The organism is Clostridioides sp. GD02367 (assembly GCF_045900275.1).
GTDB classification, from domain to species: domain Bacteria; phylum Bacillota; class Clostridia; order Peptostreptococcales; family Peptostreptococcaceae; genus Clostridioides; species Clostridioides difficile_A.
Genome location: NZ_JBJODK010000004.1, coordinates 115,343 through 173,013, shown reverse-complemented (window position 1 = coordinate 173,013; position 57,671 = coordinate 115,343). Strand labels below are relative to the sequence as shown.

Below are 57,671 nucleotides of genomic sequence, written 5' to 3'. Positions count from 1 at the left end.
CCAGTTTTTTGCTCAAATTCTTTTATTATTTCTTTTGAAAATCCATGTTCAAATGTTTTAAAAGGTTTGTCAACTATTATGCCAGTCATTTCCCAATGACCAGTGGTAGTATCTTTTCCTTGAGACATTTCCTTGCATTTTCCAAAACAACCTATTGGCTCTTTTATACTTTCAAAAAAATCTACACCATCTATATTTCCTATGCCTAATTTTCTCATATTAGGAATTTGTATATCTGGATATTCTTTAAATATATTTCCAAGAGTACTTACATCCTTACTGTCTCCAAATTTTTCGGCATCAGGCAACGCTCCTATCCCAACACTGTCAATTACAATCCAAATCACTCTGCTCATATAAATACGCTCCTTTTAAATTATAAAATTTGCTATACAGTCTATTTAGCCTCTGCTTTTTGTAATTCTATATCAATATCATTTCTAGGATGTTTTTCCTTTATTTCTCTTCTCACGTTTTTATCTATATGATTTAAATATACTTGAAGGCTAGATAGATTAACGTTTCCTAAAATTTTACTTACAACAGCAATGTTAGCCCCTTCATTTAACAAATGAATTGCAAATGAATGTCTAAGCATTGTAGGATTTATATTTTTATCTATATTAGCTAAATTAGAATATTTCTTTATGACTTTCCAAAGACCTTGTCGTGTAAACCTTTGACCTAATGAACTTACAAATAATGAATTTTCACCTTCTACAGCCATTTTAGGTCTTGCTTCTTTTAAATACTTCTCCAAATAAAGTTTTGTGATATCACAAAGTGGTATCACTCTTTGACTTTTACAACATGAATTACAATATATATAGTCAATATCCAAATCAACATCTTCTATGTTCATATCTACTAATTCAGACACTTTTATACCAGTCCCATATAACACTTCAAAAATAGCCTTGTCCCTAACCAACTTAGGTGTTGTTAACTTTGGAAACTTCAATAATCTTTCAATTTCTTCTTCTGTAAGTATATTTATATTTTCTTTTTTTATTTTAGGTTTTTTTATGTCCTTTGCAGGATTATTTGTGCATACATGATTTAAAAATAAGTAATCGTGAAAAGATTTTATAGAGGATATCATCCTCGCTATTGTAGCTATTGACACATTATCTTTTTCCAACTTTATTAAATAACTTATAATATCATTTTCAACTATATCTACTAGTTTAATACTTTTTTGATTTATATATTCCATATATTTTTTTATATCCATAAAGTATGATGCCACTGTATTCTCTGATAATCTTTTTTTATCTTTTATGTAATCTATATATCCCTCTATAATATCCATTATAAACTCCTTTATTTAACTAGGAACTTAATAATACCAATACTTGCAGTATTTAATATTAATTGCAACCCCAATGATAGTGCTATTATAATTATAATATTTAGTATATACCTCTTAACTAAAAATTGCATATTTTTTCTGTTGTTCTTTTTAAATTCATAAACCATCTCTTTGAAATAGCTTATACTAATTAATGTTAATATGATTGCACATGGAATAATAATCAAATTTTTAAATAATATTATTAAAATCATTTTTACGCTTTTAAACTTTAATGCTAATATAAAACTATTTATTGTATATCCTATGGACATACCTTTTAATACAAAAACTACTATTACAGCTGGAATCGTTACTACAAATAGACTTAACAGAGCTATTGAGCCCATAAAAATTCCATCTGACTTCAAATTTTGTATAACTGTCTCTTTTATGTTTAGATTTAGATTATAATACTCTACAGCAGGATTTATATTGTTTAATATATTGTCACTAGAACCTGGCAAGATTTTATTTATGTAAGACCCAATAACAATAGACATCATAAACAATAATCCTATAATAATTATTTGTCTATTCAATTCTCTAAAATCATTTCTTCTATATGTTCTTCTCAATTTTATTCCCCCTTGTCCTTTATAAAATAATATGCTTTAGGACAAAGGGTTATTCATTTTTATAAATATTAATTTTTAAACATATCTTTTACTAATAATAATCCAATAGAAGTCTTTGCATCTTCAATCTCATTTTTTAATACCATATTATATGCCTCTTCAAGCTCAACTTCATATACATCTAAAAACTCATCTGCATCTAAATTATTCTCTCCTGGAGTAAGCCCTGTTGCTAAATATACAAACATTATCTCATTGGAAAAACCTGCTGAAGTGAAAAATTTATGTATTAATTTAATATTTTTTGCACTATACCCAGTTTCTTCTTTTAGTTCTCTCTCAGCACATTCTTTTGGACTTTCATTTTTTTCTAACTTACCAGCTGGAATTTCGAAAATTGGCTTTTCTATAGGCTTTCTAAATTGTTTAACTAGTACAATCTTGTTATCATCTGTAACTGCAACTATTCCTACTGCTCCACCAACTTCTACTAACTCCCTTTTTTGATATCCTTGCCCTGGAATTTCAACAGTATCGACCTTTAAAGTAATTACTTTACCTGTATAAACCCTATCACTACTAATAGTTTTTTCTTCTAATACCATCTTAAACCTCCATTAAGTAATATGCTGCTGTGCTTGCAGCTTTAAAAAATGCCTCATCTTGTTCGTAATTTCTTCCCATACTTTTTACTTTTAGATTAAAATATTCTAAGTCCTCTTTTGTTTTATTATTATCTATATAAATTATATTATGCTTTTTATCTAAACCATTTGAGCTTACTTGTTCTTTTATAAACTTTAATTTTTCATCATCATATATAGTTATTGGTATATCTATATTTACATTTACAATCTCTTTAAATACGGTCATACTATGATGTGAAATACCTTGATGTCTTTCTCTTTTATCCGCAAAACTAATTCTTGGAATTGCTATTGCTCTTCCACCAAGTTTTTTTACAGCATCGAGAATTGGACCTTGTTCAATTCCTGTAAATCCATATTTTGTTCCTGTTCCAGCAATTCCTGGTCCCATACTTACAAATACTGCATCTGCCTTTAATATTTCTTTAGCTGTAATTAGTGCAGTATATATATTTATACATTCATAATCTCCACCAAATGCATTACCTATCGTTATAGTATTGTCTATTAATTTTTTTTCTTTTAAAGTGTCCACGTTTTTACTTAAATATATTGGAAGAGATGCTCCATCAGTCATTATATATACTAATTTTTTATTGGGATTACTTCTTTTAAATGAAGCTGCAAATGGAGTCAACATACTGTGAAGAGTTCCTACTACAGCAGAAAGACCTTCTAATCCTTTAAACTTTCCAAATTCATCATGATAAATACTTTCTTGTTCTTCAATAGAATCAACTTTTATTTGGAGAGGTGTATATCTAAGTTTCATTATATGACCACCTTCAGTTAAAGTAGATTCTAAATTATTTAAATTAGTTATTACAAAATGGTATCCACCTGTACCTAAGCTCAGTTCTACTGCTGTTGTATTTAAAACTACTTCATCTCCTACATTTATAGTTCCAGATAGCTTTGGATAATTGTATGCCCTTTGCACTTCCCCATTTATATTCACTCTTATATCATCAAGCGTTTCAGTTTGGCTTACTATTGATTCAACAATCCCCACTCTTTTACTTATCATAATGTTACCTTCCTAATTTATCTATAAAATTTAATAATTTATTTTTTTCTATTATCTTAGTTAATGAGTATTTCTCAGTGAATATATGCATAATAACTACAAATATTAACCATCCCAATCTAACATTAAATGAATATCCAAAAGCAATCATAATTCCAATAGATATTCCAAGAACATTTGAACCAGTATCTCCCATCATTGCTCTTGCTTTTAAATCATAATTAAAATACGCAAGCACATTTGGCACTATAAGTAATGGAAGCACTTGAACAAAACCTGTTAATGTCAAAAATATAATCACCATTATAAATAAATATACTTTTATTGCTCTTCCTGGTCTTAAATCCAAGAGATTCATTAAGTTGGTTGATAAAGCTATTATCAGTGTGTTTATTATTATGTCAATTATATCTTTTGATATAGCAACAGAAACTATAAGTCCTACAAATCCGCCAAATAATGCTTTAAAACCTCCTGTTGTAAGACTTCCTTTAAATAAACTTTTAAAATGTCCTTTTAATCCACTTACATCCCTATTTCCAATAATATCATCTAATATCCCTGCAAAGAACATCGATATCATACCAAACATAAACATAAATATATATGTTAAATCCCTATATTCTGTAGTAAAGAAAGTAAGTATTATCCCATTAATTACAACCATAGGCAAAAAAACAATTCCCATACTTACTGGTATCATATCTTTTTTATAGTTTGGTCTAAGTATATTTCCATTTATTAATAGATTTTTAAATAGTGGTATTACAGCATAGGTTCCAAATAATCCTGTTAATAATAAAATGGTATAAAGTATATAATCTTCCACTAAGATATTACCTCCATTCTTTCTTTTTTTGTCCTAAAACCTTTTTTATATGATAATACTGTTTTCCTCTATGAATAAACCCTTTTAAATTTCTTCCTGTTTCATTATGAGTCATATTTACTAATACTTCTTTAATTTTAAATCCATACTTTAAGATATCAATAGTCATACCAACTTCTACTCCATATCCAAAAGGTATTTCATCAAACTTTTCTAAAACTTCTCTTTTAAATATTCTTTGACCTGATAAAGTCGCATCTAACTCAACACCTGTCATCTCAAACACAGAATTTTTAGCTAAACCTTTTACAAATCCCAGACCGCCTTTTTTCTTTGCAGGAGGAAACTTAGCTATAGTAACATCAGCATCACCATTTAATATAGGTACTATTAATTTTTCAACTTCTTTAGCAGAACTTCCTAAATCTCCATCTAGAAATCCTATAATATCTGCATTTTTCATTGCTAACTTAATGCCATAATTTAAAGCATATCCTTTGCCTCTATTTTTATCTAACTTAAAAAATTTAATCTTTTCATTCTCTAATTCAGATACAACTTTAGCAGTATTATCAATTGAACCATCATCAACAACTATTATCTCGTTTATTTGTTTAATATCCACTATACTATCTAATGTATATTTTATTCTACTTTCTTCGTTATAAGCTGGTATTATTATACTTATATAAGAATCCATTTTTTCTCTCCTTAAAATTATTTCTATTTAATAGATGGCAACAATGAAGTTGCAGTATCTAATCTACCAAAGTTACCAACTATGTTTCCTTGTTGTAAAAGAATAGCTAGAGATATACTTCCTATTCCTTCATCAATATTATCTACAGTTGCAACCTTGTTTTTAGAATATAGTTCTACATAAGAAGTTTTAACTCCTGTATTTTGAACTTCTACTAAATATTTATTTTCTGATTTAAGTTTTGAAACTACAAATTTTTCTATTTTTTCAAACTGTTTTGCACTATCTTTTGCATCATTTCCACCAGCTATTACAACAGAGTCATATTTTAGATATGTATTACCAAGAGAGTTAAACTTTATTACATCTAGTTCTTGAAGATATGTCAGAATATCACTTGCATCTTCTTTTTTAAGGGTATCCATTATATAATTGACAGCATCGCTTGCATTTTTTATATCTGCACCTAATTTAGTTGAGATTTCTTTTAACTTTTCTGGATTTGTTATATTTTCTTTTAATACTATATTGAAGGCAATATTTCCATTAGATTTATTTATTATGTCTTCTATATTTTTTGTATAATCATCATTTTCATTAGCTGATATTATTCCTATGCTTTTACCATTTAATGAACCAGCTAAAATCTTATCTACATTTTTATTTATAAAATTAACTGCTTCTTCATAATCCTTATTTACATTTGCTAAGTCACCATCAAGTTTATCATTTTTCTCTTTTAAAATATTAAACTTGTCATCTAAATCATTTATTATATTTGCTTGTTGTTCACTTAATTGTTGATTATTATTTAAATTAAATCCTACTAACATGCCTATACCCAAAGCTATAAATATAGCACCTATAGTGACTATATAATATTTCATATTAATATGCATATTTATCCTCCTAAAATTTACATCTGTAATAATACTCTAAATTTTAATTGCATTAGTTGTATAAATTGTTGAACACCTGGTGATAGTGATGCGACTACCAATACAGGGAACAAAGCTGTTGCTATTAATGCCCATATGTACTTTATTTTTAATTTACTTCTGTATAACAGATTGACACCTTTAGCGTCTATAAGTCTTGAACCTATTTTAAGCCTAACTAGAAAAGTACTTGCCATACCTTTTCTACCTTTTTCTAGGAAATCAATCATATTTGAATGTGTTCCAACTGCTACTATTAACTCAGCCTTATACTCATAAGCAATAAGCATAGCTATATCTTCACTAGTTCCTGGTGCAGGAAATACAATTGCATCTAGGCCTAATTCCTGAACCCTCTTAAGACCTGGAGCCCTTCCATCTGTATAAGCATGTACTACTATTTCGCTAGCCTTTTTTAAAGCTTCATCACTTACACTATCCATATCTCCTACAATTACATCTGGAGTATATCCAAACTCAATTAAAGCATCTGCTCCACCATCAACACCAACCAAGACTGGCTTTACCTCTTCTATATAAGAAAGCATTGTACTCAAATCTTCTTTATAGTCCTGACCTCTCACAACTATCAATACATGTTTATTAGCGTAATTAGTTTTCACTTTTGGAATTTCTACTTCTCCAAGTATAAATCCTTTTTCTTTTTTAGCATAATCTATAGTATTATCTATAAATCTATCCAATTCTACAGCTAAATTCTCATAAGCAGCCTTTATTTGGTGTGAAACTTCATACTTGTCTAAAACTTCGCCTGCACCTAAAAATTTTCCTTCTCTATATATCTTTCCATCTACAACTTCTATAGTTTCTCCTTCTTTTAATTCTTCAAATAATTCTTCTCCAATATTATCAATTATTAGTATATTATTTTCAGTTAATATCCCTGGACCTTTATTGGGATACCTACCACTTATAGAAGGAGCCGCATTTATGACAAGTTTTATTTTAGCTTCTACTAAAGAGTTTGCAGCAACTTCATCTATATCGATATGATTTATAACTGCTATTTCCCCACTTTCAACTCTTTTAGCAAGTTTTTTGGTTTTTCGATCTACTTTTATAGGGGCCTCGACTCTCATTTTTAAACCTCCACTATCATTATTAAAATCACATTATATTATAGCATTACTTAACAATAAAATAAATGTTTTAAGTTTGTTTTGCATCTTTGGCATTTATAATACTATATTCTATTATTTTTTTATTTAACACATTCAACAATATTCTTTAAAATATAAAGTTTATTATATTTTATTCAACATTCATTCTTAAAAAATAAACTCCTTCCATTTTGTAACTTATAAAGACATATACTATAAGTATAGTATAAATAAATTTATTATATTAATATATTGAACGAATAGTAAAGAAAAAATAAAGAAAAAATTTTATACTTATTAAAATAGCGAAACAGTATAACCCTACTGGTTATACCATTTCGCTACTTGTAATACATATTTATCGCCAATGCCTTAATTAAAAAGCCCTACTTTTTGTGTCTATTTATTTAACCATGCTATGCTCTAGTCTTAATTTATCAGCAATCATTGCTATAAATTCCGAGTTAGTTGGTTTTCCTTTAGTATTGTGTACTGTATATCCAAATAGTTGATTTATTGTGTCAACTTTTCCTCTACTCCACGCAACCTCTATCGCATGTCTTATCGCTCTCTCAACTCTACTTGGTGTTGTATTGAATTTTTTAGCTATACTTGGATATAACTCTTTTGTTACTGCACCTAAAAGCTCAACATTATCAATAACCATTTTTATTGCTTCTCTTAAATATAAATATCCTTTTATATGAGCTGGTACTCCTATTTCATGCATTATATTTGTGATTTCTGTTTCTATATTCCCTACATTCTTAACGAAATCACTTCTAGTCATTTGAGTTTCTTGAACTGGTCTAGGCTTTGGCTCAACTTGAGCAACTCTATTAGAAACCAATTCTCTAATTCTGTTTATAAACACAACAAAATCAAACGGCTTTACTATGTAGTAATCTGCTCCTAGATTTATTGCGCTTTGAGTTATCTTATCTTGACCTACTGCTGATAGTACTATTATTTTTGGCATTTTAGGTATATCCATTGTATTCAATTTTTCAATTACACCTAATCCATCTAGATGTGGCATTATTACGTCTAATATTAATAAGTCCGGTTGTGTCTTTTTTACTAAGTCTAATGCTTCAATTCCATCCTTAGCTATGCCTAATATATCGATATCATCCTCATTAGACAAATACTCTTTTAATACCTGACAAAAATCCTTATTGTCATCTGCTAAAACTATTTTGATTTTTTCCACTAAAAATCCCCCCATTAAAAAACATCTTCTTATTACAGAAAACTAAACTTTTTACACAATTGCTCTTAATTATCTACTCTAATGCATATTCGACACTTCAAAATTATATTCCTTCTAGATAATTGATAAAATAATAAAATTTTTTAATGCCTCACCTACAATTTTATCATTTCATCTATAAAAATACCATATCCTTTTTTCGGATTATCTCTAAAAACATGAGTTATTGCACCAATAATTTTATTATTTTGTATTATTGGAGCTCCACTCATCCCCTGCACAATACCTCCTGTGTATTCCAATAACTTATCATCTACTACTTTTATTACCATATCTCTATAATTTCCTTTATCATATACTATACTTTCTATTTTTATATCATAGCTTGTTATATTTTTATTTTTATCTTCAAAAAGAATGACTGCATCTCCTATTTTTACATCTTGTGGGCGGCCAACTTCTATCAATTGCATTTCTTTATTCGCTAAATTAAATTCTTTATTCTGTTTCTCTGTGATATTACCACTTATACCTAACTCTGAGTTATTCGAGAAATTACCCATTAAATTGCTATCATTAAAGTCGCCTTTTATTTTACCTATTTTTTCATTACTAGCCTTTACTATTTTTAGCTTTTCTGGCTTATATATATATCCTTGTTTTATTTTTAATAGTTCATTAGTATCCGAATCTTTTATGGCATGACCAATTGCTTTGAACTTTTCCATGCTAGGGTCATAAAAAGTCATAGTTCCAATTCCAGATATCTTATCTCTTACCCAAAGACCAAGCTTATATTTACCATTCTCTTTTTTAGTTTCTATTACTTCTGTCTTGTATTTATTTTTTCTCTCAAAAGTAACTTCAACTTTTCTTTTCTTAGCTTTATTTAGAATTTCTGATACATCTTGACCATTTTTTATCCTTTTATTATCTATTTTTACTATATTGTCGCCAATTTGTATGCCTCCAATATAATCTACATCTTCTTCCTCATATCCTAAGACCAATACACCATCTGTATTGGCTTTTACTCCAACTATGTTGCCAAGTGGATATACAAATTTTTTATCATGATTCTTAATTGTAAAAGCTTCTATTGGAGTCTCTTTATTTATATTACAATTCTTATTTTGAAAGATTATAACCATCATAAAAATCGATACAGCTCCTAATATTATCCAAATATTTTTTAAATTTTTATTTGATTTGTTCATATGTTCATCTACTCCTATGCTGTATTATTATGTATTTATAATTCCTTTTTCCAGAAAATTTATTCATTTAAAAACCTTATTAAACATCTTACTAAGTGATTTTTAATATATAATATGATAGTATTATATTGTAAGAAAAAGTTTGAAGGGCGGTAATATCTTGAAATTAAATGTAAGAATTGCAGACGTAAATAATTGGCGTGATTTAGTTGATTTGTCTGTAGATAAAAGTCAATTAGATTATATAGAAAGTAATGCACTTTCTATTGCTGAATCTAAATTTATAACAGCTTGGATACCTGTAGGAATATATGATGAAAATTCATTAATAGGATTCGCTATGTATGGTCGCTTAGAAGATGATAGAGTTTGGCTTGATAGATTTATGATTGATTCAAAATATCAAGGCAAAGGATATGGAAAAGCATCCTTAGATTTTCTTATAAACCTTCTTAAAAAAGAATATAATTGTGATGAATTGTATCTTAGTATATTTGATAACAACAAAACAGCTATCAAGCTTTATAAAGATTTTGGATTTGAGTTTAATGGAGAACTTGACTATGGCGGTGAAAAAGTAATGGTATTAAAATCTAATTGATATTAACAAAATATACATCTATCAAGGAGGTGAAATCATTATATAAACATATTTATATAATGATGGATAAAATGGCTCAAAATATAAGTTTAAAATTTGTTGAAGAAGAAGACTTAGAAAATCTTGAAAATGTAAAAATTTTATTTACTGAATATTCAAATTCTCTAGATATAGACTTATGTTTTCAAGACTTTAATAACGAATTAAAAACACTTCCAGGAAAATATATAAAACCTTCAGGTTCATTGATATTAGTATTTGTCGATGAAAATTTAGCAGGTTGTGTTGCTTTAAAAAAGCTTGAAGACAAAGTATGTGAATTAAAAAGATTATTTGTAAGAAATCAATTTAGAGGACTAAAGATAGGAAAAATACTATTAAAAGAAATTGTTAAAGAAGCTAAAGAAATTGGATATGCCTATATGAGATTAGACACTCTTCCAAGCATGAAAAGTGCTCAAGGACTATACGAAAAGCTTGGTTTCTATGATATAGAACCGTATACTTATAATCCAATTGAAGGCGCTAGATATATGGAATTAAAATTATAATTTTATTTAATAGAGTATAAATAAAACTACTGCAATTTTATTTATACTCTATTTTATTGACCAAATTTATTTGTATATGTATTTATTTTTCCAAATCTTGTAAACTCATAGTTATATCTTCAGTTATATCCTTTATGTACTCTACTCCATTATTGTATGTAAGTTTGGCTTTAATATAGACTATACTACCAATATCCCTTTTAGGGAAAGTTGCTTCATAATTTACTTGACTTTCATTTGGACTATTATCTTTATCAGCATCTGATATTTTAACAGATTTTGCTTTATACACAGTATCTTTTTTCCCTTCATTTACAATAATATCTACTTTCTTCAATTTGATACTATTATAGACTTTATTTTTTGACTTTTCACTTTCATGATTTAAGAGATTACTATTTTCTATTATTTCAATAAAATATTCTTTATTATCCCTTATTCCAGAATTAAATACAGGTTGTTCAGGCATATAATCAGATGTAGTTAGCTTTTGTACATCTGAGCTTTCAGATATGGTCCCATTTGTAACTACTTTATAGTCATATTCATTACCTGTCTTTATTTTCATCTCACAAGTATACGATAATTCTCCGTGTTTTGTCATTTCAATCTCATTCCATTTATCATTATCTTCTTTATACATAAAAAATACCTTGCCATTTTTACCCAACTTACTCAATTGAATATCTACCTCAATAGTACATTCTTCTTTTTCAAGCTTTTTAACTTTTAAATCAATACTTTTAGTTATATAGCTTTTTGACATTTCTTCATTTATCGTATTACTAATATCTGACTTGGTATTCATAATTTCTTGTGACAAATACTCTAATTTATTATTATAGTTTTCTATGTTTTTGTTAATTTCATTCATTGTCAATATCATATACCATAATAAAATAAAAATTACAATTGTAAAAATTAAGTGCATAGTATTTTTTTTATTCAATTTATGCCCCCCTCACTAATACCTTATACATAATATTATACTTAAGCATCTAAAAATTTCAAAGTTACAAATTGATATAACTTTTAAATTTTATATTTTTAATATACTCACTAAATAATTTAATCATAAAAAATAGATGTAAAGTATTCAGATAGAAAATTCTTTACACCTATTTAGAACAACCTTTCTTCACTAGCATTTTTTAGCCATTTCAATGATTTCACTTGCATGTTCGATAGTTTTCTCTGTTATATTATTACCTGCTATAAGCCTAGCAATTTCATTTTTTCTTTGAGATTGATTTAATTTACTAACATTAGTAAATGTCCTATTATTTGAAGTATCTTTCTCTATACAATAATGAGTGTCAGCATTTGCCGCAATTTGAGGTAAGTGTGTTATACATATTATTTGTTTTTTCTTTGCTATATCACTCAATTTCTCACCAACAATTTGTGCTGCTATACCACTTATACCTGTATCTATTTCATCAAACACTAATGTATCAATATCATCTATATCAGCCAAGATTGTCTTAAATGCCAACATAAACCTAGACATCTCACCACCTGATGCAACTTTATATATAGGTTTAATATCTTCTCCTAAGTTAAAAGATATCATAAATTCAATATCATCTATTCCATTTAAAGTAAATGGGCCTTCTTCAAAATTAACTTTGAACATTACATTTTTCATGTTTAAGCTTTTTAATTCATCAAGAAGTATTTTCTCTAAAGTAGTTGCTACTTCTGTTCTTGCTTTAGTCAATTTATTAGCTTTTATTTTTAAATCTTCTTCTATATTCATAAGTTGACTTTTTAACTGTTCAACTCTTTCATCTCTATTTAGTATCTCGTCTAATCTATCTTTTATCTTTTCATAATACTCAAATATATCGTCTATACTATCTCCATATTTTCTTCTTAAATTGTTAATCTCATCAATTCTAAGTTCAATCTGCTCTAATTCATAAGGCTCAAAGTCTATATTATCTTTGTAATTTCTTATATCACTAGATATATCTTGTAACTCATACATAATTCTTTCTACAGTATCACTATATTCACTCAAAACACTATCATATTTTGATATGTCATTAAGCTCTTTAGATGCAAGACCTATTAGGTCAATAACATTATACTCACCATTATGTAACTTGCTATAACTTAAATTCAAGTTATTATATATCTTTTCACTATTTCTATAAACTTCTCTTTGTTTTAATAAATCTTCATATTCATTCTTATTTAAATTTGCTACCTCAATTTCATTTATTTGAAATTTTAACAAATCTATTTCTCTTTGAATTTGCATCTCATCCTTATTTTCTGTTAAACAATTTAAAGCCTTTTTTACTTCACTATACTTGTTGTACACTTTTTTATAGGCAACTTTGAATTTTTCTAATTCATTCTCTCCAAAAAGGTCTAGAAATTTCAAATGAGTGTCTTTATTAAATAAAGCCTGATTTTGATGTTGACCATGTATATCTATAAGTGTTGATGCGATTTCTCTAAGAAGAGATACTTTAACAGTTCTTCCATTTATTCTAGCAGTGCTCTTTCCATCTGAATATATCAATCTAGTTATGACTAACAAATTATCATCTTCTATACTTATATCATTTTCGTCTAGTATTTTTTTTAGATATATATTATCTGATAAAAATACGGCTTCAACAAGTCCCTTGTCTGTTCCTTTTCTTAGAAAAGACCTATCATATTTATCACCTAGACAAAGTCCAAGCGCATCTATTATTATAGATTTTCCTGAACCAGTTTCACCTGTAAGTATATTTAAATTTTTATCAATACTCAACCTTAGCTCTTCAACTAAAGCACAATTTTTCATATATAATTCGAGGATCAAGTCTAAGCCCCCTTTTAGCCTATTTGTCTAAATTATGTGAAGCCTCAACGACTTCCACTATTTTATTATCGTATGTGTTACTATCAAACTCATAACCTTCATTTCCATTTCTCAGATGAATTAGATACTCTATATTTCCTTCTGGCCCTTTAATTGGAGAAAAGTCTAATCCTAAAATTTCAAATCCATTTCCAACAGAAAAGTCAGAAATCATTTTTATGACTTCTATATGTGTCGATTTTTCTCTAACTACACCTTTTTTACCTACTTTTTCTCTTCCTGCCTCAAATTGTGGTTTAATTAAAGCGACAATTTCTCCGTCATGACGTACTAACTCCTTAGCTTTTGGAAGTACTAGTTTTAATGATATAAAAGACACATCAATTGATGCGAAATCTGCAAACTGCTTTGTATTTTCTATTGTCACATTTCTTATATTTGTTCTCTCCATACACACAACTCTATCATCTTGTCTTAATTTCCAAGCAAGTTGCCCATAACCAACATCTATAGAAAATACTTTTATTGCTCCATTTTTTAACATACAATCTGTAAAACCACCTGTAGATGCACCTATATCCATACATACCTTTCCATCAATAGTTAAATCAAAGTTTTTCATAGCTTTTTCAAGCTTTAAACCACCTCTACTAACGTACGGTATTGGATTTCCTTTTACTTCTATATTACAGTCCTCTTTTACTTCTGTACCAGCCTTATCACATCTTTGATTATCAACAAAAACTAGACCAGCCATTATTGCTTTTTTAGCTCTTTCTCTACTTTCAAAATGACCTTGTTCTACTAACAATAAATCTATTCTCTTTTTCATAAAATTACCTTTCTGTTAAAAGCTACTTTAATAATAACTAAAGTAGCTTAAAGTAACACACCTGATATTTATTTAATTGATAAATTTTATATTTTATATCAGTCTTAATTTATAATATTTTCATTAATTTTTTATTTAATAACTAACTTTTTTATTTTATCAGCAATACCCTTTGGTGATAGTCCTACAAAATCATATAATTCATCTGCATTACCATGCTTTATAAATTCTTCTGGTATTGCTATATTAAGTATATTTACCTTATAATCATTATCTATAATAAACTTGTTTATTCTACTTCCAAACCCTCCAGTTACAATGTTATCTTCTATTGTAACTACATTTTTGTGATTCTTTAATAAAATATTCAACATATCTTCATCCATTGGCTTTAAGAATCTAGCATTAACTATTGTTGGATTTATTCCTTCCTTCAACAATAGTTCTTTAGCTCCTAAAGCATGTTTCACCATACTTCCAATAGAAAGTATAACTGTATCTTGTCCATCATCTAATACTTCATACTTTCCTAATACAAGTTCTTTATATTCTCCCTTGTCCAAGTAATAGCTATTTCCTCTTGGATATCTAATTGCTGATGGATAGTCTAGCTTTAATGATAAATCCATCATAAGTTCCATCTCTCTTATATCTTTTGGTGCCATTACTACAATATTTGGAATAGAATTCAAGTAACTTAAATCAAACATACCATGATGAGTTTCTCCATCATTTCCAACTAGTCCAGCTCTATCTATAAGAAAAGTAACTGGCTTTTTAGTTATACATACATCATGAATAATTTGGTCGTATGCTCTTTGCAAAAACGATGAATATACAGCAAAGTAAGGTTTCATCCCACTTTTTGCAAGACCTGCTGCAAACCCTGTTGCGTGTTGTTCAGCTATACCAACATCATAATATCTTTTTGGGTATACACTTTCAAATAAATTTAACCCAGTACCAGATGGCATTGCAGCCGTTATTGCTACTATATCTTCATTATTACTAGCCATATCAACCAGTTTTTCTCCAACACTAACTGACATAGACTTAACTTTTGAAGATGTTACTCCTGTCTTTATATCAAACTTTGATACTCCATGATATTTATCAGGTTGCTCCTCTGCAAATCTGTACCCTTTTCCTTTTTTCGTAATTACATGTAAAAGTACAGGCCCTTTTTTATGTTTAGCCTTTCTCAATGTATCTATTAATTCTTTAGTATTATGACCATCTATAGGACCATAATATTTTATACCTAATGAATCAAAAAATGAACAATCTTGAGGCGAAAAGCTATACATTAACTTATCTTTAAATCTATGTGCAGTCTTAGATAAAATCTCACCTGTTTGTGTAACATTTAAAATTTTATCAACTTCATCTGTCATTTTTTCAACTGTTGAGTTTCTTATAATACTTGACAGATATTTAGACATTCCACCAACATTTTTATCTATGGACATTTCATTATCATTAAGAATTACTATCATATTGGTATTGATATATCCTAATTGATTTAAAGCTTCAAGTGCCATACCTCCAGTTATAGAACCATCTCCAATTACAGATATAACACTATAGTTTTCTTTTTTTATGTCTCTAGCACAGGCAATACCTGTAGCTACAGAAATAGATGTACTACTATGTCCTGTGTCAAAAATATCATGAGGACTTTCACTCTCCTTTGGAAAACCACTTAGTCCATTAAATTGTCTTAAAGATACAAAATAATCTTTTCTTCCAGTAACTATTTTATGAACATAAGATTGATGTCCTACATCCCATACGATTTTATCTTTAGGACTGTCAAACACTTTATGAAGTGCTAATGTTAGCTCAACTACTCCTAAATTAGAAGCTAAGTGCCCGCCTGTCTTAGAAACAGATTTTACTAAAAATTTTCTTATATCTTTTGCAAGTAAATCCATTTCTTCTATGCTCATATTTTTTATATCCTTTGGAGAATTTACTTTATCTAAATATTTATACATATTATCCTCACCTTTATTTTGTAAATTTTAAATTTACATCAATATTAAAGCTGTTACTATTCCAAGTAAAGCTCCAAACCAAACTTCTAGTGGTGTGTGACCTATTAATTCTTTTAATTTCTTCTGCTCTATATGCTTTCCATGCTGTATATCCGCTACTATTTGATTTAATATGATAGCTTGCTTACCTACAGCCCGTCTAACACCTGCTGCGTCATACATTATAATCAGGGCAAGCACAGTAATTATAGCAAAATCAGTAGAATTAAACCCTTTTTCAATACCTACCACTGTAGCTAAACTTGTAACAAAAGAACTATGGGAACTAGGCATACCTCCTGAAATAAGTATTCTTGATAACTCAATTCTTTTTTCCTTGCCAGTAAATATTTTTATAAATTGTGCTAAGAAACAAGCAATCAGACTTATTCCCAAAGCCCCATTGTTAAAAATCTCCGAAAAAAAGTCCATTTTTCCCTCCTCGATTTTAGCTGTATATTTTAGTATTCCCTATCTATTATATATTCAGCCAATCCCTTTAAAAAATCTACATCGTCAGATAATTTTTCTATACTTTTCTTTGCTTCATCAATCAAATTATATGCAATTTCTTTAGATTTATCTAAACCTAAAAGTGATGGGTATGTTGACTTGTGATTTTCTATATCACTTCCAACTTTCTTACCTAATTTAGCTTCATCTCCCACTATATCTAGTATATCATCTACTATCTGGAATGATAATCCGATATTTTTTGCATATTTAGTTATTTCTTCCATCTGTTCTGAATTTGCTCCACCGATAGTAGCTCCTGCTCTCATACAACCCACCATCATTGCTGCAGTTTTATTCATATGTATATAATCTAATTTTTCTTTTTCAATTTGTTTATTTTCACTTTCTACATCTACTACCTGACCACCTATCATGCCATATATACCAGCACCTTTAGCAATTTCATTTATAGCTTTTAAATACTTTTCTGGATTTTTTTTATTGATTGAACCTGAAAGCATAACTTCAAAAGCATAATTCAATAAAGCATCGCCTGCCAAAATACCCATAGCTTCTCCATATACTTTATGATTTGTTGGTCTACCTCTTCTTAAGTCATCATTATCAAGAGCTGGTAAATCATCATGTATTAGTGAATATGTATGTATCATTTCAATGGCCATAGCAAAAGGAATAGCTTCTTCTTCATTACCTCCAACTACTTTACAAGCTTCTAATGTAAGTATTGGTCTTAATCTCTTGCCCCCAGCACTTAAACTGTAGTTCATAGCTTCAATAACCGTTTTTTGATACCCTTCTTCTTTAGGCATATATTCTTTAAGTACATTTTCTATAAAACTTGCTTTTTCTTTCAGACATTGTTTAAATTCCAATTTTATTCCTCCTCAATTTTAAAATCTTCTTCTATTCCTAATTGATTAAATTTACTTATTTTCAATTTAGCATCATCTAAAAGCTTATTACAATGTTTGTAAAGGCTTATACCTTCTTCATACAAGCTTAAAGATTCATCTAAGCTAGCATTTTTAGATTCTAGTTCATTTAATATACTCTCTAATCTTTTATAAGCTTCTTCATAAGTTAAATTCATACTATACCTCTTTATTTTCAATTTTATCTATCATACATTCCAAATTTCCATCTTTTAAGACTATCTCTATGTTATCTTTTGTTTTCAATCCTTTTATACTGTTTATTACTTTTCCATCTTTTTGGGCTATGCTATAACCTCTATCCATAGTAGCTAATGGACTTAAATTATGAAGTAATGCTCCAATCTTTATTAGTTTCTCATCTTCCAATTTCAAATTATTTTCTATTCCAAAAATTATTTTATCATATATTTTATCTAATTGTATAACTTTATCTTTTATTGTATAAGAATCTAAATAGTTATTTATCTTGTTAAATGCTGATTCTAACCTGTATTGGTCTAGCTCAATTTGATTTGTAAGAGACTTACTCATTCTACTTTTTATATTTCCAAGTTTGTAATTTATATCATCTAACGATGGAGTAGCAATCTCTGCTGCTGCGGATGGTGTTGGTGCTCTCATATCAGATACAAAGTCACAAATAGTAAAATCAGTTTCATGCCCAACTGCTGATATTATTGGAATCTGAGAATTAAAAACCTCTCTTGCTACCATTTCATCATTAAAAGACCAAAGCTCTTCTATTGAACCCCCGCCTCTACCAATTATAAGTGTATCAACATTCTTCATATGATTAAAAAATCTGATTGCTTCACATATTTCTTCTGCTGATTTATCTCCTTGAACCGTTACTGGATAAAGCTTTATATTAATTTTAGGGTATCTTCTTTTTATAACATTTATTATATCTCTTATAACAGCACCTGTTGGAGATGTTATAACTCCAATTGAGTTTGGCATTTTAGGTATAGGTATCTTGTATTTAGAGTCAAATAAACCTTCTTTAGCAAGTTTTTCTTTTAATCTATTAAATTCTATGTGTAAATTCCCTATTCCCTCTATTTCAATTTCATTAATATATAATTGATACGCACCATCTCTTTCGTAGACCGATATGTATCCACTAGCTATAACTTTCACACCATTGTCTAATTTTAGATTACGATTAAAATTACTTTTAAAAATTACACAGTTTAACTTTGATGTTTCATCTTTAAGTGATAAATATACATTCCCACTACTATGAACCTTAAAATTGGAAATCTCTCCTTTAACCTTAAGATTAGAAAGTATTGGGTCGTTTATTAAAATTCTTTTAATATATGAGTTTGCTTCACTTATATCTAAAGCTCTTAGTTTCATACTCTTTCTCCTAAAAAGTTATTCAATCCTATTATAGCACACCCAACAGCATTATCAGTTGAATATTGTGGTTCTGTAAAATGAGCTTCTATATGTTTTTTTCTTAATTTTAGACTTAATTCTTTAAGAATATACCTACTTGCAGAAACTCCACCTGCAAAAACTACTTCATCTACATTATAAGTTTCACATAAATAAACTAAAGATTTAAACATATTTCTAACTACTGAATCTAATACTAATTTAGATACATATTCTTTTTGATTAGTATTATCTTTATTATCTTTTATAATCTTGTTTACCTGATTCTCTAATCCAGATAAATTCATATATCCATCTCTCACAGAAGTTTTCAGACCACTTTCTATTTTAAAGTTACAATTTAAAGCATTTTCATCTAAATATTTTCCTGAAGGAAACTTATACCCCAACTTAACTCCTACTCTATCTATAAGTTGACCAAAGCTAATATCTTTACTTCCTCCAATTATATCTATATTATATCCAAAATTATTGTATAGCTTACTTTTATCATCTTTTTTATTACTTATTCTGGTAATTGCACCTAAGCTACTATCCAATATATTATAATTATCATCCATTTTGTTTATTAAAAGTATCTCTGTAGTGCCACCAGACATATGAACAGAAATAAATCTATTATTATTTTTTAACTTACTATTTAATAAACTTGCTTCAATGTGATTTTCTTGATGAGTAGTCTCATAAAATCTACAACCATATATACTTGATAATAACTTTCCAAAATTATATCCTACATTAAATACAGGCATATATGAGTTTTCAACTGGTCTAGGTCTTATAGTTGAACAGACACCTTCTATATTAAACTTATCTTTAAATGACTTTACTCTATCACTTAAAAGCCCTAAATTATTTACATGCTGGAATACAGCTTCACTTTGTCTTAGTCCTTTTGTATTTTCTCTTACTTCTAGCATTATTTTCTCATTAAAGATAATTTTCTTATCTAAAGAGATAGCTGCTATAGAAGTAGTATAGCAGCTAGTATCAATTCCAATTATTATATTATTTACCGATTTCATCAACAACACTTCCCAATATACCATTTATAAATTTAGGAGACTTATCATCACAATATATCTTTGCAAGCTCTACAGCTTCATTTATTGACACTTTATTAGGAGTGTCCAAATAAGCTATTTCACATACAGATAATCTAAGTATAGACACATCTACCTTTGGCATTCTATCTACTGTCCAGTTTTTAGCATGCTTGTTTATTAACTCATCTATCTTATCATGATTTTCTTTTAGTGCTTTGCATACTCTGCTTATATAGTTTCTGTCTATAACATCTTCAAGCTTAGTATCTTCTAGCTTTAAATTTGCATTATTTGAATACTGAAGTGCAAGCTCTTCATATCTATTTATAATATGTTCTGAATTATCATTTAAAAAAATATCTACTTTATCATCTAAAGTTTCAAAATCTTCCTTATTAATATTTATCTGGTATATAAGTTTCATTATATATTCTCTTGTTGTACTCTTTTGTGCCCTATCTTTTTTCATCAATCAAAATTCTCCTTTAAGTTTAATTATCTATATAAAAATCAAATGCCAACAAAAAACCCTCTGACTTTTCAGAGGGCTAATATTAATTTTTCTTAGTTGCTTTTGCTTCTTCTTTATCAACTTTATCTTTCTTAAAGCTGATTCCTTGAATGTGTATATTTACTTGAGAAACCTTCAGTCCTGTCATTGTCTCAACAGTATTTTTTACATTTTCTTGAACTTTAAAAGCTGTATCTGGTATTGACATCCCATATTTTATCATAACCATTACATCTAAATTAACATCCTCTTCTTCTATTTGTATTTTTACTCCATTATTTTTTAACAACTTATCTGTTAATGTTGCTGTAGTTTCTATGCCTTCAACTTCTAATGCTGCTAGACCAGCTATTGTAGCTATTACATCATTAGATATTTTTACTTGTCCAAACTTATTATCTTCCATATTAAAACTTACCTCCTGATTTTAAGGAACTATTTTTATAAGTATAATAATACCAAATACAAGTCTACTTTGCAAGAAAATAACCTCAGTTAATTCTGAGGTTTATTTTTTACTTTTTATTATTATTTGTAAGTTTAATATTTTCATACTTTACATTAGCTTGTTCTGCAACTAAGTCAAATATTTTTGCTGCATCTTTCTTATCTAATTTAGCTTCATTTACCACTACATTGACTTTACTATCACTTATATAAACTAATGCTTCTTCATATCCTTTTGTACTCAAGAGATTTTCTATTTGAAGTTCTTTTTCTTGAATTTTAACTATATTTAATTTCATATTAGAAGCTTCTTTTCTAGATTCTTCTGTTGTAGATGGATTATTTATCATTTCATTTAAATCTTGAACTAGTTCATTTCTTTGCTTTTCTCTATTCATTTTCATATCTAAAATATAAGATGCTTTTTTCATGTTTTTCTCAGATGATAGTTGTTCTTTTATTTCTTTACTTGTTTCAGTTACCTTTTCTTTTACTTTACTAGCTTTACTATCAACTATTTCTATATCAGCACTTTCTTTTGCATCTTGTTTATTCATATTACTAGAATCCTCTGTTTTACTACTATCACTATCATCAGTATTTTTCTGTAATTGAGCTTCTTCATATGCCTTAAACTCTTTTGATGTTTCTAATAAAGATTTCTTACTCAATTGATAATTTACTGTTCCTACTACAACCAACATTGCAGTTAAAGTTATTATTACAAATCCTCTTCCCTTATAATTAAACTTCATTCATTTATCCCCCCGGTTATATGTATTTATTTAGAATATATTTCTACTTGATGTCCAGCTACTTGTAATGATGTTTGTACTGCACTATAAAGTGTTTCTTTCACACTTGGGTCATTAGCTCCACTTGCTACTACTATCACTCCCTTTATCTTTGGCTCTGTAGTTTTTATAACTACAGGGTCACTTGAATTTGAAGTTATCATTGTTTTATTTTCACTAGAAGTCGTAACTGTTCTTTCTCCTCCTTGTGCATCTTTTTCCTCTGTTGTCTCTGTTGTTTGATTTGAATTAAAAGCAGGTTGTATTTCTTCACTTGATTCAAATGTAACCATTACATCAACATCCCCTGCACCATCAATTTTAGATAGTATTGTTGTTAACTTTGATTCCAAATCATCTTTTTCTTGTTCTTTAGTAACTTGTTTTTCAGTATTTTTGTTAGCCTCTGTTTTTCCAACTTGTTTATCGCTCTTGCTACTAGGAAAACAAGACAATAAGACTAATGACACCACACAGATTCCAGCTATAGTTATTAGTGAATATACCTTTCTCTTATCTTTGTCATTTAAGTTTTTCAACATTCTCCCAACTCCTATTTATCAATTTGTATATCTTCTATAGAAACATCAAGCACCTTTATTAAGTCATTTTTTAATTTGTTTTCATTTAGGTTCAGTTCATATTCTGTACCTTTTTTAAAAACTTGTTTAGAATTTTCTTTGTCATTAGAGTTTATGTTTTCTTCATCCTCTTTAGTACTATTATTTTTATTTTCTTCATCAATATTGCCATTACTTTTTGTACTATCATTTTTTTCTTTTATTTTTATATTATTTATATTTGCTCCGTTAAGCTCTATATCTTCTAAATCGTAACCATACTCATCAAGTTTCAATTTAAGCACTTCTTTTAAACCATCCTCATATCCTTTAGATAAACTATTGTTTCCAGTTTCTTTTGCTAAAGCATTTGTACTATCTACATATTGTTTGTTGTAGTTACCCATAGACTTCAAGATTCTATCTTCTAAGCTCATATCTTTTGAAAAAAATCCTACTACTGGAGTTATTACAATAAATACAAACATAAAGTTTAAAACTAAGTTGACATAAGGTTTTATCTTAGAACTTGGTAAAATCATATCTACTATATTTACTATAAATGCTCCTATTAAAACACTAACAATCCATGCCTTTATGCCCTCTAACATAGCTTCCCCCTCTCTACAAACTTTAAATTCGATGCAATTTTATATTGATATATATTATCCTTGACTTACGACACTTATCGATGTCAAGATAGCCACAGTTACAAAGAACATTATTGTTATGGCAATTACTGATGCTAGCATTATTATCATTAGATTTGCAACTTCATTTAAAAAATTAGATATTCCATCTTCTCCAACTGGCTCTACAATTATTGCAGCTAACTTGTACACTACTATTACTGATAAAATTTTTATAACTGGAAGTAAACAAATTCCAACAAGTAAGATAAGCCCTATTCCTCCAAATATATTTTTTATAAGCTGAGATGAAGATAATAAAATATCCACAGAATCAGATACAAATCCTCCAACAACAGGAATAAAATTACCTATAGCAAACTTAGCAGTCTTGACACTGAATTTATCAAAACTAGTTACATACAATCCTTGTATAGATACAAGTCCTAAATAAACGGTAAACATCGCCCCAATAGAAACATAATTTATTTGCTTTACAAAGGAGAAAAATCGTTTTAACCTTATATTTTTTGATAAATTGTTTATTATTAAAATACCAAATGCAACAGTAATTGATACAAATAAAAAGTTCTTGAAAAATACGTTTATAAATGTTACTCCTCCTATAAAGATAGGATTCAAAGTAGTAGATGTTATTGGAAATCCAATTAAAAGTAAAAATGTTATTAATATTGGCATTATAACTTGCATGAGACCTACAGTATGGTCTATTGCATCATAGCAAATCTGTAATACATCCTTAAATCCAACAAGTGTGAGTGATACCATTGTGATAAATATTATATATGTTGCGATTTGACTTACTGCACCTGATGAAAAAGAGTTTTCTAAGCTTTTTAAAATTGATGATAATAAAGCCAGTACTAAAATCACTGCTACTACCTTTAAACTTGCTTTAAATTCGTCAAACATCAATATCTTCAATCCATCTTTATTAAATAAATCTAAGATATTTTTTTTGCCACTAATTAAATCTTTTACAAACGATTTTAAATTAACATCATTAATAACTATTTCCTTATTTATATAGTCTTGTATTTCATTTATATCTAGCTTGTCTAACTGCCCATCTATATATTTATCTATGCTATTTTTTGTTTCACCATATTCCTTATCTTCACTACTTGGTACTTCATTGGCGAATATCATAATAGCAAAGATATTTATAAAAAAGAAAGTAAATACAAAACCTATAATCATTGGTAAAAATCTTTTTTTCATAAGCAACCATGCCTCTCTTCACTCTATAAACCTCAATACAACGAAATCTCTTTAATATACCTATAGTTATCTTAAGATACACAACTATGGAATTATGTTCACTACCATTTCTACAATGGATAGAAGTATAGGGAAAGACATTGACATCACTATTATTTTTCCTCCAAACTCTAACTTAGAAGCAATGTTTCCTTCCCCACAATCTTTGCAAAGTTGTATTGCAAATTCCATTAAATATGCTATCCCAATTAATTTTATTATTAATGATATGTACATGGTTGGGATATTAGCTTTATTGGCTAAATCTTGTATGCTATCTACTATAAAGTTCAGCTTAAACATAACTGATAATAGTATTATTACTCCAGTTATTATAGCTATGAAATTTGCTATTTCTGGTCTATCTTTTTTAATTACTAAACAGAGTGTAGTTGAAATGATTGCAATTCCTATTAATTGCATTATTTCCAAATTATTCCCTCCCTTTAGTAAAGTTGAAACATTGTTCTTACAGTATTAAATAAATCACTTATTTCTGTTATTACCATTCCCAATACGATTATCACACCTGCCAATGTAGTAAGACCTGCCCAATCTTTTCTATCTGTTTTTTCCAATATCATATTCAATACTGATATTAGAATCCCAACGCCTGCAACCTTTAATATCAATGATATCTCCATAATAAACCTCCCCATATTTAAATCAATATAATACATATACCTATGCCTATAAATGTGACTAATTTTTTATACAATACACCTTTTTTGTTTATGTCATCTTTTGTCTCATAAGTCTGTTTTTTTAAATTTTCTATAGATAAATCTATCATTCTTTGTTGTGACTCTATGTCACTTTTACCTAAAGTAAGTATTAGATTTTTTAACTCCTCAATTTCTTTATTACCTAGATAAGTCTCTTTGTTTAAAACATCAAGATTTTCTAATATTATCATTTCTAAAGTTTTGCCTTGTTCATTGTGAAGCTCTTCTGATACTTGAAGAAAAAACTTCCAAAAACAAAACTCTTTATTACCACCTATCCTCTTAAAAATCTCTTCCAATGTATAAAGTCCGAAAGATAAATCCATCCTTAATATTTCTAAAACTCTTATTAAATCATTTAATTGTTTATGTCTACGAGTATAAGTCTTGTAGATGTGTTCACCTATCAAATAACTACTTCCTATTAAAAGAGCTATAATAATTATCTTAATTTGCAAAATACCATCTCTTTTCTTCTAAATCATAAATTTTTTCAATTGTTCCAGCACCTCTTTTTGCAGAAAGAATTATAACTTTTTTAAATAATTCTTTATCTAGAAGCCTATTTAATTCTTTTCTATTTTGTATATCCTCTATCGAATCTCCATGTACAGTAGTTATTAGTCCTATCCCTCCATTTAATGCTGTATATAATGCCTTTATCTCTTTTTCACTTCCAATCTCATCTGTCACAATAACATTTGGCGACATAGACCTTAAAAGCATCGTAATCCCCAAGTCTTTTGGGCAAGTTTCTATTATATCAGTCCTTATCCCAACATCCATTTGTGGAACTCCTAGATAAGCACCTGCTATCTCATTACGCTCATCCACTAGAGCTACTTTTAAGCCTTTAAACCCATAATCCTCATTACCATTACTTAAATTCCTTACTATATCTCTTATTAAAGTTGTTTTTCCACATTGAGGTGGCGATATTATCAGAGTATTATTAATCTGATTTTTTCCATTTATGATATGACTTAAAATCTTATTTGAGCATCCAATGATTTCTCTTGATACTCTTATATTTAAAGACGATATATGCTTTATATTTTTGACTTGTCCATCTTCTACTATTGCTTTCCCAACTAACCCTACTCTATGCCCTCCTCTCAAAGTTATAAATCCTTTTTTTATATCATCCATAAATGAATGTATTGAGTATTTACATATTATTTGAAAAGTTTGCTCTACATCTTCTCTTGTCACTACATATGAGTCTTGTTGATTTAAATCGAGTGTCATAGTTTTTTGATTATAAAAATAATCCTTAGAGTTTGCATTTAGTATCAATGGTTTTTGTGAGCGTAACCTAATTTCTTCTATATTTAGATTATTGTTTGAGATTTTTTCTACCTTTTCTCTTATAGTTGTAGAAAGAGAGTTTATTATTTCATCAGAAAGTTTATTCATTTCTTGTCCTCCTCCTTTGTTTATATAATTCTATTTATAAAGGACAAGGAATATTACCAAAACATATATATTTTTTAAAATAATATTTATCAATAAAAAAATGACTCCATTTCTTTTGGATTCACTTAATACATAGACTCTATTAAACTACTATTATTAATCTTTATAAGATATTACTCAATAAAAAAGACACTTCAAATATGAAGTGTCTCTATAATAATTACATTTCTTTTATTAGTCCTTTTTTATAAGCCATTAAAAGTAGCTTTAAATCTTCTATTTCTTCTTGTATTTTTACTCCTTCATCGGTATCTCTCACCATTTTTCTCTTTGCCTTATGCTCTACTACAACAGTTGTCGATAAAATATCGCTTTCATTTGCAATAGCTTCCTCAGCAGAATTAAATGGTTCATGTGATACTAATTGTAGAGTTCTAGAATTATATATCAAAGTGTATCCAGCTATACCAGTCGTTTTTTGATACGCTCTAGAAAAACCACCATCTATAACAAGAATTTTACCATTAGCTTTTATTGGACTCTCTCCATTTTTACTTTCTACAGGTACATGACCATTTATTATATGTGATTCATTAAGTTCTAAATCAAATTCCTCAAATATTCTTTTACAAGCCATTTCATTTTCTCTAAGCTTAAAATAAGGGTTCTTATTTTCTTTATGAGTCTCTTTTTCTGCTATAAAGTATCTTTCAAATGTTGTCATATCATCTTTGCCAAATAATGATGAACATTTTCCAGTCCACAAATACCACATAATATCCATACCATATAACTTTTCTTCTGCCTTATCCTTAAAGAAAAACCCTTCTCTTGCTAGAGATTCCATTTTATCCATAAGAGCCTTACCTTTATACTCTTTTCCCATTATATTCATAGACATAAAACTTCCATCTTCATTTAATGGTACACATCCATGAATCAGTAAATTTAAGTTTGCCTTTAAATATATGCTTCCTTTAGAAAATAAAAACGAAACGTGTTTTTGTAATTTTTCACTACCTCTAAATGAGGATACCAATTTATCAATAACATTTTTTTCTTCTATTGTTAATTTGTATGGGTCTTTTTTGTCTATTGTAGGCAGATAAGTATCTTTTAATTTATATGTCTTTCCATTTAAAGTAATTGTACCTTCATCATAGTTTATCATATTAAGCAAAAGTCTATGTTCCATCTCAAATTCAGGTCTTCTTCTTATAACTTCACCTTCAAGCTTAAATTGGATTATACTTATTGCTTTGTGCATCTTAGCCATCAACGACTTTTCTGTTATTGTTACACTTTGGTCATTAATCTTTGGAATAAATTCTTTACAAGGGTCATCCTTATATGTATCTATAGCAAAAGTTGCTAGAGGTAATAGATTTATTCCATATATGTCTTCTACAATGTCTAAATTAGCATATCTAGCTGATATTCTAAGAGCATTTGCTATACAAGTTTTTTCACCTGATGCTGCCCCCATCCATAATATATCATGATTTCCCCATTGAATATCTACACAATGATGTTCAATAAGCTTGTCGACAATTATATCTGGTCTTGGACCTCTATCGTAAATATCTCCTATTACATGCAATCTATCAACAACTAATTTTTGTATGACTGTAGAAATAGCAATTATAAATTCTTTTGCTATCCCTATGTTGACTATTGTTTCAACTATACTTTTATAGTACTCTTCTTTATGTTCACTTTTGACATGCTCATGTAAAACTTCTTCTATTATGTATTTAAAATTTTCTGGCAAAAGTTTTCTAACTTTGGACCTAGTATATTTGCTAGAAGCATACTTACAAAGTTCTATAAGTCTATAAATATTTATTCTATAAAAATCATCTATATTTTCCTCTTGCTTAATTATTAGGTCTAACTTTTGTTCAGGATAATATACAAGAGTTGCCAACATCTTTTTCTCACTATCTCTTATTGTATTTGAAAACAATTCTTCTATTTTTCTCTTTATTACACCAGAACCATTTTTTAATACGTGCACAAATGGCTCATATTCGCCATGTACATCTGTTATAAAATGTTCTGTTCCCTTTGGAAGATTTAATATAGCCTCTAAATTTATTATTTCTGTACTTGCTTTTGATATACTTGGATATTGTTTTGATAATAACTTTAAATACTTCAGTTTGCTGTTTAAATAATCATCTGATATTTTACACAGATTTTTCATAATTCGTCCTCCAAAATTATATTAAGTTATATTCTTTTTTAATTATACCATACTTAATATACTTTTTTCGAGATAAAATGTACACTAATTATATTCCTAATAAAAGTGACATTCCTACTAAATCTGTATAAACACCATTATAATAACATTCTTTCTTTAATATACTCTCTACTTCAAATCCAACCTTTTTGTATAATCCTATAGCACTATGATTTTCTTCATTAGTAACAAGAGTTATTTTCTTAGTTATTCCATTTGATTTACACCATTCTATAAGGTCTAACATCAGTCTTTTTCCCAATCCAATTCCCCAATATTTTTCTTTTACAACAATTCCTAATACTCCAACATGCTTTCCTTTTGCTTTTTGATTAGAATCAATTGTCGCAATACCAACTATCTCACTATCTATAAATGCAATCAGTTTTACTGAATTATCAGATGCTTTTGCTGCTTCTATAGCTTTTTCTTGTTCTTCTAATGATACTTTGTATTCATCTTTTCCAAATGAGAGAAAATGAGTTTCCCCTCCTACTTCATTATAAAAATCTATAATGTTTTGAGCATCTTCTTTTACTGCCTCTCTAATAAGTATGTCCACACCATTTTTTAAAGTTATTGTTGGCATAAATTTACCTCCTAACAAGTTTTTTATCTATAAACATAATACTATTGTTTTTAGCCTATTACAATATTTTTCATGTATTAATAACAATACAAGGTTATACTAAAATAAAAAATCAATAATATTTTAATATAACCTTATACATATTTATATATATTTAATTTTCTGCCAATATCCAACTTTATTTCAATTAAATTTTATAATACAATTAAACTATTTTCTTTAATTCTTCTCCATAAATTTTTCTGTTATAAGACTTCATTATAAAATATAATGGTACTCCAATTGCCAATGCTCCTAATCCCATAATTAATTGATGCATAGATGCCTGGAATAACAGCCAAGTCCCAACGCATACTGCAATTAAAGGAATCACTGCTCCAAATGGAGTTTTAAAAGTACCTACTAATTCTGGTCTTTTCTTTCTAAATACTAATACTGATAAAGATGTTGGTATATACTGTATAAATCTAGCAACTGCACTTATTGCTGCTAATTCAGCAAAACTTCCAGATAAAGCTATTGGTATAGTAATTATCATAGTGGCTATTATTGCTACATATGGTGTACCTTTTTTATCTTTTCTTGCAAATATTCTAGGTAGCATTTTATCATCAGCCAAAGCTACACAACTTCTTGGATTTACGAAAGCACCACACATACAAATTCCTCCCACAGAAACCAGTGTACCAAAAGTTACCAATCCCGCACCCATATTTCCAAAACATATTCTTGCAGCATCTGCGACTGGTGTAGATGTACTAGATAATGAATCTCCTAGTATACCAACACATACAACTTGATTTAATATGTATATTATTGATGCAATTACTATTACACTTATAATTGCTATTGGTATATTCTTTTTAGGGTTCTCCATATCTTCTGCTGCAACTGCTATAGATTCAAATCCTGTAAATGAATAAAACATTAAAAGTGCTGCTGCCCCAAATTCTGTTACCCCAGCTCCTGGAGGTACCATTGTTGAAGTAGTAAAATTAACTCCTTTTATGAAGAATATACCTATTCCTATAAATAATATTAATGGAATTAGTTTACCTACAGTTATAACATTCTGTACAATTTTTGATAAAGATACACCTAATAAGTTTATAATTGTAAGACCAACTATCATAGCTACAATTATAATTTTCTGTATATGAGGGTCGCCTGCTGGAGCCCATACTGCTGACAATGATGTAGGAAAACCTACTATTAATGCTCCCCAAGATATACATCCTATTACCCATTTCATAAGACCTACTTCAAAGCCACAAAAATCTCCAAAAGCTTCTTTAGTATATACATAGGCTGCACCATTTTTATTAAATTTACCTGCCACCTCAGCAAAACAGAATGCCATTGATAAAACCAATAACATATCAAACATATATACAAATATACTTGCTACACCAAATGATTTCATTGCATCTCCTGGTAATAGGAAAACTCCAGCTCCTACAACTGCGTTAATACCTAAAAGTATAATACTTATTAATCCCATTTTATTCTTTTCGTTCATGTTCAATCCCCCCAAGGTATATTATAAATTTGAACAAATATTTATAAAATATTCAAACAATTTTTCCATCTTGTTACAGTACTCTACCATCATTTCTGGATGCCACTGTACTCCTACTACAAAATTTTCATCCTCTTTCTGAATAGCTTCTATTATACCATCTTTTGAATAGGCTATGGCTTTTAATCCTTTTCCAAGCTCATTAACACTTTGATGATGATAGCTATTTGTAAGTAATTGTTTTCCTAAGATTCCTTCTAAAATACTACCTTCTTTAACATCTACTTTATGAGTAGCTACATATCTCTTTGCAGATTGTGTATGTTTTATATAACTTCCTTCTATAAGATTATTATCTTGATATAAAGTTCCTCCTAAACTTACATTTAATATTTGTAGCCCCCTACATATACCTAATATAGGTTTTTTAAGTTCTAATGCTATACTTATAGCTATTAAATCAAACTCATCCACTTCTGGATATATAAATGTGGTTTCTTCTCTTGTTTCTTCTCCATATAATTGAGGATTAACATCCCAACCTCCAGATATTAAAACTCCATCAACCATCTCAATCTGTTTTTTTATAACTTCTTTATCTGTATTTACTGGAATTATAACTGGACTACCTCCACCTTTTAGTACAGCATTTATGTAATCATTATTTACATATGACCTTTCAAGACCTGGAAACATTCCATTCTCCATTATTATTAAATTTCCTAAAATCCCTATTATTGGTTTCATAATCAAGCTCCTAACTAATCGATTGTTTTGTGTATTTATTTTATATTTATATAATTTTCCAATGCTAGAGAAAGTTGATCTGGACAAGATGTTGGTTTTGTCTTACATTCAATTCCTTTTAATTTTTTAATTACATCTTCTATATTCATACCTTCAACTAATATTTTTAGTCCTTTTAAATTTCCATCACATCCACCAATAAAATTTACATTTGTAACTTTATTTTCTTTTACTTCAAATTCAATTTCTGTAGCACAAGTCCCTGTTGTTTTATATTTCATAACTAAACCTCCCAATTATTTTGTCGTCTTATCTCTATAATTAGCAATATACATGCCAAGATTTATAATTATTTATATTTATTTTTTATCTAGTATTTTCAGTGCTTTTGCTGACTATATTTTTTATTGTTTATCTTATATACAATCTTTTGGAAAATAAAAATAGGTAATGGGTTATTTTATAATAACCTATTACCTATCTAAACCTATTTTTTCACCCTATTAATATTTAATTTAAAACCTTTAAAATGTATAACATTATATATCTACTATAATATAGTTTAAATTTTATAAGTGTAAAAGTTTGCACTTATTCAAATATTTATGTCCAGAATAGCTTATTTTAATATCAATATACTTAAGTCATTTTATTGTAAAGATTTATACCTTCTGGAGTTAGTTGACTTCCACATCTACCAGATTTAGATGATATATATCCACACTCACTTAAATAAGATAACACTTTTCTAACTTTATTTTCAGAAATCTCAATTCCTTCCTCTGTAAGTTTCTCGATTATAAATCCTCTTCCAACTCCAGAAGCTGAATCTCTTCTTTCATATAAGACTCTTAATATATCCTCAAGTTCTTTTTTTGTATAACCAAATCCATCTTCATAATTAGAAATATCTGTCTTTATATATGGTGGTAAGTCATCTTTAAAGACCATACTATCACACATTAGACTTACATAAGAAGCGACATTTTGTAACTCTCTTATATTTCCTGGCCAATTATATTTTTCTAAAATAGTTACAACTTCAGGTGAAAGCCTTATATTATGTTTCAAAAAGAAATTCATAAGCGTTATTATATCTTCTTTTCTATTTTTTAATGATGGCACATCTATTGGCAATACATTCAGTCTATAATACAAATCCTCTCTAAATTTACCTTCTCTAATCATCTTTGGTAAGTTTTTATTTGTTGCTGCTATAATTCTAACGTCTATATTTATAACATTATGAGAACCTATAGGCATAACTTGCTTCTCTTGAAGTACTCTAAGTAATTTTGTTTGCAACAATGGAGGCATATCTCCTATTTCATCCAGAAATATAGTCCCATTGTTTGCAAGTTCAAAGAGCCCCTTTTTTCCTTCTTTTAAAGCTCCTGTAAAAGAACCCTTTTCATATCCAAACAACTGACTTTCTAATAAACTATCTGGAACCGCTGCACAGTTAACTGCTATAAATGGTTGATTGCTTCTATTAGAGGTATTATGGATGGATTGAGCTAATAATTCTTTACCAGTACCACTTTCCCCTATTATTAATACAGAAAGGTCTGATTTAGATATTTTTTTAGCCAATTCTATACACTTTATCATATTTTTATTTTTAGTCTTTATATCTTTAAATGTGTATTTGGCTATTTGTCCTTGTTCTCTCAATTTATTAGTGAGATTTTGTTCTAATTTTTTTATATATGTTATCTCTTGTAAATTATAATATATACCAGCTTTATTCCCCATAGAAAATATATTTTTTTTATTTACATTTATATATTTTTTATTTGTAAATACTACTTCATCAACTATTTCTTTGTCTTCAAGTAGAATACTTAAATCTTTAGATATAACTTCTTCTATGTTTTTACTTTGGGGATTTTCATTTATCCCTAAAATCTTTAAAGCTTCTTTATTAAACGTATTTATAACACCATCTGCTGAAGTAAATATTATTCCATCTTTTGATAAGTTTAATATGACATCTTGTTCTTCCATTTTTAGAAATAATTGTCTATAATTATCTTTGACTCCATTATCTAGACTTATTAAACGTTCAGAATAAGCCATTAAGTTTTTACGTATTTCCTTAACATCAATTCTAAGTCCATTTATTATTTCTATAAAAGTAGATATATCAATATATCTATTCCCAAGATCAATTACTTTATTTATATAACTTGGTACTCTTTCTTTTACTCCAGGTGTTATAGCTATATCTATGTCTTTATAAATTTTTCCTTCAATGTATGGAGTGAACTTTAAATTTTTTACTCCTATCTTGTAAAATAAACTTATTGTTTCTAAAGTGGTTTCTTTAGTATCATTTACAACCAATACTTCTGTTCCATTTGGGATTGAAAATAATCCATAAATTTCATTTTCTTTAAGAGTTCTTCTTACCACTATAATCTTGCTATCTTGTACCAAATGTTTTCTCATACTATTTAATCTATCGTCAGTCATTACCAACACAAAGTCACCTTGTATTTTATCATCATCTTTTAAATTTTCTAAATAATAATGATTTATATCAATGTAATTGCCTAAAACTAAACGTATATTTTCTTCTAAAAAAGATGATAATTTGGTTATTTTATCAGTTACTATAGCTATTGATTGTTTCATGCTTATACCTCTTATTTATATAGTATATAATTACTTATACACTACTTTATTCCTACCAAGTTGTTTTGCTTTGTATAAATTTTTGTCAGCTTCTTCTAGTACATTTTTACTATCAAAAATATGAGCTACACCTGCACTTATAGTTACAGTTACATCTTCACCCCATTTTTTATTGGCAATTGCAATTCTTATATTATCAATTATATTTACTACCTCTTCACCAGATTTATTTCTTATCAGCACAGAAAACTCTTCGCCTCCATACCTAAATACTTTATCTTCTTGTTCCAACATAACAGAGATAGTATTCGTTATACCTTTTATAACAATATCTCCAAATTTATGCCCATAATTATCATTTATAAGTTTAAAGTTGTCAATATCTATCATTACAAGTGCAAAATTATTGTCTTTCTCTCTGTATTTTTCATACATAATATCAAAACTTTTTCGATTGTAAACATTCGTAAGACCATCATGTAAATTTTGTGCTTTAAAATATTTGAGTCTATTATATAAAAAAGTAGACCCTAATATAGCAATTATAATCACTGTAAATAATATCTTATAATATTTGATTTCTTTTTTAGTTTTTTCAAATAATGCACTTTCATTTGATACTTTATCAATTATATAGAAACTGGTCTCCGAATCTCTTATACTTTTGTTCTCTTTATATTCATTTATTAGTATCTTTTGATATTTATTTACAGCATTTACATTTCCTTGTTTTTCATATATATTTAATATTTTCTCTAAGTTTTTTATTTTCTCTTGAGTTAACTTTCTTTTAGTGGATATTTCTAAACTTTTTTTATAATTATCTGATGCAGAATCATAATTTTCACTTTTATATTCTAAATTCCCCACTGCCATATAATAATACATATCTTTATCTAATATATGAACTGTTTTATCAGACTTTATAAGAGAATCAGCTCTTGCTAAAGAAGACTTTGCCTTTGATGTATCATTTTTTCCTATATATGCATTTGCCTTCATTATTGATGCCATTATCTCAAAATCATTGTAATCATCTGTATTTACAAACTTTTTATAGTCCACTACATTACTACAAGTTTCAATAGCTTTATCATATTCTCCTAATTCTACATATATTTCTGCTAGATTTATAAGAGCATATAATCTAACCATTCCATTTTTCTCACCTTCATAAACATCTATCTTAAAAGAATCTTTTATTAATTTCTCTGCTCTCTCATATGCACCTACCTTTAAAAGTATGCTCGCCAAATCAACATCTAGTCTTGCTCTTTCATAATTATCCCCTAATTTCTCAGCCAATTTTATAGACTTTACAGTTAAATCTACTGCTTTAGAATAATTATTATCCATTATATACACTGATGCTAGTCTTTTTTCTATATTAAATCTACACTCATCAGATAACTTTTCATCTGACATTCTCATTTTTTCTAATGAATCAATGACTATCTTCGTTCCATCTGGAACAGATGAAATGGTCTTTAACATATTCCACACTTCATCATATACTTTATTGTATTTTTTTTCAGGTATAGCTTCAAAAGAATTTTCAACCAATTTTTTTGCTTCATTGTACTTCTTGTCTGACACAAGACTTTCAGACATATACTTTCCCTTATTTATAATTTCTCTTTCTTTCAGCCCACTTTGGTCGTAATTTATAAACAAAATAATACTAATAAGTATTACACCTATAAAAATTATACTTTTTAGTAATCTTTTCTTTGGTAGTCTAAAATTCAAAATTTTAGTCCTCCTTCTGTATATTGTAGAATGGAAACTTACATATATATAAATAACCTCTTAATACCTAATAATACAATATATCAAAATGATTTACAACATATGCTAGAATTAAATCTCAATAAAAAAGTCCCCTAAAATAGTTTAGGAGACTTTAAATTTAATATATATGATTTATTTATACATATTTTTTTAATACAATTGTAGCATTATGTCCACCAAATCCTAAAGAATTTGATAGTACATATCTAACATTTTTTTCTTTACCTTGATTTGGAACATAATCTAAATCCAAATCTTCACCAACTTCTTGTAAATTTATAGTTGGAGGTACAAAACTATCTTCTATACTCATAGCACAAACAACTGCTTCTATAGCACCTGATGCTCCTAATAAATGGCCAGTCATAGATTTTGTTGATGATACACATAAATCATATGCCTTTTCCCCAAATACAGTTTTTATAGCCATAGTTTCATACAAGTCATTATAATAAGTTGAAGTTCCATGAGCGTTTATATAATCCACTTCTTCTAATGGAACATTTCCATCTTTCAAAGCCATATTCATAGACCTAGCTGCTCCTTCTCCATTTTCAGCTGGAGTTGTCATATGATATGCATCAGCAGTTAAACCATATCCAACTACTTCTGCATATATTTTAGCACCTCTTGCTAAAGCATGTTCTAAGTCTTCTAAGATAACAATACCTGCTCCTTCTCCCATTACAAATCCATCTCTGTCTTTATCAAATGGTCTTGATGCAGTTTTAGGGTCGTCATTTCTAGTTGACATAGCTTTCATATTACAGAATCCAGCAAATGCAAGACCTGTTACAGCAGCTTCAGAACCTCCTGCTACCATAATATCTGCATCGCCTCTTTGTATAACTTTAAAAGCATCACCTATTGAATGAGTTCCTGATGCACAAGCTGTACATACATTAGTGTTAGGTCCTTTTGCTCCTAAAAATATTGATACTTGACCAGCTGCCATATTTCCTATCATCATAGGTACAAAAAGTGAACTTACTCTTTTATTTCCTTTTTCTAAAAGAATTTTATGTTGAGTTTCTATTGCTTCAACTCCACCTATTCCAGAACCTATTATAACACCAACACGCTCTCTATCAGTTTTATCTAAATCAAGGTTTGCATCTTCAACTGCCAATTTTGCAGATACTATTGCAAATTGAGCAAACTTATCCAATCTCTTCAATTCTTTTTTGCTTATATATTCTTCTGGATGAAAATTCTTAACTTCTCCTGCTATCTGAGTTTGATATGTGCTAGCATCGAAATTAGTTATTTTATCTATACCAGATACTCCAGATTTTATGTTGCTCCAGAACTCATCTTTTCCCGTTCCCAACGGCGTAACACATCCAAGTCCTGTTATTACTACTCTTTTATTCATCGGATACCTCCACTTTTTTAAAGCTCGACTATTTATTAGCTTCTATATACTTAACTATATCTCCTATAGATTTGAAGTTTTCTGCTTCTGTATCTGGTATTTCTATACCAAATTCATCTTCAAGTGCCATTATTATTTCTACTGCATCTAATGAATCTGCTTCTAAATCCTTCATTAATGATGTTTCCATAGTTATTTCTTTATCTTCTACTCCTAATTGCTCTATTATTATTTCTACAACTTTATTAAACATTGTGTACCTCCTAAGATTTTTTATTTTAATAGATTTCTCTACTTTTTAAATTATTATTTTTTATTATTGCATTACCATTCCACCATCTACATTTATAACTTGTCCTGTTATATAACTTGACATGTCACTAACTAAAAATGCTACAGCATTTGCTACATCTTCTGGTTTACCATAAGATTTTTTTGGTATGTTTGCAAGCGTTGATTCTTTTACATCATCACTTAATACTTTAGTCATATCTGTTTCTATAAATCCAGGTGCTACTGCATTTATATTTATATTTCTTGATGCCAATTCTCTTGCAGAAGCTTTTGTAAATCCAATCACACCAGCTTTTGATGCACAATAATTAGTTTGTCCTACATTACCCATAATTCCAACTACTGAAGTCATATTTATTATTCTTCCATACTTCTTTTTCATCATAGGTTTAGTAACTGCTTTTGTACAATTAAAGACACCTTTTAAGTTTATATCTATAACTCTATCAAAATCTTCTTCTTTCATTCTCATAAGCAAAGCATCTTTAGTTATACCTGCATTATTAACCAATATATCAACTTTTCCAAATTCTTTTATAACAGAATCTATCATTTGATTTACTTCTTCAGATTTAGACACATCACATTTTATAGAAGTACACTTTACACCCATACCTTCTATTTCATTTTTAGTTTTTAGTGCTTCATCTTCTTTAGAAGTATAATTGATTACTACATCAGCCCCAAAAGATGCTAGTTTTTTTGCTATTTCTTTTCCTATACCTCTAGAGCCACCAGTAACAACTGCTACTTGTCCTGTAAGATTTATCATTATATCTCTCCATTTCTATAATTTTGTACAAATTCATTAAGAGAATCTATACCATCTATATTATAAATATTCGCACTTGCTTTTTTGTTAGAAGCTATCTTCTTGATGAATGCTTTTAAAGTTTTTCCAGGTCCCATTTCTATAAAAGTATCATATCCATCATTTAAAAGTCTTTCTATAGAGTCTTCCCAAAGGACAGATGAACTTACTTGTTTTATAAGTAGTTCTTTCCCTTCACTTTTATAATAATCTGCATTTACATTTGCCACTACATCAATTTTAGGTTTAGTTATGTTAACTTTTTCTAACTCACTGCCTAATTTTACTCCAGCTTCTTTTAGCATTGATGAGTGAAAAGGCCCACTTACATTTAATTTAACAGCTCTTTTTGCTCCTGCTTCTTTGCATTTCACCATTGCTTCTTCTATCTTTTCATTTTCACCAGATATAACTATTTGGCCAGGAGAATTGTAATTTGCTACTTCTACAATACCTCCTTGTATATCTTTAACTACATTTTCTAATATACTTCTATCTAGACCTAAAATTGCTGCCATAGTTCCAACACCTGTTGGAACTGTTTCCTGCATAAACTTACCTCTTTTTTTGACTAAGCATACAGCATCTTTAAAGTCAATTGCATCTGCTGCAACCAATGCACTATACTCTCCTAAAGATAAGCCTAAACATGCACTATATTTTAAATCTACTTGAGCTTGTACTGCTTTTAATATAGCTACACTATGTGTAACCATAGCAGGTTGAGTATTTTCAGTTTTAGAAAGTTCTTCTTCATTGCCTTCAAACATAAGTTTTTTTAAATCTATTTTTAAGACTTCACAAGCCTCATCTATTATATTTTTAGCAACATCATTATTTTCGTATAAATCCTTGGCCATACCTACATATTGAGCGCCTTGACCAGGAAATACTAGTGCTACTTTTCCCATCTTACTCCTCCTGATTTACAGTTCTATTGCTGGCATAATCTCTTTTGCTTGATTTACCATAGTCTCTATAATTTCTTTACAAGGTGTTATTTCTTTTACCATAGCAGCACTTTGACCTGCCATAAATGAACCTTTTTCGATATCTCCATCTACTGTTGCAAATCTTAAAGCACCTGTACCTTTTTTATCTAACTCTTCAGGAGTAGCTCCATTTTGCTCCATCTTTAAAAATTCTTTTGATAATTTATTTTTTAATGTTCTTACTGGATGACCTGTACTTCTTCCTGTAACAATCGCGTCTCTATCTTTTGCCTTTATTACTAAGTTTTTGTAATTTGAATGTACAGAACACTCTTCACTACAGATAAATCTAGTTCCTACTTGAACTGCACTAGCACCTAATGCAAAAGATGCAGCAATACCTCTACCATCTACAATGCCCCCAGCAGCTATTACAGGTATGCTTACAGCATCAGCAACTTGTGGAACCAAAACCATAGTAGTAAGCTCTCCTATGTGTCCTCCACCTTCTGTACCTTCAGCTATTACTGCTGTAGCCCCTAACTTTTCCATTCTTTGAGCTAAAGCTATTGTTGGCACTACAGGAATAACTTTTGTTCCAGCTTCTTTCAATCTATCCATATATTTTGCAGGATTTCCTGCTCCAGTAGTAATAACTTGAACATTTTCTTCTATAATCAAATCCATTATATCATCTACAAATGGTGACATAAGCATTACATTTACCCCAAAAGGTTTATCTGTTAATTTTTTGCACTCAATAATTTCTTTTTTTATAGCTTCTTTTGGTGCATTTCCTGCTGCTATTATTCCAAGCCCTCCTGCATTAGATACAGCACTTGCTAATGATGCAGTAGCTACCCATGCCATTCCCCCTTGGATAACTGGGTATTTTATATTTAATATTTTGCAAATTTTATTCATACAATTCTCCTTCACTTGAAATCATAAAAGTAAACTTTTTATTATTAATCAACCTTACTCTTAATATAAAGTTAATTTTGTCAATTAAAGCATCTTAGATATTTTCTACTATAAAGTCCACTTGACAACTGAAGCCCCCCAAGTTAGACCTCCACCAAAGCCAACTAAAACTACGTTATCTCCTTTTTTAATCTTACCTTCTCTGTAAGCTTCATCTAATGCTACTGGTATAGATGCAGCAGACATATTTCCATACTTGTTTATATTTACATAAACTTTTTTCATATCAAGTTCTAATCTCTTAGAAGAAGCTTGTATGATTCTTATATTAGCTTGATGTGGTATTAAATAGTCTATGTCAGTTGTATTTAAATTAGCTTTTTCAAGAGCTATTAAAGAAGTTTCTGCCATCTTTCTAACTGCAAATTTAAATACATCACTACCTGCCATTTCTATTGTATGTAGATTAGCTTCTACAGTCTCTTTACTTGCTTTAAGTCTTGAACCTCCAGCAGGTACTTTTAAACAATCTTTTCCTTTACCATCAGAACCCATATGAGTAGATAGTATTCCACCTTCACTTACAGGTCCAATAACAGCTGCTCCAGCACCATCTCCAAATAATACTGCTGTTGATCTATCATCGTAATTTAAAAACTTAGAACAAGTTTCTGCTCCTATTACAAGTACATTCTTATAACAACCAGTTTCTACAAATTGCTTTGCAATAGTTACTCCATATACAAATCCAGAACAAGCTGCTGATATATCAAATGCAGTAGCATTCACTGCTCCTATTGCATCTTGCACTATACATGCAGTTGAAGGCAAAGACATATCAGGAGTAATTGTTGCCAATATAATCAACTCTATATCCTCTACACTTAACTTTGCACATTCTATCGCTTTTAGGGCAGCTTTAGATGCTAGGTCAGAAGTTGCTTCAGATTCTTCTGCAAATCTTCTTTCCTTAATACCAGTTCTAGTACTTATCCACTCATCTGATGTATCCATTATCTTTTCGAAGTGAAAATTATCGTATGATTTCTCAGGTAAATAACTTCCTACTCCCAATATTCCAGCCTTTGTATTCATTATATATTAAACCTCCAAAACGAGTTTATTCATCTTCGTTATTTTTATTTTCTTCATTATATTTGCTTATAAATTGACTTATATCTTCAACAACTTTTCCTTTTGCAAATTTAATGCCTTGATTTATAGCATTCTTTATAGCTTTGGCATCAGAGCTTCCATGAGCTTTTATAACGCCTCCATTTAGACCTAAAAGTGGAGCTCCACCATACTCAGAATAATCTATAAAACTCTTCAATTTTCTTAAATCATCCTTTATAAGTAATGCTCCTATTTTACTTTTTGTACTAGCCATAAAAGTTTCCTTTATAAGGCTCATAACTGAAAGAGCTACACCTTCAGCAGACTTAAGTAATATATTACCTGTAAATCCATCACATATGATTATATCTGTGTATGCATTTATAACTTCTCTAGCTTCTACATTCCCTATAAAATTTAAATCTAATTTTTTAACTTCTTCGTATGACCTTTTAACTAAATCATTGCCTTTACCTTCTTCTAGTCCAACATTTGCTAATGCTACCTTAGGATTTTCAAGACCTAAAACCTTTCTTGCATAGATATTGCTCATAGCTGCAAATTCAACTAGATTTTTAGGTTTACAATCTGCATTTGCGCCACAGTCTGCTATAAGTGTCATTCCTCGCTTTACATTCGGTATTGCTGAGCATAAGCAAGGTCTATCGATTCCTTTTATTCTGCCAACAACAAATAATCCACCAGCAAGTAAGGCTCCTGTATTTCCAGCTGATATTATAGCATCTGCTTTTCCTTCTTTTACGAGGTTTAATGCTACTACCATAGAAGAATCTTTTTTACTTCTTATAGCCTTTACTGGTTTATCTTCATTTTCTATAATCTCAGTAGTATGAACTATTTCTAGTTTATTTCTATCAAATTCATAATTTGAAAATTCCTTTTCTAATAAATCTTTATCTCCTGTGATTATTAAATCAACATTATATTCTTTTATAGCATTTACTGCGCCTTCTACATTAGATTTAGGTGCATTATCTCCACCCATTCCATCAATTACTATTTTCATAATTACCCTCCTAATCTAATTCTTCAAAGATAAACTTTCCTCTAAATATTTGCTCTTGAGCTTTATTATTGATAACAACTTTTACATAATGCTTTTTATCTATATTTCTATATACTTCGGCTTTCGCTATAAGCCTATCTTGTTGTTCTATCAATTTAAAACTTTTTACATTTGCAACTCTCATAATAACTTTAGGTGCATCTATTATAGCCATTGCCAATGAATCTGCTAGAGAAAATATATACGTATCTTTTAAAGTATTAGTCTTAGAGTAAATCATGTCTTGTGTAACTTCTAACATAGATATACCTAATCGCCCTACAGATAAATCAATGATTTCTCCTGTAATTTCCTTTACTCCTAAAGTCTTTACTTTTGAACTCTGAGTTTCTGCTATTGATTTGACTCTTTCTCTTAGCTCTGGTATGTTTAGACTCATTCTATCTAATCTTATAGTCTGTATACTTACATCAAACAGACTTGATAATTCTTCATCAGTATAAAAAGGATCCGTCTTTAGCATATCTATAAGCTCTTTTTGTCTTTGGGCTTTACTTTTCTTTTTCATGTTCCCTCCAAATTTTATAGCTGTAATTAGTACCAGCTACTAATAGTAGTATATAGTAACACACAAAAATTTTCAATACTTATATTATTATTTTTCTATTTTTTAATATGCATAAAATCCACTTATTTCTCTAGTAAATCATCTTATTTTTATATGTACAAAAAAAACATGTAGAGTATACTCTACATGTTTTTTAGAAGCTATTACTTAGACACAACTTCTTTACCTTTATAATATCCACAGTCTGGACACACTCTATGTGGTAATTTTGGCTCATGACATTGTGGGCAACTTACAAATCCTGTTGCTTCCATCTTTGAGTTAGCTGCTCTTCTCATTTTTGTGTTTGATTTAGACGTTTTACGCTTTGGTACTGCCATTTACGCCACCTCCTTAGTCAAAATTTAATTAAATAAATCTTTTAATTTAGCAAAACGAGGATCTATGTATTCCTCATCGTTTGTAATTTCACTGCAAGAACATTCTCCTTCATTTAAGTTTGCTCCGCATACTTGACAAAGACCTTCACAGTTTTCACTACAAAGAACCTTATGAGGTACATTAAAATCTAATGTCTGTTCTATTATATCAATAAGGTCGATTTCTTCGCCATCGAATATAAAAGGATCAAATTCCTCAAATTCATCTTCATCATAATCTTCTTCTTTTACTAAAAAACCTTGTATAGAATACTCTAGTGGTATCTCTACTTCTTTAAGACATCTTGAACAATTGTCAACAATTGTAAAATTGACATCTATATCTAGATATAAACCTTTATTAGTCTTTGACACTTTCCCTTTTAAATTTACAGGTGATACTAATTTGTAAATCTCATCACAATAACTAATAGTATCAATTTTTTCACAAAAATTCAAGTCTATTTTATCAGTTTCTTTTCTATTTATTTTTTCTATGCTAACTTTCATTAAGTTCACCTCAACATATCACCAAATTTATTATACAAATCTAGCATTTGTTTGTCAAGTATTTTTACTTGATAGGCATAAGTTTGCTTAAATTATTTTACTAATCTTAATGTATCTCTAGCTATCATTAATTCTTCATTAGTTGGTATTAAAAGCATTTTTACTTTAGAATCAGCAGTAGATATTATTGTTTCTTTTCCTCTAACATCATTAGCTTCTTTATCTAACTTCATTCCTAAGAACTCCATATTAGAAGCTATATCTGCTCTTATAGCTTTTCCATTTTCGCCAACACCAGCAGTAAATACTACGACATCCAATCCATTCATCTCAGCAGCATAAGCACCTATATATTTTTGTACTTTTTTAACATAAGCTTCTAATGTCGCTTGAGCTCTTTCATCTCCATTTTTAGCTGCATCTTCTATATCTCTGAAGTCACTAGAAATTCCAGTCATTCCATATACTCCAGATTCTTTATTCATTAATTTGTCTAATCCATCAGCATCTAAACCTTCTTTTCTCATTAAGAAAGGTAATATAGCTGGGTCTATATCTCCACATCTAGTTCCCATTATTAATCCTTCTAATGGAGTGAATCCCATAGATGTATCTACACATTTTCCACCATCAACAGCAGCTATAGAAGCTCCATTTCCTAAGTGACAAGTTACTATTTTTAAATCTTTTATGTCTTTTCCTAATATCTCTGCTGCTTTTTGAGATACATAATTATGAGAAGTTCCATGGAATCCATATCTTCTTACCCCATACTTAGTATATAATTCATGAGGTAAACCATATAAATATGAAGATTTAGGCATTGTTTGATGGAAAGCAGTATCAAATACTCCTACCATTGGTACATCTGGAAGTATAGCTTTACAAGCATCTATTCCCATTATGTTTGCTGGATTATGAAGTGGTGCTAAATCTATACACTCTTTTAAAGCTTCTTCTACTTCTGGAGTTATTACTACTGAAGTAGCAAATTTTTCTCCAGCATGTACAACTCTATGTCCTACTGCATCTATTTCTTTCATTTCTTTAACTGCACCAAATTCTGGGTGAGCAACAGCTTCTAAAACTAATGCTATTGCATCTTTGTGGTCCTTCATTGGTTGTTCAACAATGTATTTATCATCTCTACCTGCTTTTTCATGTTTTAGTATAGAACCTTCTATTCCTATTCTCTCAACTAATCCTATACATAAAACTTCTTCATTACTCATATCTATTAATTGATATTTTAATGAAGAACTCCCACAGTTTAATACTAATATTTTCATTATTATTTCCTCCTTAGATTTTTATAAATAATATGTAATAAATTTTGATTTGTAATAAATGTCTAAATAAAACTCTATCTTTTATCATTTTGTCATAGATATATTATTGTATACATTAAACGATTTTCATAAATAATATATCACCTTTTAATATAAAAGTATATACTTTTTTTTTATATTATATCATATTTATAGTATGGTAATTTGTGTATTTTCCTAATAATCTATTAACAAATTAACTTAATGTAGATTATTCTTTCCCATTTGCTATAATAATATAATATAAAGCTCTAATAAAGTTATTTTAATAACATTTAACTAGGTTTTTATTATGTAGTATTTCTACATTTTTATAACTTTTTTTACGTTTTTTAGTTTTATAATTAAAAATTTAAATTTTATATACATTTTAATAAATTAAGATATATATAAAAATAACTAAAGATAGAAGGAGTATTTTATGAATGTACTTGGATTAATAGTTGAATACAACCCATTTCATAATGGACATATATATCACTTATCTAAATCTATAGAAAAAACAAATGCAACACATACTGTAGCAATAATGAGTGGAAATTTTCTACAAAGGGGCGAACCAGCTTTATTTGATAAATATACTAGAGCAAAAATTGCTGTCGAAAATGGTGTAGACTTAGTTATAGAATTACCAACTCTATTTGCTTGCCAAAGTGCTGAAATTTTTTCTCATGGTGCCATAACAATTTTAAATTCACTAAACTGTATAGATTCTGTATGTTTTGGTAGCGAAGAAGGAAATACAGAAATTCTTTACAATATTGCAGAAATTTTAGCAAGTGAGCCAGATGACTTTAAGCTATTCTTAAAAAAATATTTAGATGAGGGCATGTTATTTCCAACAGCTAGAGCTAATGCACTTTTTGATTATATACATCGATGCAAAAAAAATGGATTCATGGAGAATTATTCAAAGGAACAATTATCAAAAACATTAAATTCATCAAATAATATACTTGGTATAGAATATATAAAAAATCTTATCCACCTAAATAGTGATATAAAACCATTTACTATCTCTAGAGTTCATTCAGAATACAATTCTGAAGAAATTAATAGTAATATTTGTTCTGCTACTGCTATAAGAACTTCACTTAAAGAAAATAATAGTCTTTTTCACTTAAAAAATGTTATTCCAAAAAAGACTTATAGCATCCTAAATGAAAAAATAGATAATGGCTTTTTACCTATGTTTGATGATTTTTTCTTTGATACTTTAAAGACCATTATACTTAGAGATATAGACAATTTAAAAGATTATTTTGAAGTAAATGAAGGTATAGAAAATAAAATCTACAAAGATATTTTTACATCTAAATCTTTATATGAACTGCAATTATCAATTAAATCTAAACGATATACTTTAACCAAAATTAAACGAACTTTAAACAATATATTATTAGGTATTAAAAAAAGTGATATGCAACTTGTAAAAAACATAGATGCTATTCCTTATGTAAGAATACTTGCTTTTAATGATAAAGGCAGAGAAGTTCTAAAGGAAATAAAAAATAAATCTGAAACAGAAATAATAAACAAATTTTCAAATATATCATTTTCATTAGATGATGTAATTTTTAAAACACTCATAAATTATGATATAAAATCTACAAATATATATGACTCAGTATATTATAAAAATAATAAAGACTTAATAAAAGGTCCTATGGATTTTTATACTCATCCAGTCTATGTAAAATAGATTCTTAAAATAAAAAATATTTATAAAAAACTATTTTATTAATACTTTATATAAACACAATAATCTCATTTGAATCTATTTGCACATACTTTTAGGATGGCAACATCAACTTAAATATTATGCTAATTTCTAAATTTAAGTAAATATTGCCATCCTAAAACTTTTACAATTTATGTTGTCATTTAAAAGTAAATTTTAAAATATTACATTATTGGTATGTTTAATATATTTTTCCTGGATTCAAAATATTTTTTGGGTCAAAAGCTAACTTTATATTTTTAATTAGCATCATATAAGCATCTGAATTTGATTCATGTAAGTACTCTTTTTTAGCATACCCTATACCATGTTCGCCAGAAACTTGACCACTAAGTTCTCTGGACTTTCTATACATACAGTCAAAAGTTTCTTTTAATCTTGTCTTCCATGTATTATCATCCATACCATCTTTTAAAATATATATGTGTAGATTTCCATCTCCTGCATGACCAAAACTTTTTATTCTTATTTTTAATTCATCTTGAAGCTCATGAGTATATCTTATAAACTCTGCTATCTTATCTCTTGGAACAACAACATCACATTCATCCATTTGTGTTGTAGATGCCTTTATAGCCTCTAAAAAGGCCCCTCTAGCTGACCATATAGAATCATTTCTTTCCTGTGTATCTGATATAAATACATCTAATGCACCATTTTCTAGACATAAATTAGCTACCTTTTCATATTCTTTTTCTATATCTTCAGTGCTATTTCCATCAAATGTAAGTAGAAGATAAGCATCTGATGTATTATCTGGAAACTTCTTACCTAAAAATTCTTCTGCTGCTAGTATTACATCTCTTTCCATAAATTCTATAGCTGTTGGTATTGACTTTGACTTTATTATTTTAGGAACAGTCTCGATTGCCATTGATAAATTTGGAAATGGTATAAGTAAACTTATACTTTTCTTTGGCAGTGGAAGCAATTTTAATATAGCTTTAGTGACTATTCCTAAAGTTCCTTCTGAGCCAACTAATAAGTCCTTTATACTATATCCTGAACTATTTTTAACCACTTTTCCACCTACATTTATAATTTCTCCATTTGGCAATACAACTTCAAGACCTCTTACATAATCTCTTGTAACACCATATTTTACTGCTCTCATCCCACCTGCATTAGTATTTATATTACCAGCAATTGTAGCACTTTTTTCACCTGGGTCAGGTGGATAAAACAAATCTCTATCTTGAACATATTGACCTATTGTCATCAACAATACTCCTGGTTCTACCGTTAATGTTAAATTTTCATAATCAACTTCAAGTATCTTATTCATTTTACACAGATTAATCATTATTCCACCTTTTATGGCAACAGCAGCACCTACAAGACCAGTTCCTTGACCTCTTGGTGTAACTGGTATATTATTTTTATATGCGTATTTCATTATTTTAGATACTTGTTCAGTTTCAACTACATTTACTAAAACTTCAGGATATTTTTCAATCCCTCCAAGTTCATCATGTGAAAAATCTTCATTTATATCACTTCCAACTATTACGTTTTCTTCTCCACAAGTATCTATTAAAAAATCTATATCTTTTTTATCGATTAATTTGTACATTTCTATCCCCCTATTTGGCTGCTGATGCCATATATATTTGATTATCATCTTTTTTATTTTCTATCTTTTCAATCAATTTAGGAATAATATCATAAATATCACCTATTAAAGCTAGATGCGCTACATCAAGTATAGGAGCCTTATCATCTTTATTTATAGCTACTATATAATCAGCACCTTGCATCCCTGCAACAAATTGAACAGCTCCAGATACACCACAAGTTATTATAAGTTTAGGCTTTACAGTTCTACCACTAAGACCTATTTGTTTTTTGGCATCTATCCATCCTGCCTCTATTACAGGTCTTGTTCCTGCTACCTGAGCATTTAATTTATCAGCTAACTTATATATCATCTCCATATCTTCTTGTTTCTTTATTGCCCTACTTGCGACAACTATTACCTCAGCTTCTTCTAAACCCACTTCTTTATTTTTTTCTTTTACACTCAGTACTTTAATCTTAGAGCTTAGATCTTTTTTTTCTATTTGACATAAAGTAATCTTTCCTGTAGCATTCTGCACTTTTTCTGGTACTGAGAATATTTTGTATCTTACAGTAGCAAATTGTGGTCTATTATTAGGTGTATTTATATGAGCCATTATATTTCCACCAAATGCTGGTCTTATTTGGTCTAAATCAGTATTTGATTGAATACCAAGTATTGTACAATCGGCTGTAAGACCAGTTCTAAATCTAGCAGCAAGCCTTGGAGCTAATGACCTACCTAGTGTAGTTCCACCTACTAGCATTATTGTTGGCTTTATATTCTTTATAAAATTTTCTATTGCTTTTGCATATGGTTCTATCCTGAAATCTTTAAATTCATCCTCATCATATACGAATACTTCATCCACACCATAAGAAATCAAATTATTACACTTATCTTTTATATCTTTTCCTACAAACACACAATACACAGGTTGTTTTATCTTTGATGCCATCTCACGAGCTTTTCCTATAAGCTCATATGTCACAGGATGTATGCTTCCATTGTGATGTTCCACATATACTGCAATTCCCCTCCATTCCTCTTTATTTATTTGTACTTTGCAACTCTCTATAAATTCAAATGCACCTTTTGGCCCACTTTTGACACATAACTTACACATCTTACATCCAGCACTTATTTCTACTATCCCTGATTTTTCTTCTATAGCACCAAAAGGACATATTTCTAATACTCCTTTTAAATCAGTTATTTTATCTTGATTTACAATTATCTTTGACATTTATTAATCCTCCTTAAACTAATTTTAATTCCTCTAATTTATTTATGAGTGCAGAACTTAAATCATCTGCATTTCCTCTTACAATATTTTTATCTGTATTTGGCTTTGGAGGAAATATTTTTACAACTTGAGTAGGAGAACCATTAAGTCCATAGTTGTTTTCGTCTTTGTCTTCAAAATCATCTAAGTTATATACAGGTATTTTTCTTTCTTTAGTATCTAATTTTAATTTAAATGAAGGTAGTCTTGGTTGAAAAATATCTTTTTCTACAGTTATTAAACATGGATATTCAATCTCACATACTTGTAAATCGTTTGGCATATCTATTTCAACAACTATACTTTTCTCTTTGACATCAATTAATTTTGTGACATTAGTAACATGAGGTATATCTAAAAACTCAGCTATTTCAGGTCCAACCTGTGCTGTATCACCATCAGTAGTTTGTTTCCCACATATTATTAAATCTACCTTTCCCATCTTCTTGATGCCTTGTGATATAGTATAAGAAGTAGCCAGTACATCTGCACCTCCAAATCTTCTATCACTTATTAAAGCTCCTTGATCAGCTCCCATCATAAAGCTCTCTTCTATTACTTTTTTTGCTTGAGGAGGCCCCATACTAAGTACTTTTAGATTAGCTTTTTTTTCTTGTTTTATTCTAAGTGCTGTTTCTAAAGCATATAGGTCATAAGGATTCATTTTTGAATCTACTCCATCTCTCTTTAGTACTCCTGTAGTTTCATCAACTTCTACTGAAGTTGTTCCAGGTACTTGTTTTATACATGTCAAAATTTCCATAAAGTACACTCCTTTTTTATTTAACTATAACTGACACTCCATCAGGTATAACTACTATCTTACTATCTATACCAACTATACTAGTCGCCATTTCTAAAGCTTCTTTAAAATTAAACGCATGCTTCATATGCATTTTCTTTATCATTTCAGGATTACATTTATCCGTTACCATTATCACAGTATATTTAGATAATATTCTTGCTAATATCTGAAACTCCCATTGGTCTGGGATTGTATCACATCTACCAACACTCCTAATTTTTTCTAATAGTTGCTTTGGAGAATCTGCATTTGCTACATTTTCATAAAAAGATTGACCTCCATGACCATCATTACATGCTGCAATCATTATTATTACTCCACCGTCCCTACAAGTTGCCTCTGCTGCTGTCATCCCCTTAACTGCTTGATAAATATTTTGGTCTAGCGGATATCCTCCATTTGTAGTTACAACAATATCTGATTTTATAGAATTTACTTTTGATAGCTCTGTTACAAATTCACAACCTTTAGTGTGTGCTTTTTCGACATCACCAGCAAAAGATGCAACTATCTTTTTATCTTTATCTATTACAACATTCAGTATGAATGCTAACTTCGCAACTTTAGCTGCATATACCATATCTTCATGAATAGGATTATGCTTTAATTTTCCAGTTCTTGAATTATCACTATCTATAAAGTCACTACAATGGTTGTACATTATAGTCTTTGCAGATGCTATTCCTGGAAGTACACTTTTTCTTCCACCTGAAAAACCTGCAAAAAAATGTGGTTCTATAAATCCTTCTGCTATTAAAAGTTCTGCCTCATATGCTAGTTTATTTATATATAAATCCCCACCTGAAGGTAGTACTCCCACTTTACACATAGATTCGTCATCAGTAGATATGTGCATAACTATATCCTCATTATCTACTATTTCTTCTCCCATTTTATAAACTAACTCTTCCCTTGTACTTGGCCTATGAAATCCAGTTGCCACTATAATTTTCACATCTATGTCTGGATTGACCTTCCTAATTCGTTTCAATATAATTGGCATAGTTATTTTACTTGGCACAGGTCTTGTATGGTCACTCGTAATTATGACAACATTCTTTTTTCCCTTAGCTAGCACTTCTAGTGAATGAGAGCCTATTGGATTATTCATAGATTCTTCAACAATTTCTTCTTGAGTTTTATGTTCTATACAATTATCCAATTTTGCTTCCAAAACACCAGTAAAACGTTTCTCAGGTATTTCTAAAATCATTCCTTGCTTTGAATACGGTACTTTTAACTTTACCATTTTTAATCTCCCATTATATAAACTATAAAATTGGTATGTGGTCATACCAGTTTTACACTTATATGATAATACCATTATATTCCATTTGCAAGAATAATTTATTTTATAACAAACTTTTAATTTTCATTTTTTCTATAGTTTTTACTTATAAACTTCATATGTTCTTTTGCTTTTTCACATGCAAGTTCTAAATTATTTTCTACAACTGCATTATATATAGCCTCATGTTGGTCAAGTAATATATATTCATTTAAAGGTTCTGCAATTATTTTTTCTCTTGCATCTTCTATAAATCCATCAAATAATTTTGATGCTGTCATAAAAAGACTTTGAATTAAATAATTTTTGCTTATTGTAGCTAATTTACTGTGAAATTTTTGGTCTAACAAAACTAAAGTTTGGTTATTATCTTTTCTCTTAGTTTCTATCCTCATTTCATCTATTATATTTTTCAATTCTATAGCTTCAGAAGAAGTTATTCTCTTTGAAGCAAGTTTTGCAATTTCAATCTCTAAAATTATTCTAAGCTCTAATATGTCTTCAAGTGTCCCATTATTAAGTTTAAAAATCATAGATAATGGTTCTATTAAAGTTTTTTCTATATTTGTACATATAAAGTTTCCTTCACCTTGTCTACTTTCTATCACTCCCATAGTTTCTAAGACTCTAATAGCTTCTCTAATAGATGTTCTACTTACATTCATTTGTTCAGACAATTCTCTTTCAGACAGTAATTTATCTCCTTTTTTTAATTCTCCATTCAGTATTTTATGTTGTATTTGTTCAATCACTTGTTCATAAACTTTCTTACTAGCTATACTATTAAACATTTTTTCCTCCAATATGATAATCGTTCTTGTAATATATATCTATTATATATCTTAAGCCATTACATTCATATATTTTTATTATTTTTAATATAATATCTTATAACTCAAATTTATAGGTGATATTATGAAAAAAAATAAAATTATTGCTTTTTTTGCTCCAGCTATTATAGTTGGAGTTCTAGTTTTAGGCATTATCCTATACCCAAATGAAGCTATAAAATCTGCAAGAGAGGGTTTCTCTATATGGTCTAACGTCCTAGTTCCATCACTACTCCCATTCATAATTGGTGCAAACCTGATTGTCGATTTAAAAATAGTGGATATTATAGGATTTATTATTAATCCCATAACTAGACTCGTGTTTAATGTTTCAGGTAAAAGTGCTTTAGCTTTTGCAATATCAGCAGTATCTGGTTATCCAGTAGGGGTAAGTTTGGCTTCTGAATTTAGAAATAATAGACAAATTTCTAAACATGAGGCACAAAGACTCGTTTCTTTTTGTTCTACATCAGGACCTTTATTCATAATAGGTTCAGTTGGCACTGGTATGTTTCAAAACTCAAATTTAGGTTATTTAATGATTCTATGCCATTATCTAGGGACTATATTGGTTGGTCTTTTTTTTAGAAATTATGGTAATGAAAATCTTCCAAAGACAAAATTAGATTTAAAAACAAACATAAAAAATATAATCAATCTTCGAAATTCAAGTGGAAATGGATTTTTTGTTCTATTTGGAAATGCTGTATTTAATGGAGTAAACACATTACTCACAGTTGGTGGATTTGTAATTGTTTTTTCAGTAGTATTTAAAATACTATCACTTTTTAATGTAATATCTTTAATAGCATCAGTTTTGTATTTACCCCTTTCATTTTTAGGTGTAAACAAAGAGCTCTGTCAAGCATTTGTAAGTGGTTTATTTGAAATTACTATAGGTTGCAATAAGGTATCCAGTATAACAAGTGCTCCAGAAATACTAAGAGCATCTTTAGCTAGCTTTTTAATAGGATTTAGTGGATTATCCATACTAGCTCAATGCTGTACATTTTTATCAAAAACAGACATAGATTTAAAATTATACATACTAAGTAAGTTTGCTCATGGAATCTTAGCTGCTCTCTTCATATTTATACTTTATCCTATTGCAAACTCTACTGTATTGGTTTCTAGTTTTGCTGATACATATAATGTTATATATAATAACTTAATTTGGTTTTATTATCTTAGCTATTATGACACAATTCTTCAAATTGTAGTAATAATTTATCTAATCTCAGCTTTATTTATTGCTAAAAAACATATGAAAAGTTTATCTACAGATGGAAAATTAATCAGATATAAAAACACTTTCTCCATTAAAAAATTTTTACGAAAAAAATAAAAATCACAAAAATTGACTAAATACTTCCATTTTTTTATTATATTTGTCATAATTTTAATAACCTTTTTAATTAGTTTAACAACACAGTTATTTCATCACAATTTTATAATTTTATTAGTAAATATTTTTCAAAAAATTCTCCTTAATCACATATATCACGCTTGCATAAGTTAATTGGTATATTTTTCCATTATATAATATTTCATTTATATTATATAATAAATACCGACCCAAACTTAACAAATCAAATAAGAGGAGTGGTTGAAAATGGCAACAAGACCTATAGAGATAGACGAATATAAAAAGATAATGGAACTATTACATACTGGCTTTATTTATAGTGAAAATGGCGTTGAAAAAAGATTTAGAAAAAATCCTAAAGTTGCATTGGCACTAATGTTAGAAGCTAATTTAGGTCTAAGAATATCAGATATTTTAAGATTAAAAATAGGAAATTTTAAGGGTAACATGTTAGAAATAAATGAAAAAAAGACAGGTAAATTACAGTATAGACCAGTTAATAAAAATATAATTGAATCTATAAATGAACATGCAAGAAAGTATAATCTTAAATCAAACGACTACTTAGTAAATATAAAAACAAAAGCTATTCAAAAACAGTTAAGAATAATTTGCAGATACTTAAATTTGTATAATATAAGCACACATAGCTTTAGAAAGCTCTATGCTACTACTCAATTTGAAAAGAGTAATAATAACTTAGAGTTAGTCAAGGAGCTCTTAAATCACAGTTCTGTGGCCACTACACAGCGATATATAAGGGTAACTCAACAAGCTATCAATGAAGCTAGTGAAAATTTCTTTATTGGCTAATTATAACGTATTTATTTTTCTATTATCTTATTAATTCACCAGATATTAAAAAGGTGAAGCAAAACAAAATATTTATTTTGTTTTGCTTCACCTTCAATTTTATAATTCCTATATAAACAGATTAATCTATCTTTAATAATTTTTTGACTGATTTACTATAATTGTTTCTTTTTACCTCTTCCAAGAGTCTATCAATTTCATGTTCTGACTTTGCATTTACAAAAATTGCTAGTTCTTCGTCGTCTATAATATCGTAACTATCTACATATTTATCTAGACATTTTAAAATTCCATCTTTATTATATCCATCAAATCTAACTACAGCACTACATTCATCTTCTATAAGTCCACTTAAGTCCAATTTGCCTTTTGAGAATGACTTTATATTGGCATTTCTCTTATCTATTACATCTATGATATCAGCATAAACAGCACTACCTGTTGCCCCTCTTCCAGCACCTTTACCTACAAAAGAAAGTTCTCCTACTGAATCACCTACTAAAATTACTACATTAAACTCATTATCTATTTTTGAAAGCATATTATCGTTATCAACCAATGCTGGTCTAACAAATCCACTTACTTCTCCTGATTCATACTTGCTTCTAGCAACCAACTTTATCTTACAATTTAATTTTTTTGCATATTCTATATCTTTTTCATCTATCGAAGTTATTCCCTCTAGTAATAAATCTTTCCAATATACTATTTTTCCATAAGACAAAGTAGATAATATAGATAATTTTCTAGCACTATCATATCCTAAAACATCTGCATCTGGGTTGACTTCTGCAAACCCCAATTCTTGAGCTTGTTTTAAAGCTACATCATATGGTAAATTTTCATCATACATCTTTGATAATATAAAATTACAAGTTCCATTCAAAATAGCATTTATACTCTTTATACTGTTACCTTCTAATGATTCTATCAATGGCTTTAAAACTGGAATACCACCTGCCACAGATGCCTCAAATTTAATACTAACATCATTTAGGTTGGCTAATTCTATAAGGTCACTACCTCTCTCTGCAAGCAAGTCCTTATTGGCTGTTACTACATGTATTTTTTTATTTAACGCTCTTGTCACATAATCACAAGCTGGATTCAATCCTCCTATTAATTCAACCAGTATATCAATATCCTTATCAAATATATCTTCTATATCTGTTGTTATCTTGTCAAAATACTTCTTAGACTTATGTTTCTCTTTATTTTTAACTAAAATTCCAACTATTTCTATATCTCTTTTTGAATTATTGTTTTCTATTAAATCAATTAATCCACTTCCTACTGTTCCATACCCTAATATTGCTATCTTCACTGTTACATACCCCCATCATTTTGATTATATTAAATTATTTATATGTATAAATATACCAATTAAAAAAGCTTGAGTATAAACTCAAGCCATATGACGGGTTTATACTCATCTTTCAGCATAACTGCTGCAGGATTTAGCACCAATGTATAATAAAATATACTGGTTGCCGGGCTTCATAGGGCCAGTCCCTCTGCCTCTCTTGATAAGATTGCTAATTTAAATTTATGTTTAATAGTATAATACAATTTCTGCCAATTGTCACTATTTTTTTAACTTATTTTCCTAAAAGTATATAGGCTATTATCTAACCGCTCTTTTAGTTGGTTTCCCTTTTTTTGTAACGTTATTATTTTTAATCTTTGCTTTTGCCTGTTCATGTCCTGGGAAAAGTATCTTAGGTTCCTCAACATTTCTTTTATAAATAGTAAATTTAAAACCAATAGCTTGCACAAATTCAGCTCTTAAAGCTTCACATACAACATTAGCAGTTTCTTTAGCATCAAGGCCTGCATTTTCCAGTATAGTAACCTTTACTAACTCTCTAACTCTTAACATATCATCTAGTTGCTCTAAGAAACTTTCTGTGACACCTTCTTTACCAATTTGTGTAGTAGGTTTTAAAGTATTTGCCAAAGATCTTAAATACGCTCTTTGTTTTCCTTTTAACATATTCTCACCTCTATAATTCTATACTAAAATTAATTGTAAAATTCAAATTCCAATTCGTAAATTCTAACTACATCTCCATCCTCTATTCCCATCTCTCTAAGTCTGTCAAACACACCTTGACCTTCCATAGCTTTTTGGAAATATTGAAGAGATTCCATATCATCAAAATTTACAGAATACATTATTCTTCTAAGTGCTTTACCTGTAACTACATACACTCCATCTTCAATATCTATACTCAATTCTTCTTCAGTACCAATATCAAGCTCTGGTCTGTACATTTCTTCTTCTGAAACTAATTCTACATCTTCTACTTCTTTTAAAAGTTTAGAGACATAAGCTATTACATCATCTATTCCTTCACGAGTTGCTGCAGACATTTTAAAGACTGTATACCCTCTGCCTTCTAATTCATTTTTAAATGTCTCAAACTTGCTTTCATCTTCTAATATATCAAATTTATTTGCAACAAC

At 28.8% G+C, this 57,671-nt stretch carries 61 protein-coding genes and 1 riboswitch (2 of these 62 running past the window's edge); of the genes, 5 read left to right on the top strand and 56 right to left on the bottom strand.

Annotated elements, in window-relative coordinates; translation table 11 throughout:
• The 11 genes from Q3223_RS07130 to Q3223_RS07080 all read right to left on the bottom strand — a co-directional run.
• On the bottom strand, positions 1 to 356 hold the 5' end (the start) of the coding sequence (locus Q3223_RS07130; protein ID WP_223152852.1) for a phosphopentomutase. Its footprint begins 817 nt before the window's first position; only the first 356 of its 1,173 coding nucleotides appear in the window; the start codon lies at positions 354 to 356; the stop codon falls past the left edge of the window.
• Between the two features lie 41 nt (positions 357 to 397).
• Positions 398 to 1,312, bottom strand: coding sequence for a tyrosine-type recombinase/integrase (locus Q3223_RS07125; RefSeq protein ID WP_054269725.1), 915 nt, complete (start codon positions 1,310 to 1,312; stop codon positions 398 to 400).
• Positions 1,313 to 1,323: 11 nt separating this feature from the next.
• Positions 1,324 to 1,929 carry a stage II sporulation protein M gene (locus Q3223_RS07120; RefSeq protein WP_054269724.1) on the bottom strand — a complete coding sequence of 202 codons (606 nt, stop codon included), beginning with the start codon at positions 1,927 to 1,929 and terminating at the stop codon, positions 1,324 to 1,326.
• Positions 1,930 to 1,997: 68 nt separating this feature from the next.
• The gene (locus Q3223_RS07115; protein WP_054269723.1) at positions 1,998 to 2,534 is read right to left on the bottom strand and encodes an NUDIX hydrolase; all 537 of its coding nucleotides are present in this window, start codon (positions 2,532 to 2,534) and stop codon (positions 1,998 to 2,000) included.
• A 1-nt stretch (position 2,535) separates the two neighbouring features.
• Positions 2,536 to 3,603, bottom strand: coding sequence for a DUF3866 family protein (locus tag Q3223_RS07110; protein WP_407811798.1), 1,068 nt, complete (start codon positions 3,601 to 3,603; stop codon positions 2,536 to 2,538).
• A 4-nt stretch (positions 3,604 to 3,607) separates the two neighbouring features.
• On the bottom strand, positions 3,608 to 4,432 hold the full coding sequence (locus tag Q3223_RS07105; RefSeq protein ID WP_054269721.1) for a hypothetical protein: 825 nt from the start codon (positions 4,430 to 4,432) through the stop codon (positions 3,608 to 3,610).
• A 7-nt stretch (positions 4,433 to 4,439) separates the two neighbouring features.
• On the bottom strand, positions 4,440 to 5,132 hold the full coding sequence (locus tag Q3223_RS07100) for a glycosyltransferase family 2 protein (RefSeq protein WP_054269720.1): 693 nt from the start codon (positions 5,130 to 5,132) through the stop codon (positions 4,440 to 4,442).
• 23 nt (positions 5,133 to 5,155) lie between these two features.
• Entirely contained in the window at positions 5,156 to 6,031 is an 876-nt protein-coding gene (locus tag Q3223_RS07095) for a copper transporter (RefSeq protein WP_054269719.1), read from the bottom strand.
• A 17-nt stretch (positions 6,032 to 6,048) separates the two neighbouring features.
• Positions 6,049 to 7,170: a putative cytokinetic ring protein SteA gene (steA, locus tag Q3223_RS07090; RefSeq protein WP_054269718.1), complete on the bottom strand. Its 1,122-nt coding sequence runs from the start codon at positions 7,168 to 7,170 to the stop codon at positions 6,049 to 6,051.
• Positions 7,171 to 7,594: 424 nt separating this feature from the next.
• The gene (gene spo0A, locus Q3223_RS07085) at positions 7,595 to 8,419 is read right to left on the bottom strand and encodes a sporulation transcription factor Spo0A (RefSeq protein WP_407811797.1); all 825 of its coding nucleotides are present in this window, start codon (positions 8,417 to 8,419) and stop codon (positions 7,595 to 7,597) included.
• Between the two features lie 140 nt (positions 8,420 to 8,559).
• On the bottom strand, positions 8,560 to 9,621 hold the full coding sequence (locus Q3223_RS07080; protein ID WP_074178868.1) for a SpoIVB peptidase S55 domain-containing protein: 1,062 nt from the start codon (positions 9,619 to 9,621) through the stop codon (positions 8,560 to 8,562).
• 160 nt (positions 9,622 to 9,781) lie between these two features.
• On the opposite strand from Q3223_RS07080, the gene Q3223_RS07075 reads away from it, so the two are divergent.
• Together Q3223_RS07075 and Q3223_RS07070 are read left to right on the top strand one after the other, a co-directional pair.
• Positions 9,782 to 10,222 carry an N-acetyltransferase gene (locus tag Q3223_RS07075; protein ID WP_054269716.1) on the top strand — a complete coding sequence of 147 codons (441 nt, stop codon included), beginning with the start codon at positions 9,782 to 9,784 and terminating at the stop codon, positions 10,220 to 10,222.
• A gap of 71 nt (positions 10,223 to 10,293) precedes the next feature.
• A complete protein-coding gene (locus tag Q3223_RS07070; protein ID WP_284181775.1) occupies positions 10,294 to 10,773 on the top strand; it encodes a GNAT family N-acetyltransferase in 480 nt (159 codons plus the stop codon).
• Between the two features lie 82 nt (positions 10,774 to 10,855).
• Here the strand turns inward: Q3223_RS07070 and Q3223_RS07065 are convergent, their stop codons facing one another.
• The 37 genes from Q3223_RS07065 to Q3223_RS06885 all read right to left on the bottom strand — a co-directional run bounded on the left by Q3223_RS07065 (position 10,856) and on the right by Q3223_RS06885 (position 45,480).
• Positions 10,856 to 11,722: a hypothetical protein gene (locus Q3223_RS07065; RefSeq protein WP_054269714.1), complete on the bottom strand. Its 867-nt coding sequence runs from the start codon at positions 11,720 to 11,722 to the stop codon at positions 10,856 to 10,858.
• Between the two features lie 192 nt (positions 11,723 to 11,914).
• Positions 11,915 to 13,594 (bottom strand): DNA repair protein RecN, encoded by a 1,680-nt coding sequence (recN, locus tag Q3223_RS07060; protein ID WP_054276254.1) that lies wholly within the window; start codon positions 13,592 to 13,594, stop codon positions 11,915 to 11,917.
• A gap of 19 nt (positions 13,595 to 13,613) precedes the next feature.
• A complete protein-coding gene (locus Q3223_RS07055) occupies positions 13,614 to 14,426 on the bottom strand; it encodes a TlyA family RNA methyltransferase (RefSeq protein ID WP_243192786.1) in 813 nt (270 codons plus the stop codon).
• A 131-nt stretch (positions 14,427 to 14,557) separates the two neighbouring features.
• Positions 14,558 to 16,423: a 1-deoxy-D-xylulose-5-phosphate synthase gene (gene dxs / locus Q3223_RS07050; protein ID WP_284181774.1), complete on the bottom strand. Its 1,866-nt coding sequence runs from the start codon at positions 16,421 to 16,423 to the stop codon at positions 14,558 to 14,560.
• Between the two features lie 33 nt (positions 16,424 to 16,456).
• Positions 16,457 to 16,894 carry a divergent PAP2 family protein gene (locus tag Q3223_RS07045; protein WP_021383959.1) on the bottom strand — a complete coding sequence of 146 codons (438 nt, stop codon included), beginning with the start codon at positions 16,892 to 16,894 and terminating at the stop codon, positions 16,457 to 16,459.
• A 29-nt stretch (positions 16,895 to 16,923) separates the two neighbouring features.
• Positions 16,924 to 17,811: a farnesyl diphosphate synthase gene (locus Q3223_RS07040; RefSeq protein ID WP_284181773.1), complete on the bottom strand. Its 888-nt coding sequence runs from the start codon at positions 17,809 to 17,811 to the stop codon at positions 16,924 to 16,926.
• Between the two features lie 2 nt (positions 17,812 to 17,813).
• A complete protein-coding gene (gene xseB / locus Q3223_RS07035; protein WP_003419178.1) occupies positions 17,814 to 18,029 on the bottom strand; it encodes an exodeoxyribonuclease VII small subunit in 216 nt (71 codons plus the stop codon).
• Between the two features lies 1 nt (position 18,030).
• Positions 18,031 to 19,236 carry an exodeoxyribonuclease VII large subunit gene (xseA, locus tag Q3223_RS07030; RefSeq protein WP_054269709.1) on the bottom strand — a complete coding sequence of 402 codons (1,206 nt, stop codon included), beginning with the start codon at positions 19,234 to 19,236 and terminating at the stop codon, positions 18,031 to 18,033.
• Complete coding sequence (locus Q3223_RS07025) at positions 19,233 to 20,303, bottom strand: O-sialoglycoprotein endopeptidase (RefSeq protein WP_284181772.1); 1,071 nt, start codon at positions 20,301 to 20,303, stop codon at positions 19,233 to 19,235. Before Q3223_RS07025 ends, xseA begins: the two co-directional genes overlap by 4 nt.
• Positions 20,287 to 20,793: a transcription antitermination factor NusB gene (gene nusB, locus Q3223_RS07020; protein WP_227832266.1), complete on the bottom strand. Its 507-nt coding sequence runs from the start codon at positions 20,791 to 20,793 to the stop codon at positions 20,287 to 20,289. The genes Q3223_RS07025 and nusB overlap by 17 nt, the downstream gene beginning before the upstream one ends.
• Before the next feature lie 85 nt (positions 20,794 to 20,878).
• Entirely contained in the window at positions 20,879 to 21,241 is a 363-nt protein-coding gene (locus tag Q3223_RS07015) for an Asp23/Gls24 family envelope stress response protein (protein WP_021383951.1), read from the bottom strand.
• A 109-nt stretch (positions 21,242 to 21,350) separates the two neighbouring features.
• Positions 21,351 to 22,037 carry a SpoIIIAH-like family protein gene (locus tag Q3223_RS07010; RefSeq protein WP_167639704.1) on the bottom strand — a complete coding sequence of 229 codons (687 nt, stop codon included), beginning with the start codon at positions 22,035 to 22,037 and terminating at the stop codon, positions 21,351 to 21,353.
• A 26-nt stretch (positions 22,038 to 22,063) separates the two neighbouring features.
• Positions 22,064 to 22,618: a hypothetical protein gene (locus tag Q3223_RS07005; RefSeq protein ID WP_054269705.1), complete on the bottom strand. Its 555-nt coding sequence runs from the start codon at positions 22,616 to 22,618 to the stop codon at positions 22,064 to 22,066.
• Between the two features lie 11 nt (positions 22,619 to 22,629).
• Positions 22,630 to 23,247, bottom strand: coding sequence for a stage III sporulation protein AF (locus tag Q3223_RS07000; RefSeq protein WP_054269704.1), 618 nt, complete (start codon positions 23,245 to 23,247; stop codon positions 22,630 to 22,632).
• Positions 23,248 to 23,301: 54 nt separating this feature from the next.
• On the bottom strand, positions 23,302 to 24,507 hold the full coding sequence (spoIIIAE, locus tag Q3223_RS06995; protein ID WP_054269703.1) for a stage III sporulation protein AE: 1,206 nt from the start codon (positions 24,505 to 24,507) through the stop codon (positions 23,302 to 23,304).
• Between the two features lie 84 nt (positions 24,508 to 24,591).
• Positions 24,592 to 24,969 (bottom strand): stage III sporulation protein AD, encoded by a 378-nt coding sequence (gene spoIIIAD, locus Q3223_RS06990; RefSeq protein ID WP_003428424.1) that lies wholly within the window; start codon positions 24,967 to 24,969, stop codon positions 24,592 to 24,594.
• A 23-nt stretch (positions 24,970 to 24,992) separates the two neighbouring features.
• Positions 24,993 to 25,190, bottom strand: coding sequence for a stage III sporulation protein AC (gene spoIIIAC, locus Q3223_RS06985; protein ID WP_009888937.1), 198 nt, complete (start codon positions 25,188 to 25,190; stop codon positions 24,993 to 24,995).
• A gap of 17 nt (positions 25,191 to 25,207) precedes the next feature.
• Positions 25,208 to 25,729 (bottom strand): stage III sporulation protein AB, encoded by a 522-nt coding sequence (locus Q3223_RS06980; protein WP_054269702.1) that lies wholly within the window; start codon positions 25,727 to 25,729, stop codon positions 25,208 to 25,210.
• On the bottom strand, positions 25,719 to 26,687 hold the full coding sequence (spoIIIAA, locus tag Q3223_RS06975) for a stage III sporulation protein AA (RefSeq protein WP_054269701.1): 969 nt from the start codon (positions 26,685 to 26,687) through the stop codon (positions 25,719 to 25,721). The genes Q3223_RS06980 and spoIIIAA overlap by 11 nt, the downstream gene beginning before the upstream one ends.
• Positions 26,688 to 26,907: 220 nt before the next feature.
• Positions 26,908 to 28,893: a fructose-1,6-bisphosphatase gene (locus tag Q3223_RS06970; RefSeq protein ID WP_074178862.1), complete on the bottom strand. Its 1,986-nt coding sequence runs from the start codon at positions 28,891 to 28,893 to the stop codon at positions 26,908 to 26,910.
• 88 nt (positions 28,894 to 28,981) lie between these two features.
• Positions 28,982 to 29,521: a GNAT family N-acetyltransferase gene (locus tag Q3223_RS06965; protein WP_054269699.1), complete on the bottom strand. Its 540-nt coding sequence runs from the start codon at positions 29,519 to 29,521 to the stop codon at positions 28,982 to 28,984.
• A 205-nt stretch (positions 29,522 to 29,726) separates the two neighbouring features.
• Positions 29,727 to 31,040, bottom strand: a complete 1,314-nt coding sequence (locus tag Q3223_RS06960) for an APC family permease (RefSeq protein ID WP_074178861.1) — start codon at positions 31,038 to 31,040, stop codon at positions 29,727 to 29,729.
• 21 nt (positions 31,041 to 31,061) lie between these two features.
• The gene (locus Q3223_RS06955; RefSeq protein ID WP_074178860.1) at positions 31,062 to 31,787 is read right to left on the bottom strand and encodes a gamma-glutamyl-gamma-aminobutyrate hydrolase family protein; all 726 of its coding nucleotides are present in this window, start codon (positions 31,785 to 31,787) and stop codon (positions 31,062 to 31,064) included.
• 35 nt (positions 31,788 to 31,822) lie between these two features.
• The gene (locus Q3223_RS06950; protein ID WP_054269697.1) at positions 31,823 to 32,068 is read right to left on the bottom strand and encodes a TIGR03905 family TSCPD domain-containing protein; all 246 of its coding nucleotides are present in this window, start codon (positions 32,066 to 32,068) and stop codon (positions 31,823 to 31,825) included.
• 358 nt (positions 32,069 to 32,426) lie between these two features.
• On the bottom strand, positions 32,427 to 34,424 hold the full coding sequence (locus Q3223_RS06945) for a sigma-54-dependent Fis family transcriptional regulator (protein WP_054269696.1): 1,998 nt from the start codon (positions 34,422 to 34,424) through the stop codon (positions 32,427 to 32,429).
• A gap of 30 nt (positions 34,425 to 34,454) precedes the next feature.
• Entirely contained in the window at positions 34,455 to 36,173 is a 1,719-nt protein-coding gene (locus tag Q3223_RS06940) for a diguanylate cyclase (protein WP_054269695.1), read from the bottom strand.
• Between the two features lie 178 nt (positions 36,174 to 36,351).
• Positions 36,352 to 37,590: a beta-ketoacyl-ACP synthase II gene (fabF, locus tag Q3223_RS06935; protein ID WP_074178858.1), complete on the bottom strand. Its 1,239-nt coding sequence runs from the start codon at positions 37,588 to 37,590 to the stop codon at positions 36,352 to 36,354.
• A gap of 28 nt (positions 37,591 to 37,618) precedes the next feature.
• Positions 37,619 to 37,843, bottom strand: a complete 225-nt coding sequence (gene acpP, locus Q3223_RS06930; RefSeq protein ID WP_003419132.1) for an acyl carrier protein — start codon at positions 37,841 to 37,843, stop codon at positions 37,619 to 37,621.
• Between the two features lie 63 nt (positions 37,844 to 37,906).
• A complete protein-coding gene (fabG, locus tag Q3223_RS06925) occupies positions 37,907 to 38,656 on the bottom strand; it encodes a 3-oxoacyl-[acyl-carrier-protein] reductase (protein ID WP_054269693.1) in 750 nt (249 codons plus the stop codon).
• On the bottom strand, positions 38,656 to 39,606 hold the full coding sequence (fabD, locus tag Q3223_RS06920; protein WP_284181771.1) for an ACP S-malonyltransferase: 951 nt from the start codon (positions 39,604 to 39,606) through the stop codon (positions 38,656 to 38,658). The genes fabG and fabD overlap by 1 nt, the downstream gene beginning before the upstream one ends.
• 15 nt (positions 39,607 to 39,621) lie before the next feature.
• Positions 39,622 to 40,551, bottom strand: coding sequence for an enoyl-[acyl-carrier-protein] reductase FabK (fabK, locus tag Q3223_RS06915; RefSeq protein WP_054269691.1), 930 nt, complete (start codon positions 40,549 to 40,551; stop codon positions 39,622 to 39,624).
• Positions 40,552 to 40,659: 108 nt separating this feature from the next.
• On the bottom strand, positions 40,660 to 41,646 hold the full coding sequence (locus Q3223_RS06910; RefSeq protein WP_054269690.1) for a beta-ketoacyl-ACP synthase III: 987 nt from the start codon (positions 41,644 to 41,646) through the stop codon (positions 40,660 to 40,662).
• A 25-nt stretch (positions 41,647 to 41,671) separates the two neighbouring features.
• Positions 41,672 to 42,694: a phosphate acyltransferase PlsX gene (plsX, locus tag Q3223_RS06905; RefSeq protein ID WP_054269689.1), complete on the bottom strand. Its 1,023-nt coding sequence runs from the start codon at positions 42,692 to 42,694 to the stop codon at positions 41,672 to 41,674.
• Between the two features lie 10 nt (positions 42,695 to 42,704).
• Entirely contained in the window at positions 42,705 to 43,262 is a 558-nt protein-coding gene (gene fapR / locus Q3223_RS06900; protein WP_003419115.1) for a transcription factor FapR, read from the bottom strand.
• Positions 43,263 to 43,465: 203 nt separating this feature from the next.
• Positions 43,466 to 43,642 (bottom strand): 50S ribosomal protein L32, encoded by a 177-nt coding sequence (rpmF, locus tag Q3223_RS06895; RefSeq protein ID WP_003419113.1) that lies wholly within the window; start codon positions 43,640 to 43,642, stop codon positions 43,466 to 43,468.
• Between the two features lie 24 nt (positions 43,643 to 43,666).
• On the bottom strand, positions 43,667 to 44,191 hold the full coding sequence (locus Q3223_RS06890; protein ID WP_054269688.1) for a DUF177 domain-containing protein: 525 nt from the start codon (positions 44,189 to 44,191) through the stop codon (positions 43,667 to 43,669).
• Positions 44,192 to 44,283: 92 nt separating this feature from the next.
• Positions 44,284 to 45,480, bottom strand: a complete 1,197-nt coding sequence (locus Q3223_RS06885; protein ID WP_054269687.1) for an acetate/propionate family kinase — start codon at positions 45,478 to 45,480, stop codon at positions 44,284 to 44,286.
• A gap of 460 nt (positions 45,481 to 45,940) precedes the next feature.
• Here Q3223_RS06885 and Q3223_RS06880 point away from each other — a divergent pair, with 460 nt between their 5' ends.
• Complete coding sequence (locus Q3223_RS06880) at positions 45,941 to 47,221, top strand: nucleotidyltransferase (protein WP_284181770.1); 1,281 nt, start codon at positions 45,941 to 45,943, stop codon at positions 47,219 to 47,221.
• Between the two features lie 220 nt (positions 47,222 to 47,441).
• Here Q3223_RS06880 and Q3223_RS06875 read toward each other — a convergent pair whose 3' ends face one another.
• The 5 genes from Q3223_RS06875 to Q3223_RS06855 form a co-directional block, all read right to left on the bottom strand.
• Complete coding sequence (locus Q3223_RS06875) at positions 47,442 to 48,833, bottom strand: FAD-binding oxidoreductase (protein ID WP_054269685.1); 1,392 nt, start codon at positions 48,831 to 48,833, stop codon at positions 47,442 to 47,444.
• 10 nt (positions 48,834 to 48,843) lie between these two features.
• Positions 48,844 to 50,064, bottom strand: a complete 1,221-nt coding sequence (locus Q3223_RS06870; protein WP_284181769.1) for an electron transfer flavoprotein subunit alpha — start codon at positions 50,062 to 50,064, stop codon at positions 48,844 to 48,846.
• 13 nt (positions 50,065 to 50,077) lie between these two features.
• Entirely contained in the window at positions 50,078 to 50,866 is a 789-nt protein-coding gene (locus Q3223_RS06865) for an electron transfer flavoprotein subunit beta/FixA family protein (protein WP_231300537.1), read from the bottom strand.
• 16 nt (positions 50,867 to 50,882) lie between these two features.
• Positions 50,883 to 52,157, bottom strand: coding sequence for a nickel-dependent lactate racemase (larA, locus tag Q3223_RS06860; protein ID WP_231300536.1), 1,275 nt, complete (start codon positions 52,155 to 52,157; stop codon positions 50,883 to 50,885).
• A gap of 116 nt (positions 52,158 to 52,273) precedes the next feature.
• On the bottom strand, positions 52,274 to 52,987 hold the full coding sequence (locus tag Q3223_RS06855; RefSeq protein WP_054269681.1) for a FadR/GntR family transcriptional regulator: 714 nt from the start codon (positions 52,985 to 52,987) through the stop codon (positions 52,274 to 52,276).
• Between the two features lie 124 nt (positions 52,988 to 53,111).
• Between Q3223_RS06855 and Q3223_RS06850 the strand changes: the two genes are divergently transcribed.
• Both Q3223_RS06850 and Q3223_RS06845 read left to right on the top strand, forming a co-directional pair.
• A complete protein-coding gene (locus Q3223_RS06850) occupies positions 53,112 to 54,371 on the top strand; it encodes a nucleoside recognition domain-containing protein (protein ID WP_054276235.1) in 1,260 nt (419 codons plus the stop codon).
• 267 nt (positions 54,372 to 54,638) lie between these two features.
• Positions 54,639 to 55,205 (top strand): tyrosine-type recombinase/integrase, encoded by a 567-nt coding sequence (locus Q3223_RS06845; protein ID WP_054269679.1) that lies wholly within the window; start codon positions 54,639 to 54,641, stop codon positions 55,203 to 55,205.
• Between the two features lie 121 nt (positions 55,206 to 55,326).
• Here the strand turns inward: Q3223_RS06845 and Q3223_RS06840 are convergent, their stop codons facing one another.
• From Q3223_RS06840 to obgE, 3 genes are all read right to left on the bottom strand, one after another.
• The gene (locus Q3223_RS06840; RefSeq protein WP_407811795.1) at positions 55,327 to 56,529 is read right to left on the bottom strand and encodes a homoserine dehydrogenase; all 1,203 of its coding nucleotides are present in this window, start codon (positions 56,527 to 56,529) and stop codon (positions 55,327 to 55,329) included.
• A 102-nt stretch (positions 56,530 to 56,631) separates the two neighbouring features.
• A riboswitch (SAM riboswitch) is annotated at positions 56,632 to 56,738 on the bottom strand.
• A gap of 91 nt (positions 56,739 to 56,829) precedes the next feature.
• Complete coding sequence (locus Q3223_RS06835) at positions 56,830 to 57,198, bottom strand: YhbY family RNA-binding protein (RefSeq protein ID WP_284181768.1); 369 nt, start codon at positions 57,196 to 57,198, stop codon at positions 56,830 to 56,832.
• 29 nt (positions 57,199 to 57,227) lie between these two features.
• Positions 57,228 to 57,671 carry the final stretch of a GTPase ObgE gene (obgE, locus tag Q3223_RS06830; RefSeq protein ID WP_054269676.1) on the bottom strand. Its footprint extends 834 nt past the window's final position, so 444 of the gene's 1,278 nt are visible here — the last part of the coding sequence; the start codon falls outside the window, past its right edge; the stop codon is at positions 57,228 to 57,230.

Bases quoted from the DNA above. Each gene is read 5' to 3' on its own strand.
- fabK (WP_054269691.1), bottom strand. From the start codon at position 40,551: ATGAATAAAATTTGCAAAATATTAAATATAAAATACCCAGTTATCCAA.
- Q3223_RS07015 (WP_021383951.1), bottom strand. From the start codon at position 21,241: ATGGAAGATAATAAGTTTGGACAAGTAAAAATATCTAATGATGTAATA.
- Q3223_RS06970 (WP_074178862.1), bottom strand. From the start codon at position 28,893: ATGAAAAATCTGTGTAAAATATCAGATGATTATTTAAACAGCAAACTG.
- Q3223_RS06880 (WP_284181770.1), top strand. From the start codon at position 45,941: ATGAATGTACTTGGATTAATAGTTGAATACAACCCATTTCATAATGGA.
- Q3223_RS07095 (WP_054269719.1), bottom strand. From the start codon at position 6,031: ATGCATATTAATATGAAATATTATATAGTCACTATAGGTGCTATATTT.
- Q3223_RS06875 (WP_054269685.1), bottom strand. From the start codon at position 48,833: ATGTACAAATTAATCGATAAAAAAGATATAGATTTTTTAATAGATACT.
- Q3223_RS07110 (WP_407811798.1), bottom strand. From the start codon at position 3,603: ATGATAAGTAAAAGAGTGGGGATTGTTGAATCAATAGTAAGCCAAACT.
- plsX (WP_054269689.1), bottom strand. From the start codon at position 42,694: ATGAAAATAGTAATTGATGGAATGGGTGGAGATAATGCACCTAAATCT.
- spoIIIAC (WP_009888937.1), bottom strand. From the start codon at position 25,190: ATGGAGATATCATTGATATTAAAGGTTGCAGGCGTTGGGATTCTAATA.
- spoIIIAA (WP_054269701.1), bottom strand. From the start codon at position 26,687: ATGAATAAACTTTCTGATGAAATAATAAACTCTCTTTCTACAACTATA.
- Q3223_RS06835 (WP_284181768.1), bottom strand. From the start codon at position 57,198: ATGTTAAAAGGAAAACAAAGAGCGTATTTAAGATCTTTGGCAAATACT.
- Q3223_RS06885 (WP_054269687.1), bottom strand. From the start codon at position 45,480: ATGAAAATATTAGTATTAAACTGTGGGAGTTCTTCATTAAAATATCAA.
- Q3223_RS06865 (WP_231300537.1), bottom strand. From the start codon at position 50,866: ATGGAAATTTTGACATGTATAAAACAAGTACCTGGAACAACTTCAGTA.
- Q3223_RS06845 (WP_054269679.1), top strand. From the start codon at position 54,639: ATGGCAACAAGACCTATAGAGATAGACGAATATAAAAAGATAATGGAA.
- larA (WP_231300536.1), bottom strand. From the start codon at position 52,157: ATGGTAAAGTTAAAAGTACCGTATTCAAAGCAAGGAATGATTTTAGAA.
- Q3223_RS07070 (WP_284181775.1), top strand. From the start codon at position 10,294: ATGGCTCAAAATATAAGTTTAAAATTTGTTGAAGAAGAAGACTTAGAA.
- Q3223_RS06960 (WP_074178861.1), bottom strand. From the start codon at position 31,040: ATGAACGAAAAGAATAAAATGGGATTAATAAGTATTATACTTTTAGGT.
- steA (WP_054269718.1), bottom strand. From the start codon at position 7,170: ATGAGAGTCGAGGCCCCTATAAAAGTAGATCGAAAAACCAAAAAACTT.
- fabG (WP_054269693.1), bottom strand. From the start codon at position 38,656: ATGATAAATCTTACAGGACAAGTAGCAGTTGTTACTGGTGGCTCTAGA.
- Q3223_RS06855 (WP_054269681.1), bottom strand. From the start codon at position 52,987: ATGTTTAATAGTATAGCTAGTAAGAAAGTTTATGAACAAGTGATTGAA.
- Q3223_RS06850 (WP_054276235.1), top strand. From the start codon at position 53,112: ATGAAAAAAAATAAAATTATTGCTTTTTTTGCTCCAGCTATTATAGTT.
- nusB (WP_227832266.1), bottom strand. From the start codon at position 20,793: ATGAAAAAAGATAGGGCACAAAAGAGTACAACAAGAGAATATATAATG.
- Q3223_RS06945 (WP_054269696.1), bottom strand. From the start codon at position 34,424: ATGAAACAATCAATAGCTATAGTAACTGATAAAATAACCAAATTATCA.
- Q3223_RS07010 (WP_167639704.1), bottom strand. From the start codon at position 22,037: ATGAAGTTTAATTATAAGGGAAGAGGATTTGTAATAATAACTTTAACT.
- Q3223_RS07115 (WP_054269723.1), bottom strand. From the start codon at position 2,534: ATGGTATTAGAAGAAAAAACTATTAGTAGTGATAGGGTTTATACAGGT.
- spo0A (WP_407811797.1), bottom strand. From the start codon at position 8,419: ATGGGGGGATTTTTAGTGGAAAAAATCAAAATAGTTTTAGCAGATGAC.
- Q3223_RS07000 (WP_054269704.1), bottom strand. From the start codon at position 23,247: ATGTTAGAGGGCATAAAGGCATGGATTGTTAGTGTTTTAATAGGAGCA.
- Q3223_RS07025 (WP_284181772.1), bottom strand. From the start codon at position 20,303: ATGAAATCGGTAAATAATATAATAATTGGAATTGATACTAGCTGCTAT.
- Q3223_RS06890 (WP_054269688.1), bottom strand. From the start codon at position 44,191: ATGAAAGTTAGCATAGAAAAAATAAATAGAAAAGAAACTGATAAAATA.
- xseB (WP_003419178.1), bottom strand. From the start codon at position 18,029: ATGAATTTAACTTATGAAGAAGCTTATAAAAGATTAGAGAGTATATTA.
- Q3223_RS06910 (WP_054269690.1), bottom strand. From the start codon at position 41,646: ATGAATACAAAGGCTGGAATATTGGGAGTAGGAAGTTATTTACCTGAG.
- Q3223_RS07055 (WP_243192786.1), bottom strand. From the start codon at position 14,426: ATGAAAAAGAGAATAGATTTATTGTTAGTAGAACAAGGTCATTTTGAA.
- Q3223_RS07125 (WP_054269725.1), bottom strand. From the start codon at position 1,312: ATGGATATTATAGAGGGATATATAGATTACATAAAAGATAAAAAAAGA.
- Q3223_RS07080 (WP_074178868.1), bottom strand. From the start codon at position 9,621: ATGAACAAATCAAATAAAAATTTAAAAAATATTTGGATAATATTAGGA.
- Q3223_RS06870 (WP_284181769.1), bottom strand. From the start codon at position 50,064: ATGTCAAAGATAATTGTAAATCAAGATAAAATAACTGATTTAAAAGGA.
- fabD (WP_284181771.1), bottom strand. From the start codon at position 39,606: ATGGGAAAAGTAGCACTAGTATTTCCTGGTCAAGGCGCTCAATATGTA.
- dxs (WP_284181774.1), bottom strand. From the start codon at position 16,423: ATGTATAAATATTTAGATAAAGTAAATTCTCCAAAGGATATAAAAAAT.
- xseA (WP_054269709.1), bottom strand. From the start codon at position 19,236: ATGAAACTAAGAGCTTTAGATATAAGTGAAGCAAACTCATATATTAAA.
- acpP (WP_003419132.1), bottom strand. From the start codon at position 37,843: ATGTTTAATAAAGTTGTAGAAATAATAATAGAGCAATTAGGAGTAGAA.
- Q3223_RS06965 (WP_054269699.1), bottom strand. From the start codon at position 29,521: ATGCCAACAATAACTTTAAAAAATGGTGTGGACATACTTATTAGAGAG.
- fapR (WP_003419115.1), bottom strand. From the start codon at position 43,262: ATGAAAAAGAAAAGTAAAGCCCAAAGACAAAAAGAGCTTATAGATATG.
- fabF (WP_074178858.1), bottom strand. From the start codon at position 37,590: ATGAATAAAAGAGTAGTAATAACAGGACTTGGATGTGTTACGCCGTTG.
- spoIIIAE (WP_054269703.1), bottom strand. From the start codon at position 24,507: ATGAAAAAAAGATTTTTACCAATGATTATAGGTTTTGTATTTACTTTC.
- spoIIIAD (WP_003428424.1), bottom strand. From the start codon at position 24,969: ATGCAATTAATAGGAATTGCAATCATTTCAACTACACTCTGTTTAGTA.
- Q3223_RS06950 (WP_054269697.1), bottom strand. From the start codon at position 32,068: ATGAAATATAAAACAACAGGGACTTGTGCTACAGAAATTGAATTTGAA.
- Q3223_RS07100 (WP_054269720.1), bottom strand. From the start codon at position 5,132: ATGGATTCTTATATAAGTATAATAATACCAGCTTATAACGAAGAAAGT.
- Q3223_RS07005 (WP_054269705.1), bottom strand. From the start codon at position 22,618: ATGTTGAAAAACTTAAATGACAAAGATAAGAGAAAGGTATATTCACTA.
- rpmF (WP_003419113.1), bottom strand. From the start codon at position 43,642: ATGGCAGTACCAAAGCGTAAAACGTCTAAATCAAACACAAAAATGAGA.
- Q3223_RS07045 (WP_021383959.1), bottom strand. From the start codon at position 16,894: ATGGACTTTTTTTCGGAGATTTTTAACAATGGGGCTTTGGGAATAAGT.
- Q3223_RS06955 (WP_074178860.1), bottom strand. From the start codon at position 31,787: ATGAAACCAATAATAGGGATTTTAGGAAATTTAATAATAATGGAGAAT.